Annotated in this window: 52 protein-coding genes, 3 tRNA genes and 1 pseudogene (2 of these 56 cut by a window edge); 27 read left to right on the top strand and 29 right to left on the bottom strand. The window is 70.0% G+C overall.

The genetic code is table 11. The features are described 5' to 3' along the window. The 4 genes from gyrB to EMA17_RS29855 all read left to right on the top strand — a co-directional run. On the top strand, positions 1-61 hold the 3' end of the coding sequence (gyrB, locus tag EMA17_RS29870; protein WP_126640254.1) for a DNA topoisomerase (ATP-hydrolyzing) subunit B. The gene continues 1,976 nt to the left of window position 1, outside the view; only the last 61 of its 2,037 coding nucleotides appear in the window; the start codon falls outside the window, past its left edge; it ends in the stop codon at positions 59-61. An 81-nt stretch (positions 62-142) separates the two neighbouring features. Further along, positions 143-2,767, top strand: a complete 2,625-nt coding sequence (gene gyrA / locus EMA17_RS29865; RefSeq protein WP_126640253.1) for a DNA gyrase subunit A — start codon at positions 143-145, stop codon at positions 2,765-2,767. Positions 2,768-2,770: 3 nt separating this feature from the next. Next, positions 2,771-3,577 (top strand): DUF3566 domain-containing protein, encoded by an 807-nt coding sequence (locus EMA17_RS54415; RefSeq protein ID WP_246126978.1) that lies wholly within the window; start codon positions 2,771-2,773, stop codon positions 3,575-3,577. Between the two features lie 50 nt (positions 3,578-3,627). Next, positions 3,628-3,701 (top strand) — tRNA-Ile (locus EMA17_RS29855). An 86-nt stretch (positions 3,702-3,787) separates the two neighbouring features. Here EMA17_RS29855 and EMA17_RS29850 read toward each other — a convergent pair. From EMA17_RS29850 to EMA17_RS29820, 6 genes are all read right to left on the bottom strand, one after another. After that, a complete protein-coding gene (locus tag EMA17_RS29850; protein ID WP_218043095.1) occupies positions 3,788-5,074 on the bottom strand; it encodes a tyrosine-type recombinase/integrase in 1,287 nt (428 codons plus the stop codon). 18 nt (positions 5,075-5,092) lie between these two features. Continuing rightward, entirely contained in the window at positions 5,093-5,389 is a 297-nt protein-coding gene (locus EMA17_RS29845; RefSeq protein ID WP_160161613.1) for a helix-turn-helix domain-containing protein, read from the bottom strand. Beyond that, positions 5,386-6,852 (bottom strand): replication initiator, encoded by a 1,467-nt coding sequence (locus EMA17_RS29840; protein ID WP_307721570.1) that lies wholly within the window; start codon positions 6,850-6,852, stop codon positions 5,386-5,388. The genes EMA17_RS29845 and EMA17_RS29840 overlap by 4 nt, the downstream gene beginning before the upstream one ends. A 133-nt stretch (positions 6,853-6,985) precedes the next feature. Beyond that, a complete protein-coding gene (locus EMA17_RS29835) occupies positions 6,986-7,771 on the bottom strand; it encodes a DUF2637 domain-containing protein (protein ID WP_246126976.1) in 786 nt (261 codons plus the stop codon). 21 nt (positions 7,772-7,792) lie between these two features. Further along, positions 7,793-9,121 (bottom strand): FtsK/SpoIIIE domain-containing protein, encoded by a 1,329-nt coding sequence (locus EMA17_RS29830; protein ID WP_160161612.1) that lies wholly within the window; start codon positions 9,119-9,121, stop codon positions 7,793-7,795. Positions 9,122-9,381: 260 nt separating this feature from the next. Further along, the gene (locus tag EMA17_RS29820; RefSeq protein WP_126640248.1) at positions 9,382-9,714 is read right to left on the bottom strand and encodes an SCO3933 family regulatory protein; all 333 of its coding nucleotides are present in this window, start codon (positions 9,712-9,714) and stop codon (positions 9,382-9,384) included. 143 nt (positions 9,715-9,857) lie between these two features. Between EMA17_RS29820 and EMA17_RS29815 the strand changes: the two genes are divergently transcribed. Then, a complete protein-coding gene (locus tag EMA17_RS29815; RefSeq protein ID WP_160161611.1) occupies positions 9,858-10,256 on the top strand; it encodes a GntR family transcriptional regulator in 399 nt (132 codons plus the stop codon). A 154-nt stretch (positions 10,257-10,410) separates the two neighbouring features. Here EMA17_RS29815 and EMA17_RS29810 read toward each other — a convergent pair whose 3' ends face one another. Both EMA17_RS29810 and EMA17_RS56400 read right to left on the bottom strand, forming a co-directional pair. Continuing rightward, positions 10,411-11,619 (bottom strand): helix-turn-helix domain-containing protein, encoded by a 1,209-nt coding sequence (locus tag EMA17_RS29810; RefSeq protein ID WP_126640246.1) that lies wholly within the window; start codon positions 11,617-11,619, stop codon positions 10,411-10,413. 720 nt (positions 11,620-12,339) lie between these two features. After that, complete coding sequence (locus EMA17_RS56400) at positions 12,340-13,068, bottom strand: GntR family transcriptional regulator (protein ID WP_126640245.1); 729 nt, start codon at positions 13,066-13,068, stop codon at positions 12,340-12,342. A gap of 627 nt (positions 13,069-13,695) precedes the next feature. Between EMA17_RS56400 and EMA17_RS29800 the strand changes: the two genes are divergently transcribed. Next, positions 13,696-13,989 (top strand): hypothetical protein, encoded by a 294-nt coding sequence (locus tag EMA17_RS29800; protein WP_126640244.1) that lies wholly within the window; start codon positions 13,696-13,698, stop codon positions 13,987-13,989. A gap of 1,755 nt (positions 13,990-15,744) precedes the next feature. Here EMA17_RS29800 and EMA17_RS29785 read toward each other — a convergent pair. From EMA17_RS29785 to EMA17_RS29750, 8 genes are all read right to left on the bottom strand, one after another. Beyond that, positions 15,745-16,113 (bottom strand): hypothetical protein, encoded by a 369-nt coding sequence (locus tag EMA17_RS29785; protein ID WP_126640242.1) that lies wholly within the window; start codon positions 16,111-16,113, stop codon positions 15,745-15,747. Between the two features lie 25 nt (positions 16,114-16,138). Then, positions 16,139-17,503, bottom strand: coding sequence for a hypothetical protein (locus EMA17_RS29780; protein ID WP_126640241.1), 1,365 nt, complete (start codon positions 17,501-17,503; stop codon positions 16,139-16,141). Positions 17,504-17,713: 210 nt separating this feature from the next. After that, positions 17,714-18,469, bottom strand: a complete 756-nt coding sequence (locus tag EMA17_RS29775) for a class E sortase (RefSeq protein WP_126640240.1) — start codon at positions 18,467-18,469, stop codon at positions 17,714-17,716. Positions 18,470-18,534: 65 nt separating this feature from the next. After that, positions 18,535-19,599 (bottom strand): class E sortase, encoded by a 1,065-nt coding sequence (locus tag EMA17_RS55480; protein ID WP_126640239.1) that lies wholly within the window; start codon positions 19,597-19,599, stop codon positions 18,535-18,537. A 311-nt stretch (positions 19,600-19,910) separates the two neighbouring features. Next, positions 19,911-20,549 (bottom strand): aminodeoxychorismate/anthranilate synthase component II, encoded by a 639-nt coding sequence (locus EMA17_RS29765; RefSeq protein WP_126640238.1) that lies wholly within the window; start codon positions 20,547-20,549, stop codon positions 19,911-19,913. Beyond that, on the bottom strand, positions 20,546-20,803 hold the full coding sequence (locus EMA17_RS29760) for a hypothetical protein (protein WP_126640237.1): 258 nt from the start codon (positions 20,801-20,803) through the stop codon (positions 20,546-20,548). The genes EMA17_RS29765 and EMA17_RS29760 overlap by 4 nt, the downstream gene beginning before the upstream one ends. A 61-nt stretch (positions 20,804-20,864) precedes the next feature. Continuing rightward, entirely contained in the window at positions 20,865-21,560 is a 696-nt protein-coding gene (locus EMA17_RS29755) for a class E sortase (protein WP_246126975.1), read from the bottom strand. Positions 21,561-21,609: 49 nt separating this feature from the next. Beyond that, positions 21,610-22,359, bottom strand: coding sequence for a DUF881 domain-containing protein (locus EMA17_RS29750; protein ID WP_126640326.1), 750 nt, complete (start codon positions 22,357-22,359; stop codon positions 21,610-21,612). Between the two features lie 130 nt (positions 22,360-22,489). Here EMA17_RS29750 and crgA point away from each other — a divergent pair, with 130 nt between their 5' ends. Further along, on the top strand, positions 22,490-22,741 hold the full coding sequence (gene crgA / locus EMA17_RS29745) for a cell division protein CrgA (protein ID WP_126640236.1): 252 nt from the start codon (positions 22,490-22,492) through the stop codon (positions 22,739-22,741). A 226-nt stretch (positions 22,742-22,967) separates the two neighbouring features. On the opposite strand, the gene EMA17_RS29740 is transcribed toward crgA, so the two are convergent. Both EMA17_RS29740 and EMA17_RS29735 read right to left on the bottom strand, forming a co-directional pair. After that, positions 22,968-23,849 carry a rhomboid family intramembrane serine protease gene (locus EMA17_RS29740; protein ID WP_126640235.1) on the bottom strand — a complete coding sequence of 294 codons (882 nt, stop codon included), beginning with the start codon at positions 23,847-23,849 and terminating at the stop codon, positions 22,968-22,970. Positions 23,850-23,911: 62 nt separating this feature from the next. Then, a complete protein-coding gene (locus tag EMA17_RS29735; RefSeq protein ID WP_126640234.1) occupies positions 23,912-24,442 on the bottom strand; it encodes a peptidylprolyl isomerase in 531 nt (176 codons plus the stop codon). 201 nt (positions 24,443-24,643) lie between these two features. Here EMA17_RS29735 and EMA17_RS52015 point away from each other — a divergent pair, with 201 nt between their 5' ends. Continuing rightward, positions 24,644-25,252: a DUF5324 family protein gene (locus EMA17_RS52015; protein ID WP_246126990.1), complete on the top strand. Its 609-nt coding sequence runs from the start codon at positions 24,644-24,646 to the stop codon at positions 25,250-25,252. Between the two features lie 75 nt (positions 25,253-25,327). Here the strand turns inward: EMA17_RS52015 and EMA17_RS29725 are convergent. From EMA17_RS29725 to EMA17_RS29720, 3 genes are all read right to left on the bottom strand, one after another. Then, positions 25,328-25,400 (bottom strand) — tRNA-Ala (locus EMA17_RS29725). 136 nt (positions 25,401-25,536) lie between these two features. Then, positions 25,537-25,674, bottom strand: a complete 138-nt coding sequence (locus tag EMA17_RS52635; protein ID WP_170222265.1) for a DLW-39 family protein — start codon at positions 25,672-25,674, stop codon at positions 25,537-25,539. A gap of 239 nt (positions 25,675-25,913) precedes the next feature. Then, a complete protein-coding gene (locus tag EMA17_RS29720) occupies positions 25,914-26,738 on the bottom strand; it encodes an NAD(P)H-dependent oxidoreductase (protein ID WP_126640233.1) in 825 nt (274 codons plus the stop codon). A gap of 126 nt (positions 26,739-26,864) precedes the next feature. Here EMA17_RS29720 and EMA17_RS29715 point away from each other — a divergent pair, with 126 nt between their 5' ends. Continuing rightward, positions 26,865-27,848 (top strand): helix-turn-helix domain-containing protein, encoded by a 984-nt coding sequence (locus EMA17_RS29715; RefSeq protein ID WP_126640232.1) that lies wholly within the window; start codon positions 26,865-26,867, stop codon positions 27,846-27,848. Between the two features lie 102 nt (positions 27,849-27,950). On the opposite strand, the gene pknB is transcribed toward EMA17_RS29715, so the two are convergent. The 6 genes and pseudogenes from pknB to EMA17_RS29685 form a co-directional block, all read right to left on the bottom strand. After that, complete coding sequence (gene pknB, locus EMA17_RS29710; RefSeq protein WP_126640231.1) at positions 27,951-29,852, bottom strand: Stk1 family PASTA domain-containing Ser/Thr kinase; 1,902 nt, start codon at positions 29,850-29,852, stop codon at positions 27,951-27,953. Between the two features lie 206 nt (positions 29,853-30,058). Continuing rightward, entirely contained in the window at positions 30,059-31,582 is a 1,524-nt protein-coding gene (locus EMA17_RS29705; RefSeq protein ID WP_126640230.1) for a peptidoglycan D,D-transpeptidase FtsI family protein, read from the bottom strand. Between the two features lie 322 nt (positions 31,583-31,904). After that, positions 31,905-33,278: pseudogene (locus tag EMA17_RS29700) on the bottom strand (FtsW/RodA/SpoVE family cell cycle protein); the annotation flags it as partial. 10 nt (positions 33,279-33,288) lie between these two features. Further along, complete coding sequence (locus EMA17_RS29695; protein WP_126640228.1) at positions 33,289-34,878, bottom strand: PP2C family protein-serine/threonine phosphatase; 1,590 nt, start codon at positions 34,876-34,878, stop codon at positions 33,289-33,291. A gap of 5 nt (positions 34,879-34,883) precedes the next feature. Then, positions 34,884-35,423: an FHA domain-containing protein FhaB/FipA gene (locus EMA17_RS29690; RefSeq protein ID WP_078976335.1), complete on the bottom strand. Its 540-nt coding sequence runs from the start codon at positions 35,421-35,423 to the stop codon at positions 34,884-34,886. Between the two features lie 10 nt (positions 35,424-35,433). Continuing rightward, positions 35,434-36,318, bottom strand: coding sequence for an FHA domain-containing protein (locus EMA17_RS29685; protein ID WP_126640227.1), 885 nt, complete (start codon positions 36,316-36,318; stop codon positions 35,434-35,436). 387 nt (positions 36,319-36,705) lie between these two features. Between EMA17_RS29685 and EMA17_RS29680 the strand changes: the two genes are divergently transcribed. Both EMA17_RS29680 and EMA17_RS29675 read left to right on the top strand, forming a co-directional pair. After that, positions 36,706-36,789, top strand: a tRNA-Leu gene (locus EMA17_RS29680). A gap of 99 nt (positions 36,790-36,888) precedes the next feature. Next, entirely contained in the window at positions 36,889-38,271 is a 1,383-nt protein-coding gene (locus EMA17_RS29675) for a DUF2252 domain-containing protein (RefSeq protein WP_126640226.1), read from the top strand. 378 nt (positions 38,272-38,649) lie between these two features. Here the strand turns inward: EMA17_RS29675 and EMA17_RS29670 are convergent, their stop codons facing one another. Next, positions 38,650-39,237: a TetR/AcrR family transcriptional regulator gene (locus EMA17_RS29670; RefSeq protein ID WP_078976338.1), complete on the bottom strand. Its 588-nt coding sequence runs from the start codon at positions 39,235-39,237 to the stop codon at positions 38,650-38,652. A gap of 182 nt (positions 39,238-39,419) precedes the next feature. On the opposite strand from EMA17_RS29670, the gene EMA17_RS29665 reads away from it, so the two are divergent. Together EMA17_RS29665 and EMA17_RS29660 are read left to right on the top strand one after the other, a co-directional pair. Beyond that, a complete protein-coding gene (locus EMA17_RS29665) occupies positions 39,420-40,226 on the top strand; it encodes a hypothetical protein (protein WP_126640225.1) in 807 nt (268 codons plus the stop codon). A gap of 163 nt (positions 40,227-40,389) precedes the next feature. Then, positions 40,390-40,722 (top strand): rhodanese-like domain-containing protein, encoded by a 333-nt coding sequence (locus EMA17_RS29660; RefSeq protein WP_126640224.1) that lies wholly within the window; start codon positions 40,390-40,392, stop codon positions 40,720-40,722. 43 nt (positions 40,723-40,765) lie between these two features. On the opposite strand, the gene EMA17_RS29655 is transcribed toward EMA17_RS29660, so the two are convergent. Continuing rightward, a complete protein-coding gene (locus EMA17_RS29655) occupies positions 40,766-41,455 on the bottom strand; it encodes a PaaI family thioesterase (protein ID WP_126640223.1) in 690 nt (229 codons plus the stop codon). Between the two features lie 162 nt (positions 41,456-41,617). On the opposite strand from EMA17_RS29655, the gene EMA17_RS29650 reads away from it, so the two are divergent. From EMA17_RS29650 to EMA17_RS29585, 14 genes are all read left to right on the top strand, one after another. Continuing rightward, positions 41,618-43,264, top strand: a complete 1,647-nt coding sequence (locus tag EMA17_RS29650) for an AMP-binding protein (RefSeq protein WP_126640222.1) — start codon at positions 41,618-41,620, stop codon at positions 43,262-43,264. Between the two features lie 124 nt (positions 43,265-43,388). Further along, positions 43,389-44,213: a DUF5819 family protein gene (locus EMA17_RS29645; protein ID WP_126640221.1), complete on the top strand. Its 825-nt coding sequence runs from the start codon at positions 43,389-43,391 to the stop codon at positions 44,211-44,213. Then, positions 44,200-45,495, top strand: a complete 1,296-nt coding sequence (locus EMA17_RS29640; RefSeq protein ID WP_126640220.1) for an HTTM domain-containing protein — start codon at positions 44,200-44,202, stop codon at positions 45,493-45,495. The genes EMA17_RS29645 and EMA17_RS29640 overlap by 14 nt, the downstream gene beginning before the upstream one ends. 76 nt (positions 45,496-45,571) lie before the next feature. After that, positions 45,572-46,318: a TrmH family RNA methyltransferase gene (locus EMA17_RS29635; RefSeq protein ID WP_126640219.1), complete on the top strand. Its 747-nt coding sequence runs from the start codon at positions 45,572-45,574 to the stop codon at positions 46,316-46,318. Further along, positions 46,315-47,181: an NTP transferase domain-containing protein gene (locus EMA17_RS29630; protein WP_126640218.1), complete on the top strand. Its 867-nt coding sequence runs from the start codon at positions 46,315-46,317 to the stop codon at positions 47,179-47,181. The genes EMA17_RS29635 and EMA17_RS29630 overlap by 4 nt, the downstream gene beginning before the upstream one ends. A gap of 23 nt (positions 47,182-47,204) precedes the next feature. Then, positions 47,205-48,401: a molybdopterin molybdotransferase MoeA gene (locus EMA17_RS29625; protein WP_307721569.1), complete on the top strand. Its 1,197-nt coding sequence runs from the start codon at positions 47,205-47,207 to the stop codon at positions 48,399-48,401. Next, on the top strand, positions 48,398-49,546 hold the full coding sequence (locus EMA17_RS29620) for a potassium channel family protein (RefSeq protein ID WP_126640216.1): 1,149 nt from the start codon (positions 48,398-48,400) through the stop codon (positions 49,544-49,546). Before EMA17_RS29625 ends, EMA17_RS29620 begins: the two co-directional genes overlap by 4 nt. A gap of 9 nt (positions 49,547-49,555) precedes the next feature. Continuing rightward, positions 49,556-50,536, top strand: a complete 981-nt coding sequence (locus EMA17_RS29615; protein ID WP_126640215.1) for an NAD(P)H-quinone oxidoreductase — start codon at positions 49,556-49,558, stop codon at positions 50,534-50,536. A 116-nt stretch (positions 50,537-50,652) separates the two neighbouring features. After that, entirely contained in the window at positions 50,653-51,366 is a 714-nt protein-coding gene (locus EMA17_RS29610; RefSeq protein ID WP_126640214.1) for a hypothetical protein, read from the top strand. 201 nt (positions 51,367-51,567) lie between these two features. After that, the gene (locus tag EMA17_RS29605; protein WP_126640213.1) at positions 51,568-52,317 is read left to right on the top strand and encodes a hypothetical protein; all 750 of its coding nucleotides are present in this window, start codon (positions 51,568-51,570) and stop codon (positions 52,315-52,317) included. A 126-nt stretch (positions 52,318-52,443) separates the two neighbouring features. Next, on the top strand, positions 52,444-53,022 hold the full coding sequence (locus EMA17_RS29600; RefSeq protein WP_126640212.1) for a PadR family transcriptional regulator: 579 nt from the start codon (positions 52,444-52,446) through the stop codon (positions 53,020-53,022). After that, positions 53,019-53,780, top strand: a complete 762-nt coding sequence (locus EMA17_RS29595) for an ABC transporter ATP-binding protein (protein ID WP_126640211.1) — start codon at positions 53,019-53,021, stop codon at positions 53,778-53,780. Before EMA17_RS29600 ends, EMA17_RS29595 begins: the two co-directional genes overlap by 4 nt. Next, positions 53,777-56,629 carry an FtsX-like permease family protein gene (locus EMA17_RS29590; RefSeq protein WP_126640210.1) on the top strand — a complete coding sequence of 951 codons (2,853 nt, stop codon included), beginning with the start codon at positions 53,777-53,779 and terminating at the stop codon, positions 56,627-56,629. Before EMA17_RS29595 ends, EMA17_RS29590 begins: the two co-directional genes overlap by 4 nt. Positions 56,630-56,656: 27 nt before the next feature. Beyond that, a protein-coding gene (locus EMA17_RS29585) for a bacterial proteasome activator family protein (RefSeq protein ID WP_078976350.1) crosses the window boundary here: on the top strand, positions 56,657-56,993 show its 5' portion. The gene runs 197 nt beyond the window's last position; the window shows 337 of its 534 coding nt (coding positions 1-337); its start codon is at positions 56,657-56,659; its stop codon lies beyond the right edge, outside the window.

Raw genomic sequence — 56,993 nt, 5'->3', positions numbered from 1 at the left:
CGAGGCCCGTCGCTCGTTCATCCAGCGCAACGCCAAGGACGTCAGGTTCCTGGACATCTGACCGGCCGGGGCATCCGCCTGCCGGCGGATATCCACATCCGAGTCGGCCCCACGTCACAGCTCGAAAGGACATTGACCAGCAATGGCCGATGAGAACACCCCGGCGCCCGAAGGCGACCAGGAGGACGCGGTGAACAGCACCGGCGGCCTGCGGATCGAGCCGGTCGGGCTCGAGACCGAGATGCAACGCAGCTACCTCGACTACGCGATGAGCGTGATCGTCTCGCGTGCCCTGCCCGACGTGCGCGACGGCCTCAAGCCGGTGCACCGACGCGTGCTCTACGCGATGTACGACGGCGGCTACCGGCCCGAGAAGGGCTTCTACAAGTGCGCCCGCGTCGTCGGCGACGTCATGGGTACGTACCACCCGCACGGCGACACCTCCATCTACGACGCGCTGGTGCGCCTGGCCCAGCCGTGGTCGATGCGCATGCCGCTGGTGGACAGCAACGGCAACTTCGGCTCGCCGGGCAACGACCCGGCCGCGGCCATGCGGTACACCGAGTGCAAGCTCAAGTGGCTGTCCATGGAGATGCTCCGGGACATCGACGAGGAGACCGTCGATCTCCAGGACAACTACGACGGCCGCAACCAGGAGCCGACGGTCCTGCCGGCCCGGTTCCCGAACCTGCTGGTCAACGGGTCCGCCGGGATCGCGGTCGGCATGGCGACCAACATCCCGCCGCACAACCTGCGCGAGGTCGCGTCGGGCGCGCAGTGGTTCCTGCAGAACCCGGACGTGTCCGCGGAGGAGTTGCAGGACGCCCTGATCGAGCGGATCAAGGGCCCGGACTTCCCCAGCGGCGCGCTGGTCGTCGGCCGGCGCGGCATCGAGGACGCGTACCGCACCGGGCGCGGCTCGATCACGATGCGCGCGGTGGTCGAGGTCGAGGAGATCCAGAACCGGCAGTGCCTGGTGGTCACCGAACTGCCGTACCAGGTCAACCCGGACAACCTCGCGCAGAAGATCGCCGACCTGGTCAAGGACGGCAAGATCGGCGGCATCGCCGACGTGCGCGACGAGACCTCCTCGCGCACCGGGCAGCGCCTGGTGATCGTGCTCAAGCGCGACGCGGTGGCCAAGGTCGTGCTGAACAACCTGTACAAGCACACCCAGCTCCAGGACACCTTCGGCGCGAACATGCTCGCGCTGGTGGACGGCGTGCCGCGCACGCTCTCGATCGACCTGTTCATCCGCAACTGGGTGGACCACCAGATCGAGGTGATCATCCGGCGGACCCGCTTCCGGCTGCGCAAGGCGGAGGAGCGCGCACACATCCTGCGCGGTCTGCTCAAGGCCCTCGACGCGATCGAGGAGGTCATCGCGCTGATCCGGGCCTCGAACACGGTGGACGAGGCGCGTACCGGCCTGATCGGGCTCCTGGAGATCGACGAGATCCAGGCCAACGCGATCCTGGAGATGCAGCTGCGTCGCCTGGCCGCGCTGGAGCACCAGAAGATCACCGCCGAGCACGACGAGCTGATGGCGAAGATCACCGACTACCAGGCGATCCTGGCCTCGCCGGAGCGGCAGCGGCAGATCATCAGCGAGGAACTGGCCGCGATCGTCGAGAAGTTCGGCGACGACCGGCGCAGCCAGCTGGTGCCCTTCGACGGCGACATGTCCATCGAGGACCTGATCGCCGAAGAGGACATCGTCATCACCATCACCCGGGGCGGCTACGTCAAGCGCACCCGGACCGACCTGTACCGCTCGCAAAAGCGCGGCGGCAAGGGTGTGCGCGGGGCGCATCTGAAGCAGGACGACATCGTCGACCACTTCTTCGTGACCACCACGCACCACTGGATCCTGTTCTTCACGAACAAGGGCCGGGTGTATCGGGCGAAGGCGTACGAACTGCCGGACACCGGTCGTGAGGCGCGTGGGCAACACGTGGCCAACCTGCTGGCGTTCCAGCCCGACGAGAAGATCGCCCAGGTGCTCGACCTGCGCGACTACGAGGTCGCGCCGTATCTGGTGCTCGCGACCAAGGCCGGTCTGGTGAAGAAGACCGCGCTCAAGGAGTACGACACCAACCGCTCGGCCGGCGTGATCGCGATCAACCTGCGCTCGGACGAGGCCGGTGACGACGACGAGGTGATCGGCGCCGAGCTGGTCTCCGCGGACGACGACCTGCTCCTGGTCAGCAAGAAGGCGCAGTCGATCCGGTTCACCGCCACGGACGAGTCGTTGCGGCCGATGGGTCGCGCGACGTCCGGGGTGAAGGGGATGAGCTTCCGCGAAGGCGACGAACTGTTGTCGATGAACGTGGTGCGCGAGGGCACGTTCGTGTTCACCGCCACCGATGGTGGCTTCGCGAAGCGAACCAGTGTGGACGAGTATCGCGTCCAGGGTCGTGGGGGGCTCGGCATCAAGGCCGCCAAGATCGTCGAGGACCGCGGGTCACTCGTCGGGGCGCTCGTGGTGGACGACACGGATGAAATCCTGGCCATCACCCTCGGCGGCGGAGTGATCCGTACCCGCGCCGCGGGTGTCCGGCACACCGGACGTGACACGATGGGTGTGCAGCTGATCAACCTGGGTAAGGGCGACGCCGTTGTCGGCATCGCACGTAACGCCGAACCTGAGCCCGAGGCCGAGATCGACCCTGAGGTCGATGGGGCCGAAGCCGGTGCGGCCGATGGCACGCACGAGCCGACCTCCACCATCGCAGGGGAGGTCGCGCCCGGCGGGCAGGAAGGGTGACGCGTGAGCACAGACCGGAAGTCGGCCGGCGGGAGAGGCGAGCGCGCCGACCGGGGTCGAACCGGCGGGCGCGCTGACAGCACGGGTCGCGGCGAGGCGGCGCCGCCGGACGCGGTGCCGCCGAGGCCGGCCGGTCCACCCCCCGCGCACGGGGCCGGGCCCTCCCGGGACGCGGCGGCGCATCCGCCGCGTCCCGCCGGGCCGACCCCGTTCGCGTCCCCCTTCCCTCCCGCGGCCGCGGCGAGCGAGGGCACGGAGCGGCCGCCGGCCGCGGTCAACGGCAGGCCGGCCGCGGCCCGTCCGACGGCGGGCGGCACGATCACCACGCCGCGCCCGATCCGGGGCACCCCGGCGGCCGCCCACCAGCCGGGGCGGCCCGCGGCGCAGCAGGGTGGGCGGCCCGACTCGGGCCCGGAGCCGCAGCCGCGGCCGAGCGCGCGCACCAGGCGGGCCCGACTGCGGGCGGCGCGGGTGGATCCGTGGTCGGTGATGAAGGTCGGTTTCCTGCTGTCCCTGGCACTGGGCGTGGTGCTGATGGTGGCGGTGACCGTGTTGTGGCTGGTGCTGGACGGCCTCGGCGTATTCGCCTCGGTCGGCGACACGGTGAAGGAGGCGACCCAGTCGGAGAACAACTCCGGCTTCGACCTCCAGCACTTCCTGTCCCTGAAGAACACGCTCTTCTTCAGCGGCATCGTGGCCATCGTCGACGTCATCCTGGTGACCGCACTGGCCACACTCGGCGCCTTCCTCTACAACCTCACCGCATCCTTCACCGGAGGCATCGAGGTCACCCTGGCGGAGGAGGACTAAGGATTTTGGTGGCGGGCAAGCGGTGCGGTACGCTCTCTGAGCACGCACGCGGGCCTATAGCTCAGACGGTTAGAGCGCTTCCCTGATAAGGAAGAGGCCACAGGTTCAAGTCCTGTTAGGCCCACTCTCATAAGTGCAGATCAAGGGCCCTTCCCCATTCATCGGGGAAGGGCCCTTGATCATGTGTGGGGAAATAGTGGGGAATCCGGATCAGGCCGCCCGGTTCTCCTCCAGGTCGGCGATTACCGGCCCCAGGTGCGGGAGCAGGCCGACGAGCGTTTCGCGTTCGTTCGCGTCGAGCGCCAGCAGTGAGGCATCCCAGCGAGCCTCAAGGACGTCGGATACCCGCTGCTCCATTTCCGGCGTCACGTGTTCATAGACCCGTGCGATACCCGGCATCTTGTGGCCGAGGCGAGCCCGCCGGGCGACTTCCGGCACATCATCGTCTGCGAGCCACGTCGACTGCGTGTGTCGCCCTTCGTGGAACGTGAACCACCGAAGGATCGGCGGTTGGTGAGCCGGTGAATCGGGATCGTCCGCATCGACGCCGTCCCAGGCCGGGCGCCAGAAGCGTTCGCGAAAGTGGCCCCGGTACAGCCCGCCGCCCTCCGGTGCGGTGAAGCTGAACTCATGGTCGTGGCTGTCGAGCAGCAGTTCATAGAGCACGGCCATGCTCGGTGGCAGCGTCACCCATCGTTCCGAGGAAGCGGTCTTGCCCCGTCCGGTGCGCTTGCGCCGAGGCCGCCGGGAACTCGACAGGAGGTCGGTTGTCTCCTGAACGCTTTGACCGTCCTTGACCAGCTTGCCGCCCACCTCCTTGAGGGGGCGGTGGAGAGCGATCGCACCTGTATCTGGGTTGTACTCCTCCGCCGTCTGCCCGACCAGTTCACCCCAACGGGCGCCGGTGTACAGGTCGAGGAGGCACAACACGAAGCCACTCAGGCCGGTTGTCTCATGCAGGCGCATGGCCGCCCGCAGGCCCTGTACAGGCGTCGCGACGTACTTCTCTGTCTCGTAGCCGCCGGACGTGACACGGATGCCGGAGCATGGACTGGCGGGGATTACTCGGGCCCGTACAGCGGCGGTCATGACTGTGGAGAACAACGCGAAGTACGACGCCACCGAGGATTCGGCGTGATCTTCGCACAACTCTGAGACCCACTTCTCGATCTCAAGATGGCTGTTGAAGATGGCGATCATGGGCCACGCCGCCCAGGTCGGCAGGATCTGCCGATCGAGGTGGCTGCGGTACTTGGCCACAGTGGAGGGGGCCAGGCGCGGGCACACCGCCTTGAACCAGTCCTCAGCGAACTCTCCGAAGGGTCTTTCGGCCAGGCGAGGATCCGTCCACGTGTTGTGTCGGATGCGCGATTCTTCGTCCTGCGCAGCGGACAGGGCGAGCTTCCGTGTGGAGAAGGAAGGGGTGGACCCGCGCGTGCCGTCCGGGCGCATGTATCGGCCGCGCCAGACTCCACGGGTGCTTTCTGCGTGTGCCATGTTCGTTTCCCCCGTGAGTCAGGCAGCAGTGGCGAGCCGGGCGCGCGCGTGTCGCGAGACCGGCTGTTGACGCGTGATGCGCAGGATGTCTGTGATGTCGTCGGCGGCGAACCGGTAATGCTTGCCGAGTCGGTGGTGTGGGATCAGGCCCGCACTGGCCATGTCCCGGAGGGTGCGGGCAGGGATCCTGAATCGATCGCTCAGTTCGTCGGCGGTCAGGAGAGCGCCCACGGGTGCAGTGGCAGCAGAGGTGATCAGGGCGGACAGAATTCGCGTCAGGTCTTCGACACGGGCCGTCAGTTCGTCAGTGCTCAAGCCGCACGCTCCGCGGCGAGTTCCTCTTTTGCCGTCCGGCGATTGAGGTCGAGGTCTCGGCGGACGCCGGCGGCCAAGAGCGCCTCTCCGGGCGTGTGTCCGGACCCGGCGAAGGCCCAGTGGCCTACGACGAGCGTGGAGCCGTCACAGGGGTTTGGGAGGCCGTGAAGGGCGCGGACTTGTTCGGCGCGCCAGTCGGTGCGGACGGAGCGGAGCGCCCCGAGCGTGGTCGAGTACCGGCGGGACTTCGTGGAGAAGTGTCCGGCGAATCCCAGCATGTGCGCCCACTTGCGAAGGTTCAGTCCGGCGAGGTCGACCAGGCCGCCGAGGTCCCAGCAGGCCCGGATCATCCGGCGTGCATGCGGGTCGATGTCGAGAGTCTCGATCGGCCGCGCGAGGCCCGAACCGTCGCAGCTGTGACACGGAGGGGCCCCGCGGAGCAGCGACCCGACACCCGAGCACCGGCGGCAGCAGAGTGAACGGTCCACGGTCCCGGCGACCTCAGCGCCTTTGGTGGCGTACTTGGCTACATAGCCGGCCACGGCTCGATCGGTGAGTTCGCCGGAGCCGAGTTCCGAGATGGGGCGGATGTCGAGCTGTTCGCCCCAGCGATATTCACGGGGGCCGACGGCTTCGAAGGACGACCGCAGTCGGGTGCCGCATGCAGCGTCACGGACGGCTTCGGCAAGCACGTCAGCCGTCGCCCACGATGGGGGTTCGGTCACGACCGCCGGGTCTTGGCCGCTCAAGGGGCCGTCCAAGCGAATCACGGCGTGGAAGTGGATCGAGCCACGCCGCTGGTACTCGGCGACTTTGGCGAAGGACACCCGCACGACATGAGGGAGTTCGCGCTGAGTCAGGCCCCCGAGTGCGGCGAGGCGACGACGCACCAGAGTCGTGAACCGGGCCCAGAGTTTGCCAGAGTGGGCATTCCAGAGGACCGCGCTCACGTAGTCGTACGTGCCGGGGTTGAGAGGCGTCCCGAGCGCAGGGTCGTCATCGGGATGGTGCTTGCCGCATCGGCAGGCGAGCAACTTGCCCGCAGGGGTCTTGGCCCGGTTGTGAACGGCACCGAACGAGGGTGCCGTCAGGGTGACGAACGCCCTGCTGTGGGAGCGAACCGATTCCGGAACCGACTTGCCGCCTGTCAGCCCGGCGCGGATCAGCTGGAAGGTGTCCGCGCGGTAGGTCTCCGAGCACGACGGGCAGCGCGTTGCTCGGCGGTTTCCACAAGCCACCAAGAGGCTTCCGGTTGGCTGTTCGTAGGTCGAGAACCGGTGGAGCGTTGCCCCCGACTCGTTATCCACAGTTGTGGACTCACCTGTGAGTCGGATCGGGTGAGCGCATCCGCCGGTCCGCTTGACTTGGGCCAGCCAGGCAGGGAACGAGGCGGAGCCGGCCCGTGAAAGCAGCGTGTGTCGTGTGGCATCGAGGGGGCCGCCAACGGGGTGTGGCGCTGTCATCGGTGGGTCTGTCCTTCCTGAGCGAAGACGGGCCGGGCGCGTCGACCTGGACGTGGGACGCGCCCGACCGGAAAGAGGCATGGGGCGGGTAGGGACTTGGCGTGAAGTGGTCACACCGGCCGCAAGGAGAAGGTCAGCCGGTAGAGCGGCCGACAGTTTCGACGTCGCCGAGTCGTGCTTGCACGGCGAGGACCAGGGCCATCGGAAGGCCGAGTTTCTGTTTCAGAGTGGCTGTGTCGATCGGGTCACCGGTGCGTGCGTGATGATCTTGAGCCAGTCGCCGCGCAGCTTGGACGAGCGCCGGAGGAGGTTCGAGACCATTGGTCGGACGCGACTCCACAGGTTTCGGATCTTGGGTGACCGTCGACGGAGCGGCAGGCAGATTGGGAGTCTCTTCCCGAGGCGACTCATCGGGCAGCACCGGGGCGGGTGCCGGTTCGTCATTCGCCTGGAGTTTGACCGGGGCCACGTGTCCCGGTGTGAAGTCGACCGGCCGCTCTGTGTGGAAGTGGCGCAGGAACTGTGGTCCGACCTTGCCCCAGCCCAGCAGCAGCACGGGGGCCACGGCGTCCACCGCAGCCTTGCCGTACAGACCGAGCATCAGCGGGTCGGCGACGTTCAGTGCCAGCGTCAGGAAGCCACACAGATGCATGAGTCGCGTGGCATCAGTGAGTTCGGACTCAGGAACGCCACGAAGAGACAGGTAGCGAAGGCCGACGAGCAGGCCGACGACGGATAGGTCGACCATCGGCGCAACGAGTGGCGCGATCGAGGCGGGGATGCCCAGGCGCAGAGCCAGGGCCCAGACGTTGCCGAAGGAGAAGACGAAGGCCAGCACGGCGATGAGGACCATGACGGCGGTAACGGTGCGCCGTGTGAAGACGTCGTCTCCCGAGGCAGTGTGACTGCGGTCGGGCACGGAGGGCACTCCTCCCACCGCTTACGCGGCAGCGTCAAAGGGCATTGAGGGTGCGGACTCCGGCAGCTCACGTATCTGAAGGCCCGCAGCACACATCGCGTCGTTGATCCGCCAACAGTCCTCAGTCGAGAGGTAGACCGAGCGCATTCGTGAAGGCGTCCTCATGTCACCCAGCGAGGCGATGGAGACACCCGGGGGCATGCTCCGATCGGCTGCCGTGACGTCGAGGTCGCGGCCATCCGGGAAGAGGTGGAGGAAGTCTTCAGTCGTGTCCACGCGATGGCAGATACGGGAGGACAGGTTGGTGCGGATGGCGGTAGTCAGGACATCCGCCGACGGCTTCTGTGCGAGCAACCACAGCCGCACGCCGTACTTCGCGCCCTGGGAAGCGATGGCGCTCAGTTCGGCCTCGAACGCCTCACGCTTCTTCTTGTCGGGATGACGGGTGTAGTTCGCCACCTCGTCGATCACCAGGAGAATCAGGGGCATCTCTTCCGAGAAGGTCTCGATCCGGTCCGTGCGACCGGCCCAGAAGGTGCCAGCTCGCCGTTCCATCTCCGCACGGATCTCGCGAAGGATCTCGATCGGCTCGTCTGGTTGAACCGAGCTGCTGACTGTGTGGGCGGTACGCCACCAGGGAGCCGCCGCGGCAAGGTTCGGATCGATGACCACCATCCGCACGTCGCGCATCAGTGAGGCTGCGGCCAAGAGCGTGTTCGTGGTGATCGACTTCCCCGAGCGAGTCACCCCGGCGATGAGTCCATGGGCAGACCGGCGAAGGTTCAGCCGGACCGGTTCACCGTCTTCCGTGAAGCCGAGGAAGATCGGGTCTTCGGAGGTCAGCTCCCCGGGCTGAAAGCAGAGGTCACCTCCCGACGTCATGAGGACCGAGTCGGTGTGCGTGTCGAGCGGTTCGTTCCGGAATCCGCGAACGAGAACGAGCCCCGGCTTCGGCTGCGAGATCTTGACGCGCGGGAAGCCCCACGCGTCCCTCAAGGACTCTTCGGCCGACCGCCAAGCCGTCAGACCCACCTTCGGCAGGGTGTTGGCCGTGACTGTGACGCCGAATCGGTCGGGTCGAGTCTTGAGGGTCGGAATCAGCGTCTTCGGAACGGGAGCGAACCCGTCCGGCGTCCGTAACGCGGCGAGTCGTCCCGGGGCTTGGAGGGCAAACAACCCTGCCATCGGTGCGAAGCGTCTCCACCGGCGACGTATGCGGTATGCCTGCCGAATGCTGGCCCGTGTGTCGCGGTCAGCGCGGGCATAGCGGGTCACTTTGGAGCCGCCGTAGACGGCTGCCAGACCGGCGATGGCTTCGGGAACCATGCCGACGAGATCGGGAGATCCCACAGGATCAGCCCCTTCCAGTGAGCCAGGCGAAGGGCTGGATGTCCTGCGCCCGGTTGAACGTCTCGATGGCCGCCCCGCCGGAGGCGCCCGGGTAGACCCGGGCGCCATCCAGGGAAGCGAGCATGCGCGAGGCATGGTGGATACAGCCGCGCACCTCACGACCATGCGAATCGACTACGCGCACGAGATCGGAAGCGCCGTCACATTCGCTTGAGTCGTCCGGGTGCGCAGCCAGGCATCGCGCTCGGCCGGACATGTAGTCAGGCCGCCTTCAGCGCCACGGCGGAGGCACGAAAGGCCACTCCGTGCCGCATCTGGCCGCCCATGTTGTTCTCCCAGGGCAGCGCAACCAGGCCCGTGAGGACCAGCGGCGAACCGGCGGTCAGCCCGTTCGGGAGGCCCGGCTCAGGAACCGTGACCTTCACGACGTCCGCCGCACCGTTCGCGATGAAGACGATGCCGACCGTGTAGAGCGTCGCTCCGGTGTCGCGGTCGGTGGAGACCTCACCGGTCTTCAGGTCCTTCAGCTTGACCTGCGGTTCGGTGGCGCACATGAGCATCGCGGCCGAGGTGTCAACGGGGATGGAACGCATGGTAAAGCCTCTCTGCTGGGGTATCTGTCGTACCCGGCTGACCCAACATTACTAACTCTTCTAGAAGAGTCAACCTGTATGTGTGCTCTGGATATTTAGAAGTCTTGGAAGAGATGAGGCGTATATGGCGCTACGCTCAGAACATGCGCACGCCAGCGGACGACCCGCGCCCGCCCTACCTTCAGGCTGCCGACGATCTTGAAGCAAAGATCCTGTCGGGCGACCTCAAGGCAGGTGACCAGCTGCCGTCCGGCACCCAGCTCCAGCAGGAGTACGGGATCTCGAACGGCACGGTTCAGAGCGCGCTCAAGCGGCTCAAGGACAAGGGCTTCGTCTACTCAGTGCAGGGGCGTGGAAACTTCGTCCGCGACCGGGCCGCCGAAGCCGCAGACGACGAGGCGCGGAGCGCTTCACAACCGTCCAGCCCGGAGTTCGCAGCCATCATGCGGCAGCTTGAGTCCCTGGGTGACGGCATGCAGGCTCTTGCGGATCGCGTGACTCAGCTTGAGAGCCAGGCCGGACAAGGTCAGCAAGCCGGTTGATCCTCTGCCCTAAGTCGGCATGCATGGCAGCGAGTTCTTCGAGCTTGGCCGCCACGATGCGCATTTCAGCGGGTGTCACTGTGCCCCCAAGGCATCAAGAAGACCAGCGGCGGCCCCCGATCGGACCGCCGCCGTGTACGAGCCGGCTGACTGACTAGGCGAGACCCATGCGCGTGGCCAGACTGCGCACTTCCCGCGACTTCGTGTGCTTCCCACTCGTGCGAAGGTCGTCGACCAGGTTCCGAACTTGCGGACGGTTGCGCACGTGCTGGGGCGCGATCCGGTCGGCTTGCAGGAGTGACTCCACCGCCTTGTCCTCTTGGCGGTTCATGAAGAAGCCCGCAGCAGAGCAGACCCAGTAGTGCGACTGACGTTCTGCCGATGCGATGGTGCCGATGGCGACTTCGTCAGCCGACGTCACGGCGTCCCGCGGCCGACCGAGTTCGGTGGCGATCTCCACGGCGTGAATGGTGACGTTGACCTGATTGAACTGCGTCTGGAAGACGTTGCCGTCCGACGGCACCAGCGCAGCGACCCGGGCCGCTTCTGTGAGGTGTGCGTCAGCTTCCGGCTTCGACCACAAGCGGGAGTACGCCACCGCGGCCCGGAGGTGCATCGCGCCCCACAGGGAAAGGATGGTCGGATCGCCGCCGCCCACGATGGGGTCGAGAGCATCGAGCGCTGTGATTGCAGTCGCCTTGGCATCGTCGATGGACGCGCCATGGAGCCAGACGCCGCACATGTCCCAGGTCGCAGCAGCCACAAGTTCGGGCGATCCGACCCGCTGTGCGGCGGTCAACTCGCGCTGTACGGCCGTCCACCCGAGGTCATGGTGTCCGAGCAGGTTGGCTGTCACCCGTGCCATGTGGCAGGTCCGCAGCATGAGAGCTTCGAGGCGATCGACCTCGGTTCCCGAAGCGGCCCCGATGGAGACGATCAGGCTCTCGATCAAACCGGGAAGAACCTCCCCCAGCGCGGTGAACTTGGCGTCTTGGCGGAGCCGTTCGGCGAACTGAACTTCGGCTGCCAGCTCGTCATGTGACCGAGGGGGGCGGGAGCCGACCAGCGACGACCCACCGGGCAGCGTCGCGTGATGCAGCATCCGACGAAGCGCCGGGATGCCCCCGTGGCCGGAGTCGAGTTCTTCGGTCTCGTGGCGGTAGGGCTGCCCCGTCAACTCGACTACCTCAACGCCGAGGACGTTCGCCAGCTTGGCGAGGACGCTCATCCGGTCGACAGGCACACGCCCGTTCTCAACCTTCGACACCCAGCTGACCGAGCGTCCAGCCTCAGTCGCTAACGTCGCCTGGTCCCAACCCTTGCGGTGCCGTGCCCGCGCGATCCGTTGCCCCGTTGTCTCCACGGTGGCCCCCTTCCGTAGTGATCACGAGACTACGAGTCGTCATCCGGCCCACTGGCAAAAAAACTGCTGGTCGACGCACGGCACAGTCCCAACGCCAGTATTGCGGGTGGGCTTGTCCGTCTTTGCCGCTGGTCTGTTGGCGTAAAAATCATCGAGAAATCTGAAGCTCAGGTTCTGGCAGCAAGCGCCGTGCGTTCAAACTTTCTCTACGTGTTCAAGGCGGCCCCGCACGCGGGGCCGCGCGGTTCTTGGCCGCCGGCGCGGCCCCCGCCTCCGCCTCCGGCCCAGCGGGAGCCGCGCCGGCGGCCAAGAACCGCGAAACCACGACGAGGACCAGGAGCACGGCCTGGTGGTGAAGCAGACTTCCGCAGGACAGGTTCGCAGCTGCGCTGCGAGTCGCCTGGGGGGCGACCCGTGGCCTTCGGCCACGCCGGGGGCGCGCTCGTTGCGTAGGACTTGCGTTGGCCTGGCCGAGGTTTGGCCCCGCGGCTTCGTAGGACCCCATTTGATACTCGGGTTGCGTGACCCGCGCGCCGAAACCCCGGTGTGCCACCCCGGGCCCCGGCACACCGGGGCCCGGGGCCGTGGGTCGCCTTCCGTAGGGGGCCCAAGTCGGGTGGGACGTCGGCCTTCAGGCTGCGGAGTTCGAGGGACTCGCCCTTTGCGAAGCCCCGTCACCCTGCATACACGTAGATGACGGGGCGTCAGCCGTGGGATGGATCAGTCTGCGAGTTCGTACGGGTAGCCAATGGTCAACATCGATGGCAGGCACACTTCCCCGAACTCGATGATCCCTGCTTCGTCGGACCACCTGTATCCCAGGCCGAGGATGGACGCACCAATGGGGACCCCCAGGTGTGAAGCCTCGCGCGCATCCGCCGTTCGCGCGTGCATGTCGTCACGGCCGTGCGTGATCTTCCGGCCAGTGGCGGTAAGGACCTTGTCCGTCAGCCCAGCTGCCTTGCCAACAGCCGTACTGACGAGATCCGGCACCAAGCCCAGGAACTCGACCGGATGCCACGTCACGGTCAGGGCAGTTCGCGTCTTACCGCGACCGATCACGGATTCGCGCCGAACGATTTGATCTCCGTGATCGAGCTGGAACATCTCTCGTATGTAGTTCGGCGGTACCACCAGGCCAGCGGCCGTTACGACGATGGTCTCTCCGTCCATCAACGCCGACTTCGTACGGTGCACCCGGGTGAGTCGGTCACTCGCCGACGCCGAGGAGTACGGAGCATCCGCTACGTATGTTCCCCGTGGGGATGTGTACAGGACCTTTTCAACCACCAGGTTGCCAAGGGCCCGACTCACGGTTGCGGTGGTTGTTCCCCAAGAGTCAGCAAGTGCCTTGTTACTGGGCAACTTGGTGCCGGGGGTTATCTCGCCGGACAGGACCTGAGCCCGGTAGTGGTCTGCGATCGCTGTCCATCTGACGTTGCTAGGCATGCCACGCTCTCTCGTTTGGGCGAGCAAACTAGTTCACTCGCAGGGTAACTCAAATCTTCCCAAGACCGTTCAGTGCGAACTAGACCACACGCTAGCGTCATCTAAGTCACTCAAGTTCGCGGAGGCGCAGCATGGTTGAGCCCAGTCACGGCCGTTCGCCGGGTGGCGGATTCAACGAGTTGCCGCAGTCTTCGCGTAGCGAAATGACCCTCTCGATCCGTCGCATCGATCAGGACGGCACACGGGAACTCATCGCGCACACAAGGGTTTTCGGGTCAGCGTCGGCCCCGTGGCCGTGGGGCGACGGAGCGCCCAGGAACGAGCCGCCGTGTGCGTGCTCGGCGAACTGCCGCTACCTGCATACCGATTACTGAATTGCCCCTGGTGTCGTCCCCGGCCCGAGCCCCCGACACCAGGGCACCCGACTCCGGCGTGCCGTGTCGGTACACCCCGCGATACGGCACGCCGGACACCAGCCGATTAGGAGGACGGGCGCATGAGCCGTGGCGAATCACTGTTGACCCCGCGAGAGATTGCCCAACGGGCCGTCATCGTGCGGCGGGCACGTCGTTGGTATCTCGCTCGCGCGGACGCGTGGTTCCCTGCTCCCCGCCGAGGAACCCCGTCGTGACGCGCCCCGACTTCGTGGTGACCGCAACCGGCGATGTTGTGCCGGTGATCGAGGCACGCACCCTGCCGCCCCGTGAGGAACTTCGCCGCGCGCCCGAGCGGATCAAGGTTGGCGATTGGGTCGCCCCGCGCCCCGGGTTCGGCCACGACGCCTACCTCGCCGGGCGGGTCGAGCGAGCCGAGAATTCACCCGGGCTCGACAACGACCAGGTGGTCATTGTGCTTCCGCCGGGCGGCATGCCGTACATGCTGAAGGGTTCCGAGTTGTACCGGGCCAAGCCGCCGAGCTGACCCTCACCCTTGCTCGCGCGATGCAGATTCGCGGCCCGCAGGATCGCGCCGTCTGGGCGGAGTTGATCCAGTGAACCAGCTTCAACGCCAGGGCACTTTCGGGTGCGGTGAAGCTCTTCCGCGCGGACCAGGGGCAGACATGCAAGCACCTGGGGGCCGTCGCCTAACGGCCCCCAGGCATAGCCGATCAGCGATTCCTGAGCAGGAGCTGACCAAGCAATGACAGAGCTTATTGCCCGCTTACTCGGATGGGTTCTCGGACGTCCCGCCCCGTCGACGGCGACCGGCATGCATCGTGCTCGCCCCACAAGCAGCCCGAGCCGACCCCGCCCAGCCGGACCGAGCACGCCCAGGCCCACGCGGAAGGCCAGTGGTGTGACTTGGCGCGACTTCATCCCGCCGACGTCCGAGGACGTTGCTGCCCGCGAGCCGGCTGTGATCGCCGCACCTGGCCCTGTGTCCTCCGTGCTGGCTGAGCCCGAGTTCGAGCCCGGTTATGTGCTCGTACGTCCGTTCGTGACTCGGCTTTGGGAGGAGCGAGCCCGGAAGCAGGCCAAGGAGGATGCCTACTGGGTCCGCCGCGGCGAACAGATGGAGCGGGAAGCCGCCGAGCGAGAGCAGCGGGAAGCCGTGCGACGGCACGAGGGAGTTGTACGGCGAGAGCGCCGAGACGCAGCGGAAGCCGGCCGCGCCGGATGCGATCGACCCTTCACCATCACATCCCGAGGGACCGCCTTCGTATGACGCTGCCTCAACCTGCACGCAAGCGTTTCTGCCATCGCTGCTCGGAGATGCGGGATGACGTCGAAGTCGTACGCCGCGTGGTCACCGCGAGCGGACCCGGGTGGAGCGAGTACGCGTGCAGACGATGCTTCGATCGGACCGGGCCAAGCACGCCCGTGGGAGCCGAGGTGCCCCCGTTGAGTCGAGCCTGCGAAGCCGATCTTGTTCCCATGTATGTGGGGTGATTTAGGGGTGAGGAACGGACGGGAAGGCGCCGGAACCCGTCGCAACCCGGGGCAACGGTCCTTGTGACGCAAGGGTCCTCTGCGTCTGCCCAGGTCAGAGGGGTGCCCGAGCATCCCTGATAAGGAAGAGGCCACAGGTTCAAGTCCTGTTAGGCCCACTCTCGTACATGCAGGTCAAGGGCCCTTTCCCGTACGCCGGGGAAGGGCCCTTGATCAACTTAGGGGCCATTTAGGGGTGAGCCGAATCAGGCCGCCCGCCCTTCCAGGAGTTCGGCAATGACCGCCTCCAGGTGCGGAAACCAGGTTATGAGCCGGGCGCGTTCATCGTGGTTGAGAGCGTCCAGTACTTGCCGTTCCATCTCCGGCGTCACGTGCTTTCGTAGACCCGCGCGATGTCCGGCATCCTGTGGCCGAGCCGAGCCCGCCGAGCGACCTCCCGAATCTTGGCTTCCGCAAGCCACGTCGACTGCGTGTCCCGCCCTTCGTGGAACGTGAACCACCACGATCCGGTCCGAGTGTGGGAGATCGTCGCGTTGGAGGTCGACGGCATCGCCTCCGAGCCCTTCGAGTTCGGGATCTGCCGTGGCCGTGATCCTGTTCGTGATCGCCTGGATCCTGCCTCGCACCCGCGCGAACCGAGGGGTTCGCATGACGACGGCCGGTGGAGGGCTCGGTGTGCGCTTCTTCCGCTGGTGCTCGGGGTGCTGTTGGGCTTCCGGAGACAGAGCCCACCCGTCGGGCCGGTAATGCCGTGCGTTCAAACTTTCTCTACGTGTTTGGACGGGCTTCATCGGTTCGGAGAGCCTTCGATCGCCTCGAAGATGTCGCAGTCTGTTTCCCGCTGCCAGTCCGGTAGGTCCGCCCAGTCGGCGACGTAGCCCGGCTTGGGGTCCTCGAAGTGCTTGAACATCTGCGCCGTCCAACAGGTGGCGACGAAGCGCCCCTTCTGCTCGCGAGTCAACCGTGCCGCATGTCCCGTGCTCAGCTCCAGGAACTGTCGAACCTGTTGGTACACGGCGCCGGCGGCCTTGCGCTCCCACTCGGGGGTGTCGTCCCAGGGCGTGACGTAGCCAGGCTTGGGTTCGCCCGGGAAGTGCTTGTGTACGCCGGCGATCCACGTTTCGCGGAACAGCCTTGCCCCGTCGTGATCCGACATGTCCACCCTCTCCTCACGCCGTGTTTCAGTGTGATGATCTCGGCTCTCGGATCTGCGAACGATCATCTTGAACAACTTTGGGCCGAGTTGATCGCCCGACTGTTGCCGGGGTGTCGGTGTGGCCGGTGGATTGTCGGGTTTGGCGGCCGAGGTAGGCGGACCATGCGTCGGGTCCGCGGCGCAGTTGCGCCTCGGGGTCGTCGTCTCGGAGTCGGGTCAGGTGGCGCCGTGCGGCCGAGAGCGCTCCGCCGGGGCCGGGTACGAGTTCTCGAAGGGCGACGATCGAAGGGCCGACTCGGCGCGCGTCGTCCCCGTCGGTGATGCGGAGCCACGCCGCGTGGGCGCAGTCGGTGGGGCCCAGGACGGTCGCGTGGTCGTTGGGCAGGGCCCGCATGCGTCGTCGGGCGACGTCGCGGTACAGCTCGCAGGCCTGAAGGTAGCGGCCGGCCATCGCCGATGCCCAGGCGTGGACTTCCCGAGCGGCCCATGAGTCGGGGTGCTCGATCCCCAGAGTCGTTGCCAGGCGGTTGTCCAGCTCTCGGGCCACGAGGACGGCGACTGTGTGGTCACCCGCTTCGCTCGCCGTCCGAATCCGGGTGAGATCACCCGTGTACGCCGCCGGGTCGGACGGTTGCAGGCGCGTCTGTGCGAGCGGCCCGGCAGTCCTGACGTCGGAGGGGGCGAGCGCGGCCGGCGCCGCCCCCGGGTGGACGTTCCCCAGCCGCAACCCGGGTACATCCGGTACGAGTTCCACGGTGTCGACCGCCAGACCGGCCCGCTCCACCACCGCACGGTGGATGTCGGACGGATGCACCTCGGCGGGCACCCGAGGTATGCCCCGCGGCAGTACCGCGGACAACGCGCGGGTGAAGGGGCTGGTGCCGTCCGCCGACCTGGCCGGCGGGTTGATCACGCCCCACACCGGCAGGCCGCTCGTCAGTGGCGCCGGGGTGCCGTCCCGAAGTCGGGCCCAACTCTGCGCGTCGGTGGCGAAGTCCGCGATGACCAGTGTTTCGCTGCGAGGCCGCGAACGAAGCGCGTTCACCAGCCACTCCCACGGCAGCCCGTCATAGCGCACGCTGCGCGGCGTGGAGTCCCGCAGCCCGAGATGCGGAGCGCCGGTGCGATCGAACATCAGCAGACCCGAGACGTACACGACCACGGGCCCCGGGGTTCGTGCCGCGGCCTTGATGCGGCTCAGTACCGCGTGGGGGTTGACCGCGTCGTCTATCTGAACGACGTCGACACCCGAGGCGCCGGGGGCAAAGCACGCCGGGGGTACCTCGGTCATCGCGCCCAGGTTGGCGCCGGTGCCGCGCAACTGTCGACGGGACGCACGACCCCGCGCGCTCTCGATCAACAAGAGGTGGCCCCGTACGGCAAGGGTCATCTTCACCCTCCGTTGCTGAGATCGAAAGGAGAGTGAAGCTATCAAGCGCTGTCGTCGTTTGGGTAGGGACGGCGAGTCGCCGGGCCGTATCCACAGGTCCGCCGATGGGGGGTGGGTTCGATCCTACGGCTCCGGGCGGCAGCGTTGTCGGTGCCGAACCGTGACGGCGTCCTCGCGGCGCCCCGTGCCTTCCCGGTGTCCGCCCCGCGCTCAGCGGCGCAGGGCCGCCGGCTTCGCGTCGCCCTGTTTCGGGTCCGTCGTGGTGAGTTCGCCCCAATAGATCATGCGGTTCTTGGAGGTGAATTCCGGATCGCACGTGGTCAGGGTGATCAGGCTGCGCCCGGCGGGCCCGCCCAGGTCCGGGGGGCGGGAGGTGAGGACCGAGCCGTTGGAGGGCTTGGTGATGAACGGGCCCTTGACGATCGTGTACGTGAACCACTGGGACTTGGTCTCCACCACGACCTTGTCGCCCGCCCGCAGGTTGTTCAGGTGGCGGAACGGCTCGCCGTGCCCGTTGCGGTGGCCGGCGAGGCCGAAGTTGCCGGCGCCGCCGGGGCCGACGTAGGGCGGGTACGTGTAGTGGCCGACGCCCTTCGAGAGCGAGGCCAGGCTCGACCCCTCGATGATCGGCTGGTACCAGTCCGAGCCGAGCCTGGGGATCCACAGGATGGCCAGCGTCTCGCCGCGGATGGTGTGCGAACCCACCACCTTCTGGCCGTCCTTGCCGCCGTCCACGCTGACGTCGGTGGGACCGTCCAGGACGTCGGTGGGTTGCTGCGCGGCGGGTGGTTCGGCGGTGCCCTGGCGGGCCCAGTCCTTGCGCAGCTGTTCCACCTCGTTGCGGGCCTCGGCCCGGGCCTCGAAGTTGGTCCAGTAGAGCTGGTGCACACACAGCAGCAGGCCGACCAGGCCCAGGGTCAGGAGGAGTTCCGCCCCGACGCGAATCGTTTTGCGTACAGCGCCCATGGGTCGACAGCTTGGCACAGACAAGAAGTTCGGTCAGGACCCGGAGACCGGAATGTGATGCGCCGTCACTTCGCCCCGGACAGCAGCGCGTCCGGTTTGCCCTGGGAACGCGGCCGCTCCTCCTCCAGGTGGCCCCAGACGATCAACCGATACGTCGAGGCGCCGTCCGGCGTGCACGTGGTCAGCGTGATGTAGCGGCCGGGCTTCGTGTACGGCCCCTTGTCGGGGATCGGATCGATCACCTGGATGTGCGACGGCGAGGTCTGCGGCAGGTCCGCGTCGACGGTGTACGTGAAGTACGTGGTCGCGGTCTCCACGACCACCTTGTCGCCGGGCTTGAGCTTGTTGATGTAGCGGAACGGCTCGCCGTGCCCGTTGCGGTGCGCGGCCACCGCGAAGTTGCCCTGGGCGTCCCAAGGCATCGCCGTCTTCGGGTCGTTGTAGTGGCCCACCAGGCCGTTGTTGAGCACCTTGCCCCGGTCGGTGCCCTCCGCGATCGCCTGCTTCTCCATCCCGATCCGGGGGATGTACAGCAGCGCGAATCCCTTGTTCGGGGCGACGTACTGGCCGGGGTTGCGCGGGTCGACCACCTGGCCGGGCGTGTTGTTCCAGCTCTGCTGTATGTCGTGCGCCTCGTTCCTGGCCTTCTCCGCCGCCACGATGTTCGTCCACCAGGTCAGGTACACCACGTACAGGACGAGCAGTACGCCCACCGTCATCGCGAGTTCGCCCACCAGGCGGGCGCCTGCGGTCAGTATCCGCGCGCCCGTCGACGGCTTGGCCGCCCGCCGCCGGGCGGCCCGTCCGGCACCCTCGGCCGGCCCCGGGCGCGCGGGTGGAGGGGAGCCGCCCCGGCCGGCCTTCCTCCGCTGCGCCCTGCGTCGCTCCGCCCGCCCGCCGGGTACGACCGCGCCGCCGCCCGGCGACGGCGGAACGGCCTCCGGAGCGGGCGCGTACGCCGGGTCGAGCACCGGATCGGCGCCCACCACCCCCGCGTCGGCCCGAAACCACGCGTCCATCGCGTCGGACGCCTCCACGGCGCCCGCCGCCCCCACCCTGTCCGGCGCACCCGCCGAGGCCCGCGCCCCCGGCAGCGCCCGAGGCGCCTCCACCATCGCCGCCGGCGGCATGTGGACCGCCGTCTCCTCGATCGACTCGGCCCGCTGGCGTTGCGCGGCCCGCCGACGGGCCGCGCGCCCGCCCGGAATCGGGTCCGAAACGGCCGGAAGGGCCGCTGTGGGCGGTGCGGTGAAGCCGGGGTCGACCAGGTCCCGCGCATAGTCCTCGGGCGCGTACGGGACCGGCTCACCCGCTCCGTGCCGGCCGCCCCCACCCGAGGCGTGGGAACCGCCCCCACCCGGCCGATACGAGCCGCCCTCACCCGGCCCATACGGCCCGGCCTCGCCCGCCCCGTACCCGCTGTCGGGTATCGACCCCTCCGTCAGGCCGGGAGCGGCGTGCGCCCGACGACGGGTGCCAGACCCGCCGACCGGTCCGGCGCCGTCGGGTCCCCGCAACTCACCAGCCAGTTCGCCAGCATCCGGTGGCCGTACTCCGTCAGCACCGACTCCGGGTGGAACTGCACGCCTTCGACCGGTCGGTCGCGGTGCCGCAGGCCCATGATCACGCCGGTCCCGGTCCATGCGGTCACCTCCAGTTCGGCCGGAATCGTGTCCGGATCCACCGCGAGCGAGTGATAGCGCGTCGCGGTGAACGGCGACGGCAGGCCGGCGAAGACGCCCGCCCCCTCATGCACCACAGGGCTGGTCTTGCCGTGGAGAAGCTCGGGCGCGCGGCCAACGGTAGCGCCGTGCGCCGCCGCGATGGACTGCATCCCCAGGCACACCCCGAAGACCGGTACCCGGCCGCCCTCGCGGCGCACCATCTCCATACAGATCCCGGCGCCCTCGGGTGTACCGGGGCCCGGGGACAGCAGCACGCCGTCGAATTCCTCGGCCTCCTCGACCGTCACCGCGTCGTTGCGCCGCACCTCGCAGGTCGCGCCGAGTTGGTAGAGGTACTGCACGAGGTTGAAGACGAAGCTGTCGTAGTTGTCCACGACGAGAATGCGCGCGCTCATCCCGGCAGCCCCCCCGGCAGTGACGAGGGCGAAGTCGCCGAGGTCGCACCGGCCGGACGCGGCGCGCCGCCGGGTCCGGTGGTGTTCGTCACGTTGTCCTGATCGACCGTCACATCGCTGAACGGCAGCAGGGGTTCGGCCCACGGGAAGACCCACGTGAACAGCGCGTACACGATGGCCAGCACCAGGACCAGGGAGAGCAGGAGCTTCACCCACACGTTCCCCGGCAGGGTGCGCCAGATCCAGCCGTACATCAGGCCCAGGCCCTCTCTCGCTCGCCGCCCGCGCGGCCCGACTCGCTCATCCCCGCCCCGCTCATCCCTGCAACGCCGCCGGCCGACCGGACGACAGCGGAGTGCGCGACTCCAGGTGACCCCAGACGATCAACCGGTGCGTGCTGCCGAACTCGGGTTCGCAGGTGGTCAGGGTGATGTATTTCCCGGGCGCCGTATAGGCCTTCGCCGGCACCGGGTCGAGCACGTGCACATCCTCGGGAACGGTCTTCAGGACCGCTTTGTCCCCGGGAAGGCTGACCGGCTTGTCGATCGAGTAGACGAACCACTCGGTGATGCCCTCGATCACGACCTTGTCGCCCACCTGCAGCTTGGGCACGTTCAGGAACGGGTCGCCGTACGTCTTGCGGTGCCCGGCGATGGCGAAGTTGCCGTCCTGACCCGCCTGCGCGCTGCCCTTGTACCAACCCAGGCCCTTTTGCAGCTCCTTGGGCGTGACCCCGGGCCGGATCGTCTTGTACCAGCCGTCACCGAAACGGGGGATGTACATGGTCCCGAACGGCTCACCGTCCTCGTAGGGGGCCTGCGCCGCGGGTGCCTGCGCGACCGGCACGTCCTTGGGCACGGTCGCCCCGATCCGCTTGCGCGCCTCGTCGAGCTTGTGCATCTCGTCGGCCCGCGCACGATCGGCCAGCACGCCGGTCCAGTAGAGCTGATAGACGACGAACAGCAGGATGACGACGCCCAGTGTGATGAAGACCTCCCCGAGGCCTCGCATCGTGGTCCGCAACACTGTCGTCAGACTCCCCTCGGTTCACCGCTGCCGATCACGTCCCGGAGACTTTCGCATACTCCAGGCCCAGCGGGCCCGTATACCCCGGCGCATCGATGCGCTTGCGGTCCTCGACCTTCCACCCGAGGCCGAACGCCTCGACGTAGTCGGTGTAGTTGGACACGCTCTTGCTCTGATCCAGGGCGCGCCGCAGGGCGCCGATGTCGCCGACCGCCGAGATCACGTACGGGGGCGAGTACACCCGGCCGTGCAGGATCAGCGTGTTGCCGACGCAGCGCACCGCGGACGTGGCCACGATCCGCTGGTCCATGATCTGGATCGCCCGCGCGCCGCCGTTCCACAGCGCGTTGACCACACCCTGGATGTCCTGCTGGTGCACCACGAGGTCGTCGGCGGTGGGCTCGCGCACCCCGGGTACGCGCGACTTGGCGTCCGGCGGGGCGTCGGTCAGGGTGACCGTCAGGCCCTCGCCGGAGACCGGGGTGACCCCGGCCGGGTCCGCGACGGCGTCGATGCGACCGCGCGCCTGGGGGTCGTTGGCCTGCTCCTGGACCAGCCCGTCCACGTCCCGCTGCAGCTTGGACAGGTCCTGCTGGGCACTCTCGTTGCGCCGACCCTGGTCCCGGATCACGTCGGAGAGTTTGAGCATCTGCGCGTCGCTGCGCAGATTGGTGCCGTGCGAGGTGTCGGCGCTGATCCAGAAGAGCAGACCGGCCAGGGCGAACACCACAAGTGCGGACAATCGGGGTACGATCGCACGCCAGGACATCCCGGACGGCCGCATGGCGAAGATACGCACGTCGCCGTACCCTCCTTCCGGACCTGACAGCGACTACGCTAACCGACACATCACCGGATCGTGTCGCGTGTGCTGCGCACCCACTCGTCCGGCTACATCGACAGGAGAGACTCTCGTGCCGAAGTCCCGGATCCGTAAGAAGGACGACTTCACCCCGCCGCCCATCAAGAAGACGACCATAAAGCTGGACTCGCGCCGCTGGGTGGCGCCGTTCATGCTGGCTCTCTTCGCGATCGGCCTGCTGTGGATCGTGGTCTTCTACGTGACCGACATGCGCTTCCCGATCGAGTCCCTGAAGAACTGGAACATCGTCGTCGGCTTCGGCTTCATCGCCGCCGGCTTCGGCGTGTCCACTCAGTGGAAGTAGCGCATACGCGCAGCTCAGCGAGTTTTCCCAGGGAGACTCCACAGAGTTATCCACAGTGGGGATAACTGGGCGGATCCTGTGGATAACCCGTTACTGTCCAACGACCGGCCGGGATGTGGGTAACGGCTCGCATCCCGGATTCATCACTCCGGGTCATTGGTAGGATTCATGGAGTGACCGTGTTCGGTCCTCGGATCCCGGGCCGCCCGCCCGTCGCCCTCCCGCCTCAGAGGATCTGCGCGGTCCGGATCAGCACGATCGCCACGACGACCGCCAGCACCGCGAGCAGGCTGCCCACCTGGATCAGGGTCCGCTGCCGCGCCGGCGCGTAGACCAACCCGATGGCGGCGAGGGTGCCCGCGACCAATCCCCCGAGGTGTGCGCGCCAGTCGATCGTGCTCATGTTGAGGAACGTGATCATCAGGTTCAGCGCCAGCAGGATGATCAGCGGCTTCAGGTCGTAGTTCATCCGCCGGCCGAGCACGATCATCGCGCCGAACAGCCCGAACAACGCGCCCGAGGCGCCCAGCGAGCCCTGGTTCGGTTCGGCGATCAGATACGACAGCGCGCTGCCGCCCAGGCCCGCGACCAGGTAGAGGGCGATGAACCGGCTCCGGCCCAGCGCCGCCTCCAGCGGCGGCCCCAGCATCCACAGGCCGAGCATGTTCAACCCGATGTGCCAGAACTGCTGGTGCAGGAACGTCGCGGTGAGCAGGCGGTACCACTGGCCCTCGGCGACACCCTGCCACTCGCCGCCCATGAAGAAGCGGCCGACCAGTATCCACCGGTCCACGAACGTGTTGCCGAGCACCTGGACCAGCACGAAGACGGCGAGGTTGAGCCCGATCAGCGACTTGGTCACGATCGCGGTCGCGGTGGTGGGCGCGACCCGGCCACCCGCCACGGTGCGCGCCTCGCGGACCTGGCGACTGCCCTGCCGGACACAGTCCGGACACTGGAAGCCGACGGACGCGCTCACCATGCAATCGCCGCAGACGGGCCGCTCGCAGCGCGTACAGCGAATGTTCGACTCCCGATCGGGATGCCGGTAACACACGGGCGGACCGGCCGGGCCGGTCGCACTCGGCTGCTGCTCGTCGGGGCTCATGCTCACCTTCAGGCACGCGCCGCGGGCCGGGACCCGAGGGCCCCGGCCCGTGCGCTCGGGGTTCAGGACGAGACGGTCTCGACCTCGACCGAGTTGATCACGACGTCGGAGGCCGGACGGTCGCGCATGTCGGTCTGGGTACCGGCGATCGCGTCGACGACCTTGCGGCTCTCCCCGTCGGCGACCTCACCGAAGATGGTGTGCTTGTTGTTCAGGTGCGGCGTGGCACCCACGGTGATGAAGAACTGCGAACCGTTGGTGCCCGGTCCGGCGTTGGCCATCGCCAGCAGGTACGGCTTGGAGAACGCCAGGTCCGGGTGGAACTCGTCGGCGAAGCGGTAGCCCGGGCCACCGGTGCCGGTGCCCAGCGGGTCACCGCCCTGGATCATGAAGCCGGAGATGACGCGGTGGAACACGGTGCCGTCGTAGAGGCGGTCGGTGGTCTTCTGCCCCTTGGCCGGGTGGACCCACTCGCGCTGCCCCTGCGACAGCTCCACGAAGTTCGCGACCGTCTTCGGTGCGTGGTTCGGGAACAACCGGATGCGGATGTCCCCGTGGTTGGTCTTGATGGTGGCGAAAAGTTCCTCGGCCACTGATGTGCCTTCCCTACGGTTACACGGACGGTCTTCTTGAATCCTCGAAATCCTCGCATGCCGCGGGCGGCTCCTGCCACGAGACCACCGCGGTCATCGTTCCACCGTACGGATCCCGCGCCGATACGCGGCGCATGATCCCGGGATCGTCGGGAACAGATAGCGGATGAACCCGGCGAGGAGGAGGATGTCGTGACCCGCATGGATCCGGTTCGCGAGGCGACCGGCAGGACCAGGGACCGGCTTGCCCCACACGCCGCGTACGCCAAGGAGGCCGCGATCCACTACGCGGGCGCGGCCCGTGAGCGAGCGGTCGAGACCACCCGCGAGAAGGTGGTCCCCGCGCTGGTGAACGCCAAGGACACGGCCGCGCCGCACGTCGAGCACGCCATGGAGACGGCCCGCCACCGGGTCCGCCACGACGTGGTTCCGCGCGTACACTCGGCGGTCGACCAGGCCCGGGGCGCCGCCGAACCCGTCCGCGACGAGGCCCTGCTGCGAGCCGGCGCCGCGCTGTCCGTCCTCAAGGGCGAGATCAGCGCCGATGACGTCGCCCGGGCCGGCCGGGCCAAGCGGCGTCGGGCCCGCGGGCGCAGGTTCCTGGTGATCACGCTCGTCGCGGGTGGCGGCTGCGTGGCCTTCTCGTGGTGGCGCCGCCGCAACGCCCGGCCGGAGTGGCTGACCGACGAGCCCGACGAGGCCCCGCAGGGTTCCGCCACCACCCCGCGCACCACCGCGTCCCTCGACGACGAGGCCAAGCTCGCCGAGGACGAGTTCCGCTCGGCCGCCCCGAAGCGGGACGCCGACTGACCGGCCCGAACACACGGACGAAGGGCCCGGCATCGTGCCGGGCCCTTCGTCGTATCGCGACTCGTGGATCCTGTGTGGAGCCTAGGGGAGTCGAACCCCTGACATCTGCCTTGCAAAGGCAGCGCTCTACCAGCTGAGCTAAGGCCCCTCGGTACCGAACCAGGTTAGCGGCAACCGGGCCGCGGTTTCACGACACCTCACCCGGGGAATTGCGACGTTTCACGTGAAACGTCGCAATTCCCCGAGCGGGTTCAAGCCTGCGCGGGGTCTCCCGCACGATCTGTTCAGCGAGTGCCGGTACCCGCCGGAACCGCGTCCGTCGCCTCGGTCCACAGATCCTGCTCGGCGCGATCCGCCTGAATCTGCCGGTAGACCAACAGGCCGGCTACAGCAGCCAAAGCCACCAGGATCAGCTTCTTCATCAGCGTGGCCTCTCCGTCCTGCGAGTGACGTTCGTGCACCTGTCCGCGTGCCGTGGGCGCCGCGGTCGGGTCGGGCTCGACAATAACAGGTGGACCGAGGCACCGACCAATACCGAAAGTCGTGGTCCGAGCGCCGGTCGTCGACCCCCGGCGAAGCCGGTCCGCGCAGGTCGCCGGCCGTTTCGCGGCCCCGAACCGCCCCCGCGTACCGGGGAGTCGGGCGCGACCCGCCCCCGGGCTCAGGCACCCGACCGCACATGCATGTCGATCCCGCTCGTCCCGGGCCCCTCGACGCCCGGCAGCAGTCGCATCTCACGGTCGTAGTCGCCGCCGTCGAGCGAGCGGAAGGCCACCGGCTCGTCGGTGAACAGCGCGTCCAGCCGTCGGCCGTACTCCTGCCTCGCCGCCTCGAACCGCTCCGGCGAGACGTCGTTCGAGCCGAACACCGCGAACGGCTCCAGCGGGGCCAGGCCGGCGAACCAGAACAACCCGTGCTGGAGCGGGAAGAGCAGTTCCGCCAACCGCCCGTGGATGCCCCGGTCGGAGAACGCGGTCTCCCGGGCGCCGGCCGTCACCGACAACAACGCCCGCCGCCCGGCCAACGCGCCCTCGCTGTACGGGGGCGGGACCTCCGGGCCGTAGGCGAATCCGGCGGTGAACACCCTGTCGATCCAGCCCTTGAGAATCGCCGGTGCGGAGAACCACCACATCGGGAACTGCAGGACGATCGCGTCCGCCCAGAGCACCTTCTCCTGCTCGGCGGCGATCTCCGGGGCCAGCCGCTCGGCCAGCGTGGCCCGCTGCGACTCGGCCATCACCCGGAGGCGGTGGTCCGCGACGTGCTCCGGGAAGTCGTCGCCGTCCACCACCGCCTTCCACTTCATCGCGTACAGGTCGGACACCCGCACGTGGTGTCCCGCCGCCCGCAATCGCTCGACCGCGAACTCGGTCAGCGCGCCGTTGAGCGAACGCGGCTCGGGATGGGCGGCGACGACGAGGACCTTTCGCGACGACGGCGACGGCGACGGTGTGGGCCGGGTGGACCGCGGTGTGGTGGGGTTCATGGAGCCAACGCTCCTCCGGGCGCGAACGGGTAGCCAGGACCCGGTTCGACCGGCGGAACCACGTTCCTGGTACCGCGAGGACCACACAGACCCGGCACCCGGCCGGTGCCGCGCATACTTGACCGCATGAACGGGGTGGAGCAGGGCGAGCGTACGACCGGCACCGAGCGGCATACCGGGGCAAAGGCCGTGCCCGCGGCGCACACCGACCACGACGTCGAGGGCGTCGGCGACGTCCGGCGCGCGCTGGGCGGCTTCCTGCGGGCCCGCCGAGGCCGAGTCGAACCCGAGCACGTCGGGCTCGTCGGCGGTCGGCGACGCCGGGTCCGCGGCCTGCGCCGCGAGGAGTTGGCCCAACTCGCCGGGATCAGCGTCGACTACTACGTACGCCTCGAACAGGGTCGGGCCACCCAGCCCTCCCCCGAGGTGCTCGACGCCCTCGCCCGCGCGCTCGGCCTCGACGCCGCCGAACATCGACACCTGATCACGCTGGCCGGCACCCGCCGCGTCCCCGCGCCGACGGCCCGGGTCAGCCCGCTGATCCAGCAGATCCTGGACTCGCTGACCCGGCTCCCGGCCTTCGCCACGAACCACCGCCTGGACACGGTGGCCTGGAACGACCTGGGCGCCGAACTCGTCGGCGGCCTGGCCGACCCGAGCCGCCGCGACCGCAACAACGCCAGGTTCCTCTTCCTCGACCCCGCCTCCCGCCTCGTGTTCCCCGAGTGGGAGGAACGGGCCGAGGACGCGGTGGGCCAGCTGCGGGTCTCGGCCGGGCGCTACCCCGACGACGCGGAGCTGGCCGGGCTGATCACCGAACTCTCCACCCACAGTGCCGAGTTCCGGCGGATCTGGGCCACCGGCAAGGTGTTGGTCTGCGGCGCCGGCCACAAGAGCGTGCACCACCCGGCGGTCGGCCCGATGCACCTGGACTACGAGACCCTGCGCGTCCCCACCCCGACGGGCGACACCGCCCTGGAGATCCACGTCTTCCGCGCCCGCCCGCACACCCCGTCCGCGCTCGCCCTGTCCCACCTGGCCACACTCGTCACCCGGGCGGCCACCCCCGACCCCACCCCCGCCGAGGCGACCGAGGATCTCCGGACGTAGCCCCCGCCCATACCCCGGCCCGGCCGCCGGGGCGTCGGGTGGAAAAGGCCGAGGCCCCGGGAGCCTTGGCTCTCGGGGCCTCGATCCGGTGGTGCCTTCGGGTCAGTTCGGCCAGTTGCCGTGGCCGCCCCTCAGGTCGCCGCCCATCAGCGGGTTGGTGCCGCTGTTGCCGCCCTGGTTGTTGCCACCGGGCGGGGGCGGGCTGCTGGAGCCCGTGCTGCCGCCCGGGGTGCCCGTGGTCGGAGGGGCCGTGGTGGCCGGGGTCGGGCCCTTGGAGACGGTCAGGTTGATGGTGCCGCCCTCGTTGATCTTCGAGCCCGCGGTCTCGCTCTGCTTGAACACCTGGCCGGCCGGCTTCTCCGTCGTGTACTGGTCGGAGGACTTGGTGACCTTGAACCCGAGGTTCTCCAGCTTGGCCTTGGCGTCGTCGTAGCTGAGGCCGATCACCTGCGGCACCTGCACCTGCGTCTTGCCGGTGAAGATGTTGAGGGTGACCTTGTCGCCCTCGTTCAGCTCGGCACCCGCGTCGGGGCTGGTCGAGCAGACGGTGTCCCGGGTGCAGTTGGTCAGCGTCTGGCTGCGCACGGGGTCGGCCAGCAGACCGGCGTCCTTCAGCTTCTTGGTCGCCTCTTCCTCGGTGGCGCCCTTGAGACCCGTGGGGACGGTGGTCTTCTTCGGGCCGCCGAAGGCCCAGACCTGGATGGTGTCGCCCTTCTTGGCGCTCCCCCCGGCCGCCGGGGTCTGCTTGCAGATGGTGCCCTTGGCCCCGGAGGCGCCCTGGGGGCACTGCGCCGGGTCGTCGTTCATGTGGAGCTTGAACCCGGCGTTGTCCACCGCCTTGGTGGCTTCCTCCTGGGTCTTGCCGGTGAGGGTCGGCACACTGGCCGACTTGTCCTCGCCGTCGCCCATCAGGGTCTTGCCGATGAAGAAGGCGGCGACCAGGACCGCGATGCACGCCAGTGCCAGCAGGATCCAGGCGCCGCCCCGGGACTTCCTCGGCTCGTCCCGCCGGCGGTCGTTGTCGTCGAGTTCGTACTGCCCGGTGGCCGGGCCCTGACCGTGCGCCGGGATGACCTGGGTCGCCCCGCCCGCGGTCGGCGGCAGGTACTGCGTCGCCGGGTCGGCCCCCATCGGCGCGGCCATCACGCTCGGCGCGCCCACCGGCAGGCCGTGCAGCGCCCGCTCGATGTCGGCGCGCATCTCGTCGGCGCTCTGGTACCGGTTGTCCGGGTTCTTCGCCAGCGACTTGAGCACGATCGAGTCGATGGTCGGCGAGACCTCGGGGTCGAACGTGCTCGGCGGCAGCGGATCCTCGCGGACGTGCTGATAGGCCACCGCGACCGGGGAGTCGCCGATGAACGGCGGGCGTTCGGTCAGCAGCTCGTAGAGCAGGCAGCCGGTGGAGTACAGGTCGGTCCGGGCGTCCACGGTCTCGCCGCGGGCCTGCTCCGGGGACAGGTACTGCGCGGTGCCGATCACGGCCGCGGTCTGCGTCATGGTCATGCCGTTGTCGGCCATGGACCGCGCGATGCCGAAGTCCATCACCTTGACCGTGCCCTGCCGCGTCAGCATGACGTTGGCGGGCTTGATGTCGCGGTGGATGATCCCGTTGCGGTGGCTGTACTCCAGCGCCTGGAGCACGCCGGCGGTCATCTCCAGCGCCCGCTCCGGCAGCAGCCGGCGGCCGGAGTGCAACAGCTCGCGCAGCGTCGAGCCGTCCACGTACTCCATCACGATGTACGGGATCGAGATCCCGTCGATGTAGTCCTCGCCGGTGTCGTAGACCGCGACGATCGCCGGGTGGTTCAACGAGGCGGCCGACTGCGCCTCGCGGCGGAACCGGGCCTGGAACGTTGGGTCACGGGCGAGATCGGCGCGCAGTGTCTTGACCGCCACACTGCGTCCCAGACGAATGTCACGGCCCATGTACACCTCGGCCATGCCACCACGGCCGAGGACCGCGCCGATCTCGTACCGGTCGCCGAGGCGACGCGGCTCTTCCATAACTTCCAGCCCTTCCCTTACCGGTCCACGGCCTTCGGTCTTCGGCCGGCCGGTACCGCGGTGATTGCCCCAACGGTCCGGCACGTTCTCCGACACGGTACCGGTGCGGCGGCTCGGCGAGCCGTCACACCCGAGCCACGAGGGCACGTCGATATCTGATTGCAGTAGTGCTCGGAGTGACTATCGGGGTGATCGTGTGCCATGGCTCACTTCTTGACCACGGCTTCCATGATTGCCTTGGCGATGGGCCCGGCGAGGCCGCTGCCGCTGATCTCGTTGCGCTCGGCGTCGCTGTCCTCCACCACGACCGCTACGGCGACCTTCTTGCCGTCGGCACCCTTGGCGTAGGAGACGAACCAGGCGTAGGGGTTCTTGTTGTTGTTCTCGCCGTGCTGTGCGGTGCCGGTCTTGCCGCCGACGGTGACCCCGGGAATCTGGGCGCTCTTGCCGGTGCCGTTGTCCACCACGCCCTTCATCATGTCCTGGAGCATCTGTGCGACCTCGGGGGTGATGGCCTCACCGGCCACCTGCGGCTGGGTCTTCTCGAGCACCGAGAGGTTCTGCGCCCGCAACTCGTCGACGACGTAGGGCTTCATCACCTTGCCGTTGTTCGCGATGCCCGCGACGACCATGGCCATCTGCAGGGGCGTCGCGGCCACGCTGTCCTGGCCGATCGACGAGCGCATCAGCTGGCCCTGGTCCAATCCGGTGGGGAACACGCTCATCGCCGCCCGGCTCGGGATGTCCAGCGGGTTTTGGCTGCCCTTACCGAAGTTGTTGAAGCCGAAGGCGTCGGCCTGCGCCTTCACCTTCTCCTGGGTGACCTGCTGACCGACGCTGGCGAACACCGTGTTGCAGGACAGCTCCAGGGCCTTCTGGAGCGAAGCGCCCGCGCATTCCGCGGGGTGCGAGTCGGGCAGGAATTGGTTGGAGTTCGGGTAGAAGAGCTTGCCACCGCTCAGCGGGACGGTCGGCACGGTGTCGGGCTTGAACTGGCCCGTGGACAGCGCTGCCGCAGCGGTGATCAGCTTGAAGGTCGAGCCGGGGGCGTAGGTGTAGCGCAGCGCCCGGTTGTCCATCGGCATCTTCGGATCGAAGTTCGTGTCCGGAGTCTTGCGCTTCTTGTTCGTGTCCAGGGTGAGCCCGTCGTACGCCTTCGCGACCGCGTTGCGGTCGTTCTGGGCCAGCACGTTCGGGTCGTAGGACGGCGTGCTGACCATCGCCAGCACCTTGCCGGTGTCCGGGTCGATCGCGACCGCCGCGCCGGTCTTGTCCTTGAGGCCGTTGTACGCGGCCTCCTGCGCCTTGGCGTTGATCGTCAGCGCGACGTTGCCGCCCCGGGTGCCCTTGTTGGTCACCGTGTCCAGCACCTTGCGCACGAACAGCCGGCTGTCCTTGCCGCTGAGGATGTCGTCGTCGATGCTCTCCAGCAGGTTCTTGCCGACGAACGGCGAGATGAAGCCGGTGACCGGCGCGTACATCGGGCCGAACTCGTACTTGCGCAGGAACTCGTACTGCTTGTCGTCGGTCTTGACCGAGCTGGTGATCGGCTTGCCCTCGACGAGGAAGTCGCCGCGCGGGTGCGAGTACTTCTCGTAGATCGCCCGCTTGTTGTGGCTGTTGTTCGCGTAGTCGTCGGCCTTGACGACCTGGACCCAGTTGGCCCGCAGCATCAGTGCCGCGACCAGGATCAGACAGAAGACGGAGACCCGCCTCAACGGCTTGTTCACGGTGTTTCCCTCCCCTGGACGTGCGGTGCGGCGGTCACGGGTTCGGCCCGCCGGAGCCGCCCTGGCCCGGTGGGCCGAACGGGGCTCCGCCGCCGGGGTTCGGCGGGGGTACGAATGGTCTGGGCGGCGTCCCGGAGCCGCCCGGAGGCGGGCCGCCGGGGGCGCTCGGCACCCCGCCCGCCACGGTCAGCGCCTCGGGATCGGGAGCGGACGAACCGTCGGCGGGCGTCGCGCTCGGCTGCGGCGGGGTGGTGCCCCCGGCCGGGGTGCCGTCGCGGCCCGAGGCGTGCGAGCCACGCCGGGGAGCCACTTGCGCGCCCGGGTCGAAGGTCCCGGCGGGCGGCGCGGGTCGGCGGGCGGTGTCGCTGATCCGGATCAGGATCGCCACCAGCGCCCAGTTGGTGATCACGGACGAGCCGCCCTGGGCCAGGAAGGGCATCGTCATACCGGTCAGCGGGATCAGGCCGGTGACCCCGCCCGCGACCACGAAGACCTGGAGCGCGATGGTGACCGACAGGCCGGCGGCGAGCAGTTTGCCGAACGGGTCGCGCGCGGCCAGCGAGGTACGCAGACCACGCTCGATCAGCAGCGCGTACACCATGAAGATGGCCATCATCCCGGCCAGGCCCAACTCCTCGCCGACCGTGGTCAGGATGAAGTCGCTGCGTGCGGCGAAGCCGATCTCGGTCGGGTGCCCCTGGTTGAGGCCGGTGCCGAGCAGGCCGCCGGTCCCGTAGCCGAACAGGGCCTGGGCCAGCTGCTCGGACTGCACCGACCCGCTGCCGTTGTAGGCGGCCAGCGGATCCAGCCAGGCCGCCACGCGGTCGTGCACGTGCGGTTCGAGCGTGCCGACCACGACCGCGCCGCCGATGGCCATGAACAGACCGAACAGCAGCCAACTCGTGCGCTCGGTGGCCACGTAGAGCATGACCACGAACAGGCCGAAGAACAGCAGCGAGGTGCCGAGGTCGCGCTCGAACACCAGGATCAGGATGCTCAGCAGCCAGACCACCACGATCGGGCCCATGTCCCGACCGCGCGGGAAGTACAGCCCCATCACCTTGCGACTGGCCAGCGCGAGCGCGTCGCGCTTGGCCATCAGGTAACCCGCGAAGAAGATCGTCAGCACGATCTTGGTGAACTCGCCGGGCTGGAAGTTGAACGGGCCGAGCCGGATCCAGATCTTCGCGCCGTACATGTCGCCCGGGAACGGGATCGGCGACACGAGCAGGACCAGCGCGAGCGCCATGAACGTGTACGTGTAGCGCTGGAGCAGCCGGTGGTCCTTCAGGAGCACCACGATGCCCACGAACAGCCCGATGCCGATCGCCGAGTACATCAGCTGCGAACCGGCCGCCGCGGTGCCGTGCCTGCCGCCCAGGCCGATGCCCTTGACGATGTCCAGGTCGAGCCGATTGATGAACATCAGGCCCATGCCGTTGAGGAACGTGGCCAACGGCAGCAGCAGCGGGTCGGCGTACGGCGCGAATTTGCGGACCAGCAGGTGCGCGATACCCGCGAAGACGCCGAGGCCGAAGCCGTACTTGATCAGGCTGCCCATGGGCAGTGACCCGTCCCCCGCCAGTCCCACGTTGGCGTAGGCCAGCATCGGCACCAGGACCGCGAATCCGAGCATCATCAACTCGGTGTTGCGGCGATTCGGTGCGGCTTGGGGGGTGATCGTCGTGTTGCTCACGGCGTTCCCCTCAGTTCGTTCCGGCGGTTCCGGCCGGTCGCGGATAACACTGCTTGGCCAGCTCGGTCTCTTCGGCGCTCAGCCCCGCCGCGGGTGCCTCCGGTGTCGCCGCCGGTGGTGTCGTACTCGGTGGTGCCGAACTCGCCGGGGCACTCGGGCTCGTGGTCGTGCCGCCCTTGCCCCGACCGCCCGGCTCGGTGGGCGGCGCGGTCGAACTCCGGTTGCTGCGCGAGGCCGTGGTCGAGGTGTGCTTGGCGGCCGGCAGGTTGGTCTGCAGCGCCACCGGGAGACCCTGGACCTGCTGGGGGAACGCGTCCACGCTGCCCGCCGGCTGGGCGCCGGGGTTGCCGGGACTCTCGGTCTTCTTGGTGTCCTGCGCCGAGTACGACCTGCGACACACGTCGGCCTGCCGCTTGAGCCGGTCGATGGTGTGCCGTGCGTCGCTCAGGCTGGTCGCGTCGAGCGTGCTGTTGACCGCGTCCCGGTTGGGCTGGCCGATCAGGGACAGCTTCACCTCGTCGTAACTCTGGTACGTGCTGGCGAGGTTGATGCCCAGGATCTTCGAGTCGATGCCCCGGTAGATCGCTACGTGGTCTCCTTTGTCGGCCACGAAGTATTGCGTCTGGGTCCAGTAGTAGGCGCCGCCGAGCGCCGCCACCAGCACCGCGACGCCGCCCCAGATGGGCAGCGTCTTGCGCAGGGTGGACTTCGGCTTGGGCTTGCGCCGGCTGCCCGGCTCGGAGACCAGGGCCTCGGTCTCGTACTCGCCGGCGGTCAACTCCCGGGCCCGGGAGGCCGGGGTGTTCGGCAGCGTCGTGGTGTCGTCCACCACGGCCGCGACCGCCCCCACCACGATCGGGCTGTCGGAGGGCTGGTCGGAGGGATCGACCACGTCCGCGACGATGCAGGTGATGTTGTCCGGGCCGCCGCCGCGCAGCGCGAGCTGGATCAGCTCCTGGACCGCGTCGTTCGGATTGCCGTAGGTGAGGAGGGTGGTCTCCATCGTCTCCCGGCTGACCACCCCCGACAGGCCGTCGCTGCAGATCAGGTACCGATCACCGGGCCGGGCCTCGCGCACCGACAGGTCCGGCTCGACGTGGCCGCGCCCGTCCAGCGCGCGCATCAGCAGCGAGCGCTGCGGATGGTGGTCGGCCTCCTCCTCGGTGATCCGACCCTCGTCGACCAGGCGCTGCACCCAGGTGTGGTCCTGGGTGATCTGCTCCAGGGCGCCGTCGCGCAGGAGGTAGGCGCGGGAGTCGCCGATGTGGGCGAGGCCGAGTCGGCTCCCCGTCCACAACAGCGCGGTCAACGTGGTCCCCATGCCCTCGAGCTGGGGATCGTCGTCGACCATCACACGCAGTCGGTCGTTGGCGCGATCGACCGCCGAACGCAGCGCGTCGAGCAGGTCGGCCCCGGGCACGTCCTCGTCGAGTTCGACGATGGTGGACAGGACTTCGGAGCTGGCGACTTCGCCCGCTGCCTGCCCGCCCATGCCGTCGGCGACCGCGAGCAGGCGAGGACCGGCATACCCGGAGTCCTCGTTGCCTTCTCGGATCATGCCCTTGTGGGATCCGGCGGCGAAGCGGAGAGAGAGGCTCATTCAGGCTACCTGCGCAGCTCGATAACGGTCTTGCCGATGCGGATCGGCGCACCGAGCGGCACGGGGGTCGGACCGGTCAGGCGCGTACGGTCCAGGTAGGTACCGTTCGTCGACCCGAGGTCTTCGACCACCCAGCTGCCGTCGGGCGCAGGGTAGATGCGGGCGTGCCGACTCGACGCGTAGTCGTCGTCCAGCACGATGGTCGAGTCGTGTGCCCGGCCGATGGTGATCTGCTGATCCGTCAGATTTATCGTCGTGCCGGTCAGCGAGCCTTCGGTGATCACCAGCTTGCTCGGGCTGTTGTTGCGTTGGCCGCGGCGGGGCCGGGCCTGCTGCCGCTGCGGAGGCGGGGCCGGCTGCGCCTGCGGAGGCGGAGTGGCACCTCCTCCGGCTGCGGCCGGCGCGGCGGTTCTGCGCCGCGTGGGTCGTTGAGTCACGCGTGTGCCGAAGAGGTCGCTACGGATCACCTGTACGGCGACGATCACGAACAACCACAGCACAGCGAGGAAACCCAACCGCATAACGGTGAGGGTCAGCTCAGACATGCGCCCGTTGTCACCCCTCGGCTTGGCGGAACACGACAGTGGTGCTGCCGAGCACGATGCGCGATCCGTCCCGCAGGCCGGCACGTTGGCAGTGCTGGCCGTCGACGACGATCCCATTGGTCGAACCGAGGTCCGTGATCGACGCCGGGGCGCCTACGCGGATCTCGGCGTGGTGCCGCGAAACGCTCGGATCGTCGACGCGAACTTCCACATCGGTGCTGCGGCCCAACTTCACGACCGGGGCGGTGAGCTCGTGACGCACCCCGTTGACCTCCAGCCAGGTACGCAGCCGTGGTGCCGGCGGCGGAGTCTGACCGTAGCCGGCCTGCTCTCCCGGCTGTGGCCGGGGCGGCGTTCCCGGGGTCCCGGGCGGGCCGAAGGGAGGCGGTGCGGGCACCCCGGGCGGGGGTGGCCCGCCGGGTCGACCGTATCCATAACCCTGCGGTGGCTGCTCGGGTTGCGGCCCCCCGCCCGGGAAGGGCGATGCCTGCGGGGGCTGCTGCTGATCCAGATGGGACTGGCTGCCCGCGAGTGCCTGACTGCGCACCCGGTACAGACCGGTGTCCAGATCGTCGGCATGTTCGAAGTGGACCTCGACGGGGCCGATGAACGAGTAGCGCTGCTGTTGCGCGTAGTCGCGCACCACGGTCGCCAGCTCACCGCCGAGTTGCTGCACGTACGGGCTCAGGCGCTCATAGTCGTGTTGTCCGAGCTCGACGACGAAGTCGTTCGGGACCATGGTGCGGTCTCGGTTCCAGATCGTCGCGTTGTTGTCGCACTCGCGCTTGAGCGCGCTGGCGATCTCGACGGGCTGGACATCCGACTTGAACGCCTTGGCGAAGGCGCCGTTGACCAGGCCCTCGAGCCGTTGCTCGAACTTCTTCAGGGGACCCACGGGCACCTCCTTCCGTACGCGATCGGCCGGTCCGGTCCTACAGTCTGCTCACTGATCGTATCCACGCGTGGGAAACGGGCGCGGTTCCCTACCGTGGCCACTGTAAGGAGTGTTGGCTTTCACAGGGATTCCTACACCCTGTCGACCCCTCGGTGGCTCGCTTGCAGTAGTTGTGCCGCGACCGTGTGCGTGGACCGGGTCGAAGCCCGTTCACCGTACGGTGCAGGGCAAGCATGCCGGAGAGGCGGGGGTCGTGGGGATCCCGGTACGGAAAGATGAACCGTTGGTTGCTCTGGGTGGCCATACGGGTGCTCATGGTGTGAGCCATGGGGGCCGCGGGTAAGGATTCGTAATGGGCCTCGGGCCCGTGCTAATCTTTGATTGCTCGCGCGGGTGGCGGAATAGGCAGACGCGCTGGATTCAGGTTCCAGTGCCCGAAAGGGCGTGGGGGTTCAACTCCCCCCTCGCGCACCGAGCAAAGGCCCCAGGTCATCGACCTGGGGCCTTTTCGTATGCCGGGCCGTGTGTCTGCATGGCCGGTCGTGGGCTGCGTCCGGGGAGGATCGGTACATGTCGGGGACTTCGATGGGGCGGGAATTCATCGTTCCGGGTTTTCGGGACAGGTCGGATGTCGCGTCCAAGGCGCTGGGCAAGGGCCTGCGCGAGCGGGTGTCGCGGTCCGCGCACGCGGCGTTCGAGCCGGCGGTGGATCGGCCGGACGTGGTGGAGAGCGTCGAGCGCTCCAACGCCGGGCGGCTCGAACACCTGGTGCCGTTGCGGATCGGGCGGATGGCGGCCTCGCCGTTCGCGTTCCTGCGCGGGGCGGCCGGCCTGATGGCGGCGGATCTGGCGGCGGAGCCGGTGACGGGGCTGACCGCACAGATCTGCGGTGACGCGCACGCGGCGAACTTCGGGGTGTTCGGCACGGCCGAGGGTCGGCTCGTGATGGACCTCAACGACTTCGACGAGACCGTGCAGGGACCGTGGGAGTGGGACCTCAAGCGGCTGGTGGCCTCGCTCGTGGTGGCGGGTCGGGTCGGTGGGCTGGACGCGGACGCGTGCCACGCGGCCGCCTACGACGCCGCCGCGTCCTATCGCAAGACGATGGCGCTGCTCGCCGGGATGCCCGTGCTCCAGGCCTGGAACGCGATCGCCGACGACTCGCTGGTGGCGCACGCGGACGCGGACGAGTTGTCCGGGCTGCTGGCGCAGGTCACCGCGAAAGCGCGGCGCAACACCAGCGCGCGGTTCGCGGCCAAGTCGACCGCGCGGCGCTCCGACGGCACCTGGCACTTCGTCCCCGATCCGCCGGTGCTCACCGCGGTGGACGACGACCTCGCCCGCGCGGTGGCGGGCGGCCTGGAGAGCTACGTGGACACCCTCTCCACCGAGCGGCGGCCGCTGTTGGCCCGGTTCGCGGTCGAGGACGTGGCGTTCCGGGTGGTCGGTACCGGCAGCGTCGGCACCCGGGCCTATGTGGTGCTGCTCCTGGGCAACGGCGACGAGCCGCTGGTGCTGCAGGTGAAGGAGGCCCGTCCGTCGGCGCTGGCGCCGTATCTGCCGCCCACCCGGGTCGAGCACGAGGGGCGTCGGGTGGTGGTCGGGCAGAAGTGGATGCAGGCCGGCACCGACGCGCTGCTCGGCTGGACCTCGATCGACGGGCGCGACTTCATGGTGCGGCGGTTCCGCAATATGAAGGGCAGCATCGACGCGACGCTGCTGGCCGCGCACGAGATAGACGACTACGCGCGGATGACCGGCGCGCTGCTGGCCCGGGCGCACAGCCACTCGGTGGACCCGCAGGTGTTGGCCGGCTACTGCGGGAAGAACGACCGGCTGGAGGACGCGTTCGCGCGGTTCGCGGTGCGGTACGCGGATCGCACGGAGGCCGACCACGAGCAGCTGCTCGCCGCCGTGCGGTCGGGACGGCTGCCGGCCGAGACCGGGGTCTGACTCGGGGGTCGGGGGCTGCCCGGGCCGATTGCCTCGTCGCGACGGGACGACCGCCGGCCCGACCGGGGTGAAGCACGGGGCGCGGGACGGCTCGGGGGCGATTCCCTCGTGCGCGTTGCCGCGCACGAGGGCTTCGTGTCGTGGACCGGGCCGGCGGGGTGTTCCGGCGCGGTCGCCGATCCCGGTCGCGCCTTCGGGGCGGCGGGGGACGGGGTGTGCGGGCGGCGGGGGCATGGGGTGTGCCGGCCGCCGCGTGTGCGGGGTGCCCGGGGGAGGGCGGGCCCCGACCGTGCCTTCCTTCGAGGAGAGCGCGCCGGAAGGACGGCACGTTCGTGGGCATGCCGGATGAAGGGTGGACCCTTCATCCGGCCGTGCGCACTATGACTGCTTCATCGACGCGATGGACGCTCGCGTGAACTCGATGAGGTGCTTGCGCCGGTTCGCCCGGGCCTCCTCGGACTCCGAGTCGGCCCCGAGCAGTACCCGCGACATCTGCGGCATCGTCTGCTGCCAGGCGGCGACGCCGATGAGCGAGTAGAGCAGCTGGGCGACGTCGGGCGAGGGCTTCACGCCGAGGTGATCGGCGAACTCCTGAAGTTTCGCGGCGTAGCTCGTGACTCGCCGCTCCTCGTCCGGGACCGGGTCGTGCCCGTAGTACAACGCCTCCCACACCAGCAGCCGGAGCAATTCCGGGCGGGCGCAGTAGAAGTCGTACACCTGGGCGATGTACTCGGCCGGGTCGTCGTTGGGCATCGTGACGACCGTGTTGAGCTCCTGGAGCGACTCCGTCAGCACGTGCTGGAAGAGCTGCTCCTTGTTGCCGAAGTACGCGTAGATGCGCTCCTTGTTCACCCCGGCGCGCAGGGCGATGCGGTCGACGCGGGCGCCGGCGATGCCGTGCTCGGCGAACTCCGCGCGGGCGGCGTCGAGAAGTTTGGCTCGGGTGCGTGCGGTGTCGGGCGGCATGGCTGGATCTTATCCCCTCTAGCCAACTGCTTTGTTGGATCGACTGGCCAGGGACGGCCTGACCATGCTGCCCTACCACATAGGCTGCTGGGGGGTGTTGCGAGTGATTTGATCTTCAAAGTCCGGCAGACGCGCCCGCCGGCCGGTGTCGCGCGGGAACAGAACAGCACACAAGGGACGTGATGGACGAGGTCAGCGCGCCGACCCCCTGGTCGGACCCCGAAATCGCCGAGTTGGAGCGACAGGTCGCCGCCGAGGAGACCGCGTTGCTCGACGACGAAGTGGATGTGACGACCCTTCAGGTCGAGCTGGACAACCTGGCGATCGTGCATCACCGCCGGCTCGGTCCGCTCTACGAGCGGCTGGACGAGTTGGACGCCTTGATCGCGGAGGCGATCGCGGCGCACACCGGCGATCCCGCCGATATCCGGCGCGCGGTCGAATTGCGTGGTGTGGTCACGGACATGCCGGACTTGGACTCGCTTTTGGGTGCCCTCGACGGGGCGCCCGGCGCGGAGGGCGGTTCGGCCGAGGAATCGATGCCGGTGCCGGAGGTGCACCGGGTCAGCCCCGGTGCCGAGGCGCGCAAGCTGTTTCGCGAGCTGGCCCGCCGGGCGCACCCGGACCTGGTCCAGGACGCGGAGGAGAAGCAGCGCCGGGGTGCCTTCATCGCCCGGGTGAACGCCGCGTACGCGCGCGGCGACGTGACCGAGCTGCTGGCGCTGGGTACGGAATGGGCCACGTCCCCGGAGGGCGCGAGCGGTCCGGGCACCGAGGGCCGGGGGCAGTGGTTGCGCAGCCGGCTGGCCTGGCTCACCCATCGCCGCACCGAGCTGGCCGGGCTGCGCGAGGAGCTGATGGCGGGTGCGATGGGGCAACTGCTCCAGCTCGCCCCCCAGGACCCGGACGGCCTGCTCGAACATCTGGCCGACCAGCTCCTGCACGACATCGCGGAGAAGGAGAAGGTGCTCGGCACGCTGGTGCCGTGATCGGCCGCGTGGCCGGTGCCCGGGCCGTCCCCGCCCGCGCGTGTGTCGGGGGCGACGAGCGGGTGGTTCGCCCGTTCGGGGCACCCGTGCGCGGCGCCGATGACCGACAATGTGCGATGAGCGCGGCCGGACGGGTTCCGGACGCCTGACCTCCGGAGATCCGATGCACCTGTCGCCCCCGCCGGCCGTGGCCGCCGCCGCGGTTCCCGACGACGCCTTCGTACTGGACGTACGGGAGGCGCACGAGTGGGACGCCGGTCACGTGGCCGGCGCCCGGCACATCCCGATGAACACGCTGATCGACCGGATCGACGAGGTGCCGCACGACACCCGGGTGTACGTGATGTGCCGGGTGGGCGGCAGGTCCGCGCAGGTCACCCACTATCTGGGCCAACAGGGCTGGGACGCGATCAACGTGGACGGCGGGATGCTCGCCTGGGAGGCCGCGGGGCGGCCGATGGTGAGCGAGACCGAGGCGGCTCCGGCGGTGGTCTGAGGCCCGCCGCGCCGCCCCCTTTGCTCGGGACCGTCGTGCGGGCTCAGGGCCGCCGTTCCGCGATGAACACCGCGGTCGCCTCGGCGGTCACCTCCCCGTCGGCGCGGATCTCACCGGTCGCGAAGCTCTTGCGTCCTTCGCGGCCGGTCCAGCGCCCGGTCAGCTCCAGCGGTACGTCGTAGGGCGTCGCCCGGCGGTAGCGGATGTCGAGGCCGGCGGTCAGCCCGGGCGCCCCGGCCGCGGCCGCGGCCACCCCGAGGAGCTGGTCCAGGATCACCGCCACGATGCCGCCGTGCGCGCGGGCGGGCGGGCCGCCGTGTGCCGCGGTCAGCGTGCATCGGGCGTGGATCTCCACCGACGCGGGCTCCGCCGTCGGGTCGGGCCTGGGGGTGGGCTCGGCGAACACCAGCCGGGGCGCCTGTGGGTTGAGCCGTCCCGAGCCCATCTGGGTCAGGTGCTCCAGCCGGCCGTCCGGGTACCGGATCAGCGAGACCGCCTGCGGACGGCGGGCCGCGCCGAGCAGCGCGGTCAGCTCGGCGATCCGCCCGGCCGCGTCCGCGCGTACCGCCGCGTCCACGTCGGTCCACACCACCGCCTCGACCAGATCCCGCACCCGGTCCGCGAGGTCGAGCGCCTCCGGGGTCACGCTCTCCGGCCCGGGCAGGGTGCCGGCCATCAGTTCGGCGAGGGCGGTGGCCGAGGCCGGCGGCAGCGGCCTGGTGTTCGAGTTCATGCCCGTCCCTTCGTGACACTTTGCTGGAACCTGCCGAGAATGCCCATCCTCCGCGACGCGGTTCTTGATCTTGCCAAGAATGCGGGCCAAGAATATGACGGTGCATCAGATCTAACGGTCTATCAGATCCGGCGCGGCCGGATCGCGGTGAGGGAGTGCGGCATGGTGACGATCGCGGAACTCGTACATCGCCAATGGGGCGACGAACGGACCGGACTGCACTTCGAGGACCTGACCTGGACGCACGACCGGATCGCCCGCGACGCCGCCGCCCGGGCCGCGCTGCTCGCCGACCTGCTGCCGCGCGGGGTCGAGCCGCACGTGGGGGTCCTGCTCGACAACGTGCCCGAATTCCCGCTCTGGTTGTCCGCCGCGGCCGTGGCGGGCGCCACCCTCGTGGGAGTGAACTCGACGCGCCGCGGCGCGGAACTGGCCCGCGACATCACCCACGCCGAGTGCGCCGTCCTGGTCACCGAGCGGGCGCACCTGCCGCTGCTCGACGGATTGGACCTGGGCATCCCGGCGGAGCGGATCCTGGTGGTCGACGACCCCGGCTACGCCGAGCTGCTGCGGCCGTACGCGGACGCCGCGCTGCCCACCTCGACCGTCGAGCCGTCGGATCGGCTGCTGATCGTGTTCACCTCCGGCTCCACCGGCGCGCCCAAGGGCGTGATCTGTTCGCAGGGCCGGTTGGCCGGCGCGGGCACCGCGCTGACCGCGCAGTTCGGCTTCGGCCCAAACGACGTCAACTACGTGTGCATGCCGATGTTCCACGGCAACGCGCTGATGGCGAACTGGGCGCCGGCGCTGCGCGCGGGTGGCGCGGTCGCGTTGCGCCGCCGGTTCTCCGCGTCGGCGTTCCTGCCGGACATCCGCCGCTACGGCGCGTCCTACTTCACCTACGTCGGGCGCGCGATCTCGTATCTGCTGGCCACCCCCGAGCGACCCGACGACCGGGACAACCCGCTGCGGGCCGGGTTCGGCACCGAGGCGGGCGCGGTGGACATGGCGCGCTTCGAGGCGCGCTTCGGATGCCCGCTGACCGAGGGGTACGGCTCCTCGGAGGGCGGGATGAGCGTCAACCGGCGGCCCGGGACGCCCCCGGGCGCGGTCGGGCCGTGTCCGGAGCACGCCGCGGTGCTGGATCCGGCGACCGGCGAGGAGTGCGCGCGGGCCGAGTTCGACGCGGCGGGTCGGCTGGTCAACGGGGACGCCGCGATCGGCGAGCTGGTCAACACCGGGCGCAGCGGGTTCGAGGGCTACTGGCGCAACGAGCAGGCGTCGGCGGCCCGGTCCCGGGATGGCCGCTACTGGACGGGCGACCACTTCTACCGGGACGCGGCCGGCTATCTCTACTTCGCCGCGCGGGCGGACGACAAGCTGCGGGTGGACGGGGAGAACCTCGCGGTGGCCACGATCGAGGGCATCCTCGCCCGGCACGCGCCGTTCGAGGTGGTGGTCGTGTACGGGGTGCCGGACCCGGTGACCGGGGACCTGGTGATGGCGGCGGCGCAGGTGCGCGAAGGGGCCGCCTTCGACCCCGAGGAGTTCGCCGCGTTCATCGCCGAACAGCCGGACCTGGGCACCAAGATGGCGCCGACGTTCGTGCGGGTGGTGGACACGGTGCCGACCACCGCGACCAACAAGGTGCACAAGGTCGGACTGCGCCGCGAGGGATTCCGGACGGCGGGCGAGGTGTGGTGGCGTCCCGGGCGCGAGGGGGCGTACCGCCCGCTCGACGACGCCGGGCGGGAAGAGCTGATCGGACGCTACCGCGCGCACGACCGGGAGCATGTGCTGGACCTGTGAGTCGAGGTCGCGGAACCCGTGGGGAACGGGTGGTCGGCGGTGGTTTCGGTACGCCCCGCCGACCGGACCCGGTAGCGTGCCGGGCGCACGGGTCCGGATCGGACCCATCGACCACGGGAGAGGCATGCAGTCGCCTGACGACGCGGTGCCCGGGCAACCGGTGGATCGGTCGAAGCCGGAAGTCGAGTCCGGGGCGGCGGCGGTGGGCACCGCGACCGGCGGACCGACGACGGATTCGGGTCCGGCACCCGGCACACCATCGCCCGCCGTCCGCATCCCGGAACAGGCGGGGGAGCGTTCCCCCGTCGACGTGCCGACCGACACGGCGGTGCCCGCCGAGGAGCGCCGGTCGATCGCGGTGCGCTCGGTCACGGCGGTGTTCGCCGTCCTCGCGATCCTGGTGACCCTCGTACACGTCTTCTTCGTGTTCCTGCACGTGGCGCCGAGCAACGCGCTGACCAAGGAGTACCAGAAGGAGACCGGAACCTGGGTCTACCCCTACTTCGAGCAGAACTGGGCGCTGTTCGCGCCCAATCCGATGTCGGAGAACTTCCGCGTGCAGGCACAGTCGCGGGTGCGCGGTCCGGACGGCGGGGTCGTCGAGTCGGACTGGTCCGACCTGACCCTGGACGACCTGAACCACATCCGGGGAAATCCGTATCCGAGCAAGGCCGACCAGAACATGATCCGGCGCGCCTGGTCCAGCTACTCCGACAGCCACGACGCCAAGGACGAGTCGGCGATCGGCAGTCGCGGCCCGCTGACCCAGCGCTACCTGCGCCGGATCGTGGTGCACCGGTTCCAGGACGCGGGCCTGAACCGCTCGCTGGAGTCCATCCGGATCCGGGTCGCGACCACGGCGATCGGCAAGCCCGACGCGAGCCCCGCGCCGACGACCTCGTACCGCACGCTCGGTTGGTGGGAGACGAAGCCCGATGACTTCCGGTGAGGCGCAGTCGCCCGGCGCGGCGAGCCCGTTCCGCCGCGTGGAGGACGCCGTCGGCCGCGCGCTGGTCGGGGCCTTGGACGCGATCAGTACGCGCACCTTCGCGGTGCACCAGGCGGCGCTGCTGCGGATCGGCTACGGCCTGGTGTTCCTGGTCAGCCTGCTCCGCGAGTACCTCAACCGCCGGGAGATCTGGGGTGATCGGTCGGCCTGGTCGCCGGACATGGCCCGGGAGTTGCTGAACGGCATCGAGGGCGTGAGCCTGCTGCTCGAAAGCGACTCGCGCTGGTGGTTCGAGGGCGTCTACCTGGCCGCCATCGTGGTCAGCGCGCTGTTCGTGCTCGGCTGGCACACCCGGGCGACGAGCATCCTGTTCGCCGTCATGGTGGTGTCCTTCAACAGCCGCTCCATCCTGATGACCGACGGCGGCGACACCGTCCTGCTGCTGATGTCGATCTACCTCGCCTTCGCCGCCTGCGGACGGGTGTGGTCGCTCGACGCCCGCCGGGCCCGCCGCACCGGGGTGCGCCCCGGTACCGGTCCCGGGCACGAGGTCGGGGTGCTCGTCGGGCTGATCGCCATGGTCGTGCTGGGCACCACCTGCCGGGGCGACTCGTGGGCCGTGCACCCCGAGTTCTCCTTCGCGTTCGTGTGCCGATGGATCTGGCTCCCCGGGATCCTCGTCGTCTTCGGCGCGCTGTGGCGACTGCCGCGCGAGGTGGAGCAGGTACGGGCCGGCCTGGTCACCGCGATCCACAACTGCGCGCTGTTCGTGATCGCCGCCGAGGTGTGCTTCATCTACGGCGCGGCCGGCCTCTACAAGGTGCAGGGCTCGTACTGGCAGGACGGCACGGCGATGCACTACGTGCTGAACCTGGAGTACTTCGCGCCGTGGCCCGGAGTCAGCCACACGCTCGCCGCGAACACCGAGATGGGCGTGCTGATTTCCTACCTCACGGTGTTCATCCAGGTCGGCTTCGTCTTCATGCTGTTCGCGAAGCGGGTCAAGTACGTCGCGATCGTGATCCTGCTCGGCATGCACTTCGGCATCGCCGTCCTGCTCGGCCTGCCCGCGTTCTCCGCGTCGATGTCGGTGGGCGACGCGCTGTTCCTGCCCACCGCGTTCCTGATCTGGACCCGCTCGCGGGTGATCGGGCGGCTCACGGCCCGGTTGCGCCGCGGGCCCGCCGCGCCGGCGCGGGCGCCGGCCGATCCCCGGCCGCCGGCCGTGCCGCCCGCGTCCGACGGGCCGGCGGGGTTGTCGCCGACCGCGAGTCGGGCCTGACCGAGGCAGCCGCGCCCCGCCCCGATCCGCGCCACGCCGGTCGGGGCGGGGGCGAGTCGCGTTCTAGGCTGCTGCCATGGACCCCCACGACGTCGATGCCCGGGTGCGCCGGCTGGCCGCGACGCCCGGGACGGTGCTGCTCGACGGCTTCCACGCGGTCAAGCACGCACTGCGGTTCGGCGCGGAGGTTTCCCTGGTGGTGACCACGGATCGGGCCGCGGTCCGCGCGCTCGCCGACGAACTCGCGGCCGACGTGGGCGAACACCTGGACGAGACGGCGATCGAGGTGCCGGAACCCCTGCTGCGCGAACTGGTCCCGCGCGGCAGTCCCACCGGGGTGCTCGCGTTCGCCCGGCGTCCCGAACCGGCGCCTTCGGGCGAGCGCACCGCGCCCGTGGTGCTCCTGGAGAACCCGCGCAACCTGGGCAACGTCGGGGCGGTGATCCGGCTGGCCGCCGGATTCGGCGCCGCCGCCGTGCTGACCACCGGCGACCTCGACCCGTGGCATCCGCACGTGATCCGGGGCAGCGCGGGGCTGCACTTCGCCACCGAGGTCGCCCGGGTCGGTCTCGACGAACTGCCCGACGGGCCGCTGTTCGTGCTCGACCCCGAGGGCGACGACCTGCGGGCGACCGGGATCCCCGACGACGCGGTCCTCGCCTTCGGCACCGAACGACACGGCGTCTCCGCGGTGTTGCGCGGGCGGGCCGACCGACGTGTGGCCATCCCGATGCGGCCGAAGGTCTCCAGCTACAACCTGGCCACCAGTGTCGGGATGACCCTCTTCCGCTGGTCCTGCACCTCCGCGAACGCGCCGGCATGAGCGGCCACGACGCCATCGTGCTCGCCGGCGGCGCGGCCCGGCGGCTGGCCGGCGCGGACAAGCCGGGCCTGCTCGTGGCCGGTGTCCCGCTGCTCGACCGGGTGCTCGCCGCGGCGGCCGGCGCCGAGCGCACCATCGTGGTGGGCCCGCGCCGACCGACCCGCCGCGAGGTGGTGTGGGTGCGCGAGGACCCGCCCGGCGGCGGCCCGGTGGCCGCGCTCGCCGCCGCGCTGCCCGCCGTGCGGGCCGACACGGTCGTCCTGCTCGCGGCCGATCTGCCGTTCCTGTCGGCCGCGTTGCTCGACCGCCTGGTGGCCGCGCTGGGCCCCGACCGGGAGCCGGACGCGCCGGCCGGCGTGGTCGCGGTGGACGCCGACGGGCGCGACCAGTACCTGCTCGCCGCCTACCGCACCGCCGAGCTTCGCGCCGCGCTGGCCGGCCTGGGCGAGCCCGCCGGGGCGGCGCTGCGCCGGGTGGTCGGCCCGCTGGCGACGCGCCGGATCCAGGCCGGTCCCGACGCCGCCTTCGACTGCGACACCTGGGCGGATGTGCGCGACGCGCGAGCACGGTCGGGGAGGATGGACACAGCCCCGAAGAGGAGAGACATGACTGGCCTGGACGAGTGGACCGAAGCGGTCAAGCAGGAACTGGGCATCGAGTTGGACGTGGACATCGCGGCGCTGCTCGACATGACCCGGGTGGCGGCGCACAACGTGCAGCGACCCGCCGCGCCGCTCACCTCCTTCCTGGTCGGTTACGCCGCGGCCATGCGCGGCGGCGGCGCCGACGCGGTGGCCGAGGCGTTGCGGCAGGCGCGCGAACTCGCCGAGCGCCGGGGCCCCGACGCCGAACCGGACGCCTGATGGTCCCTCGGGAGAGCCGGACCGTGCCGCGCCCCGAACCGCATGCGCCGGTGCCGTCGGCGCTCGGCTGGCCGGAGGCCCGGGCCACCGCCCGCGCGGCCGGGCGACCGCTGCCCGCGGTCTCGCGCACCCTGCACCACGCGCGCGATCACGTGCTGGCCCGGCCCATCGTCGCGCTCACCGATCTGCCCTCCTTCGACACCTCCGCCATGGACGGCTGGGCGGTCGCCGGTCCCGGGCCGTGGCGGGTGCGCGGCCGGTTGCTCGCGGGCGACTCGGGCGGCGAGATCGGGGTGATGCGCGACGGGGACGCGGTGGAGATCGCCACCGGCGCGCGGGTGCCGCACGGGGCCACCGCCGTGCTGCGCAGCGAGCAGAGCCGGGTCGAGGGCCGCACGCTCTTCGCCGACGCGCACATCCAGCAGGGCACCGACATCCGCGCGTGCGGGCAGGAGTGCCGACGCGGCGACGAACTGCTGCCGGCGGGTACCACGGTCACCCCCGGGGTGACCGGCCTGGCCGCCGCGTCGGGCTACGACGAACTGGTCGTGGTGGACCGGCCGCGGGTGGAACTGCTGGTGCTCGGCGACGAGTTGCTGGACTCCGGGCTGCCTCGGGAGGGTCGGATCCGGGACGCGCTGGGCCCGCTGATCACGCCGTGGTTGCGCACCCTGGGCGCCGATCTGCTGCGGGTGCGCCGGGTCGGGGACAACCCGGACACGCTGCGCGCCCACGTGAGCGGGTCGCGGGCCGACGTGGTGATCACCACCGGCGGTACCGCCGACGGTCCGCGCGACCACGTGCACAGGCTGCTCGCCGAGCTGGCCGCGGACGTCCTCGTGGACGGTGTCGCGGTCCGCCCCGGGCATCCGATGTTGCTCGCCCACCTGCCCGGTGAACGCCCCGGCGCCGGGCGGTATCTGGTCGGCCTGCCGGGCAATCCGCTGGCGGCGGTCGCCGGCATGCTCACCCTCGCGGTGCCGCTGCTGCGCCGGTTGTCCGGGCGCCCCGAACCGCGCCCGCGCCGGATCCGGGCCGGCGCCGACATCGCCGGCCACCCGCACGACACCCGCCTGGTGCCGATGCGCGGGGACCGGCCGCTGGCCTTCGCCGGACCGGCGATGTTGCGCGGACTCGCGGTCGCCGACCGGATCGCGGTGGTCCCGCCGGGCGGGGTGCGCGTGGGCGATCCGGTCGAGGTGCTGGCGGCGCCCCGGTGAGGACGGTGCGTGTTCCCGACGACCGACCGGCCGATCGGCGCGGGCCGCGCGGCGCGCTGACCCGGCCGCTGCCGACGCTGCGCAAGCGACCCGAGGGACCGGCGGGCCTGGCCGGTCAGGCGGGCGCGACCGTACACATCCCCAAGGACCGACCCGGGCCGCTGATGCAGGTGTTGCGCCGATTCGGGATGGCGCTGCTGGTGTTGACGTTGACGATCCTGGTCGTCTACGTCGACCGCGACGGCTATCGCGACACGGTGGACGAGCACGTCTCGCTGCTCGACGCGGTCTACTACGCGACGGTCACCCTCTCCACCACCGGCTACGGCGACATCACCCCCGCGAGCGACAGCGCCCGGCTGGTGAACGTGGTGCTGATCACCCCGCTGCGGGTGCTCTTCCTGATCATCCTGGTCGGCACCACCCTCGAGGTGCTCACCGAGCGCACCCGGGAGCAGTTGCGGCTCAACCGTTGGAGGTCCACGTTGCGCGACCACACCGTCCTGGTCGGCTACGGCACGACGGGGTACAGCGCGGTACACACGCTGATGGCACAGGGCGTCTCGCGCGAGAACATCGTCGTGGTCGACTCCGACCCCGAGGCGGTCGCCGAGGCGAGCGACGACGACGGGCTCGTGGTGGTCTCCGGCGACGCGACCCGGGCGGAGGTGCTGCGCCGGGCCGAGGTCGAGCGGGCGCGGAACATCATCGTGTCGGTCAACCGGGACGACACCGCGGCCCTGGTCACGCTCACCGCACGGCAGTTGAACCGGCGCGCGTGGATCGTGGTCGCCGTGCGCGAGGACGAGAACGCGCCGCTGATCCGGCAGAGCGGCGCCGATTCGGTGGTCACCACCGCCAGCGCCGCGGGCCGGCTGCTCGGGGTCTCCATGCTCAGCCCGAACGTGGGCGAGGTGATGGAGGACCTGATGCACTACGGCGAGGGCATGGACCTGGTCGAGCGGCCGCTCGAGAAGCACGAGACGGGCAGGTCGCCGGGCGAGTGCGGCGATCTGGTGGTGGCCGTGGTGCGCGGACACCGCACGCTGCGGCACGACGATCCGGAGGCGGCGGTGCTCGGCGCGGGTGACCGACTCGTGGTGATCAAGACCCATAAGCCCCGCCCCAAGCCGGGTGACTCATAGGCTGGAGGCATGTACGCCATCACGATTGCCGAGCCGGGCGGACCCGAGGTACTGACCTGGGGCGAGGTCCCGGACGAGAAACCCGAACCCGGCGAGGTTCTGGTGGAGGTGGCCGCCACGGCGGTCAATCGGGCCGACCTGATGCAGCGACAGGGGTTCTACCGGCCGCCGCCGGGCGCCTCCGAATATCCCGGTCTGGAGGCGTCGGGCCGGATCGTCGAGGTGGGTGCGGGCGTGTCCGGCTGGGCCGTCGGTGACGAGGTCTGCGCGCTGCTCGCGGGCGGCGGCTACGCCGAGCGGGTGCGGGTGCCCACCGGCCAACTGCTCCCGGTACCGGAGGGGGTGGACCTGATCTCGGCGGCGGCGCTGCCCGAGGTGGTCTGTACGGTCTGGTCGAACGTGTTCATGGTGGCCCACCTGCGCAAGGGCGAGAACTTCCTGGCGCACGGCGGATCCAGTGGCATCGGCACGATGGCGATCCAACTGGCCAAGGTGGCCGGTGCGCGGATCCTGACCACCGCCGGATCGGCCGCCAAGCTGGAGCGCTGCCGCGAGTTGGGCGCCGACGTGACCATCGACTACCGCGACGAGGATTTCGTGGCCCGGGTCGCGGAGGCCACCGACGGAGCGGGGGTCGACGTGATCCTGGACAACATGGGCGCGAAGTACCTCGACCGCAACGTGGACGCGCTCGCGGTGAACGGGCGACTCGTGGTGATCGGGCTCCAGGGCGGCACCCGGGGCGAGTTGGACCTCAACAAGTTGCTGATGAAGCGGGCCGCGGTGGCCGCGACCTCGCTGCGGGCCCGGCCGGTCGCGGAGAAGTCGGCGATCGTGGCGGCGGTGCGCGAGCACGTGTGGCCGCTGGTGGCGGCCGGGCGGGTCGTGCCGATCGTGGACCGGGTGATGCCGGTGGCCGAGGCGGCCGACGCGCACCGCGTGCTCGAGGAGAGCGGACACATCGGCAAGGTCGTGTTGCGGGTGCGCTGACGGGAGCTTGCGGGGGTGGGCCGACCTGCCGCCGGACGAATGAAAATCGGATGACCGGATCGATGCGGCGTATGTCGCTGGATGGGTCTTTTGTCGATTTTCCTTAATCTGACGACATGCCTACCCCCGGCGGCTTCGCGCGTCGACTGGCTGCCGGGTGTGTGTTCGCGGCGGTCCACGTCCTCCCCGGTTTCGGCGTGCTCGCGAGCGCGGCGCCCGTACCCCCGCCCGCCCCGGTCGACGGGTCGGCGTCGGCGGGGGAACGGGCCGCCGACGACGCGGGATCGACCGCGGGCCCACGCGGTCGTGCGCCCGCCGCACCGGGGTTGCGGCCCGATCCGCCGGTGCCGCCGCGGGAACAGGTGGTGCCCACCACGCCGGCCGAACCCGCGCCGATCACCGACGCGCCCACCCGACAGCAGTGGGACCGGCTGCTCGACCGGCTGGCCCGACACGGTGCCCGACCGGTGACCGACGAGTCGGGGCAGGCGGTGCTCGACGTCGAGCGGGAACTCCTGCTCACCGGGGGGACCGAGGGTCTGGACGCGCTCCGATCCTGGGGGGCGGAGATCACCGAGGACGATCGACCCGGGGTGTACGCCGTGCGCTCCGGCGGGCGAGTCGTCGCGCGGTATCTGGTGGAGACCGGGCCGAACACCTCGACCGACGCCTCCGCTCCTGCCACCCCTCCGGCCTTCGATGCGCCGCCCACCCTGCCCAGAACCGGCCCATCCGTTGTGAATTTGACTCTGATCGCCCTCGGAGGAGCCGGTATCGTCTGCGCCGGTGGACTGCTCGTCCGGTGTTCCCCTGCGCCGCGACGACGCTGAGCGGCGGGACGGGCGTCGGTCCCGCCGGGCAGACTGTGTGTCTGGCGCATCACGGATGAAGGGTGCAGGCTCGTCGAGGATGCGGATCGGGATACGGGGTTACCTTCCGGCAACGTCCGTCCGATGGTGGGGCGAGGAGGCGTGATGTGGTCGATCCGCGGGTTTCACCGGCGGATTCCGGTGGGACCGACGATCATCGCGTTGGCCCTCATCACGCTGCTCGTAGTCACCAACGTCTGGGGCACCGGCCCCGGGGTCCGGGCCCGGCACGACGGGGCCGCGCCGAGTCCGGCCGACATTCCGCCGCAACTGCCCGCCCAGGACCAGAGCGTCGAGGCCACCCCCGCGCCGACCGGCGGCATCACATCCGCGCCCGCCGGGCAGCCGAGCGCCGGCGGTCAGCCGGTCCCGGTGCCCACGGTGACGGTGACCGAGACGGTGACCCCGCGAGCCGCGCAGGACGGCGGCTCCGGCAACCGGTCGGGGACCGGCGCCACTTCGCCCCCGGTCGGCGAGCCCACCACCGGCGGATCGGGCGGCATCCCCACCACCGGCGGCGGCGATCCGGGCAGCCCGCCCCCGCTGGGCCAGCGCTTTCGGGTGACCGACCTGCGGATCGTCTCGGACCGGGCGAACGGCTCCTACGTGTGGTGCAACGGGCGCGAACAGATACCGCTGATCGGGACCGTGCTCGTGGACGGGGTCGGTCCGGGCGACGTGGTCTATCAGTGGGTCTACGACAAGGCGCGGGTGTTCCCGCCGGACATCCTGCACTTCATCGGCTCGGGGCCGCGCCAGCTGACCCTGTCCTTTCCCTGGCCGATCCCGTCGCAACTGCTCGGCGAGGTCAGCGGCGTGGTGCAACTGCTGATCCTGCAGCCGGTGGCCAATGCCCAGACCGAGCGCTACACGTTCGACTTCCGCTGCCGGGGCCCGTTCTCCGACGACTGACCCCGCGCCGGCGCCCGGCGATCGGGGACCCGTCGCGGTTCCCTCCCTCCCCCTCCCACTGTTCCCGCCTGCTCCGGCGGGTGTCGGTCTTGCGTGATGAGTATACCGGGTATACATATACTCGGTATGTCCATCAAACACGGCCTGCTCGCACTGCTCGATCAGGGCCCCCGGTACGGCTATCAACTCCGGAGCGAATTCGAGTCCCGGACCGGATCCACCTGGCCGCTGAACGTCGGTCAGGTCTACACCACGCTCGGCCGGCTGGATCGTGACGGCCTGGTCGCGCCCGACGGCGAGGACGACGAGGGGCACGTCTTCTACCGGATCACCGAACCGGGCCGCGCCGAATTGCGCGCCTGGTTCGACGCGCCGGTCTCGCGCACCAACCCGCCCCGCGACGAACTCGCGATCAAGCTCGCGATGGCGGTCGCCGTGCCCGGGATCGACATCGGCACGGTGGTCCAGGGCCAACGCGCCCACACGCTGCGCGCGCTCCAGGACTACACCCGGCTCAAGACGCGCGCGGCCGAGGACGACATGGCGTGGCAACTCGTCCTGGAATCGCTGATCTTCCACGCGGAGGCCGAGGTGCGCTGGCTCGACCACTGCGAGACGCGCCTGGCCCGCCGGGCCGCCGAGCGCGCGCCGGCCCCGGCGGTCGAGCAGCCCGTGCCACCGCGCAGGCGCGGAGCGCGCCGATGAGCGGCGCCGAGCACACGGACCCGGGGGCCGGGCCGATACCGGTCCTCGAACTGCGGTCGGTGGGCCGGATCCACGGCCGGGGCGAGGTCCGGGTGGAGGCCCTGGCCGAGGTGAACCTGAGCGTCGTACCGGGCGAGATGTTGGCCGTGATGGGGCCCAGCGGGTCGGGCAAGTCGACGCTGCTGATGCTCGCCGGCGGACTGGACACGCCCACCGGCGGCGAGGTCCTGGTCGAGGGGCAGCCGCTCGGCACGCTCAACCGGCGCCGGATGGCCGCGCTGCGCCGACGCCGCATCGGCTACGTCTTCCAGGACCTCAACCTGGTCCCGGCGCTGACCGCGGTGGAGAACGTCGCGCTGCCGCTCGAACTCGACGGCGCCTCGATCCGCCGGGCCCGGCAGGCCGCGCAGGCGGCACTGACCGAGGTCGGCCTCGAACACTTCGGCGACCGCTTCCCCGACGACATGTCCGGCGGCCAGCAACAACGTGTGGCGATCGCCCGGGCGTTGGTGGGCGAGCGCCGGCTGGTGCTGGCCGACGAGCCGACCGGCGCGCTCGACTCGACCACCGGCGAGGCGGTGTTGCGGGTGTTGCGCGCGCGAAGCGACGCGGGCGCGGCGGTGGTCCTGGTGACCCACGAGGCCCGGCACGCGGCCTGGGCGGACCGGATCGTGTTCCTGCGCGACGGCCGCCTGGTGGACGACACCGGATCCGCGGCCTCCGCCGAGTCGTTGCTCTCCCGGGGCGGTGCGCGATGAGCGTCGGCTCGTGGCGGGCCTGCCTGCGGATCGCCCGGCGGGACGCACTGCGGGCCAAGGGGCGCAGCGCCCTGATCGTCGCGATGATCGCGATCCCCGTCCTGGGGATGAGCGCGGCCGACGTGACCTGGCGCAGCGCGCAACTCGACCCCGACGAACTGATCTCGCGCACGCTCGGGCAGGCGGACGCGCGGGTACGCGACACCGCGCGGGAGCACGGCGCGCTGATCCCCGGGCAACTCCCCACCCCGATTCGTCAGGACCCCGAGGGCAACGACTGGCAGACCGTCCCCCTCGAGGCGGCGTCGCCCCCCTCCGGTTCCCCGCCCTCCGGCGCGGGATCGGGGGGCGCGGCGTCGACCGGTACACCCGCGGCGGACCCGGTCTCGGTGATACCGGGGATCACCGAGACCCTGACCGACCGCAGCGCCTACGCGACGGTGTCCACCGCGTACGGTCGCGGCGGCGTGTCGGTGCACGAGTTCGACTACACCAAGCCGCTGGCGAAGGGCATGGTCATCCAGCGTGGGGGACGGGCCCCGGTCGCCCGGGACGAGGTGGTCGTCACCCGACGACTGGCCCGCTCGGCCGGCTACCGGGTCGGTGGACAACTGACCGAGTCGTCCACCGGACGCGCCTACCGGATCGTCGGCACCGTCGACCTGCCGCAGGACCTGCGGGCGATCACGGTGTTCGCCCTGCCGGGCGCCCTGATCGACGCACTGCCCTCGGGCTCGCCGGCGTCCGGGTCCATCGAGCCGGAGACCGCCACGCTGATCCGGGTTTCCGGCGGCCTGCCGTGGAACCGGGTCCTGGAGGCCAACCGGCACGGACTCCTGGTCAGGTCCGCCGCGGTGTTGCGGCATCCGCCGGCCCGGTCGGAGCTGTCGTCGTGGACCCCGCGACAGTGGGCCGACTCGCACGCGCTCCGGCTCGGCGGCATCGGGGTGGGGCTCGGGCTGCTGGAGATGATCCTGCTGGCGGGCCCGGCCTTCGCCGTGGGCGCCCGCCGCAGGCGGCGCGAACTCGGGCTGATCGGCGTGGCGGGGGGCAGCCGTCGGCACATCGGCGGGGTGGTCCTCGGCGGCGGGCTGGTGCTCGGCGCGGTCGGCGCGCTGCTCGGCACCTCGCTCGGCCTGGCGGTCGCGGCCCTGACCCGGTCGTGGTTCGCCGAGCGCACCGGGCGACTCCTCGGCCACTACGACGTGCGCCCGCTCGAACTGCTCGGCATCGGCGGGGTCGGGGTCGCGATCGGTGTGCTCGCCGCGCTGATCCCGGCCTGGCTCGCGGCCCGCGAGGACGTCGCCGCGTCGTTGACCGGCCGCCGCGGGGTTCGGCGCGGCTCGCGCCTGTTGCCGATCGCCGGGACGACCGGTGTCGCGCTGGGCGCCGCGATCGCGATGTACGGCGCGGACCGGGCGGACGAGACGATCATCGTCGTCGGCGTCGTGGTGGCCGAACTCGGCCTGGTCGCGTGTTGCCCGGCGCTGATCGGGCTGACCGCGCGGCTCGGCCGATTCCTGCCGCTGAGCGCCCGGCTGGCGCTGCGCGACGCGGCCCGCAGCCGACCGCGCAGCGCGCCCGCGATGGCCGCGGTGATGGCGGCGGTGGCGGGTTCGGTGGCGGTCGCGGTGGTGTGGACGAGCCAGACCGCCGACGAACGCCACGCGTACCGCCCCAACGCCCTGACGAACCACGTCCTGGTCGGCGTCCACGACCGCGACACGTTTCCCGGCAGACCCGCCGGTGCGCCGGTGACCGCCGGTCAGATGGAGGCGGTGCGCAGCGCGGTGGAGCGGACCCTGCCCCGCGCGAAGGGCGGCTCGCTCGGCTCGCTGACCGGGCCGTGTACCCCGGATCGTTCCGAGTGCGCCGGTTACCGGGTGCGGAAGCTGCCCCGGTTCCGGTGTCCGATCGAGGACGGCGGCGACCCGGCGCGATGGCACGCCGATCCCCGATGCGTGTTCTCCTCGCCGGGCAACGGCTTCTTCCGGTCGGTGGTGGGCGACGCCGACACGCTGCGCAAGCTCACCGGCGCGGACGACCCGCGGGCGGCCGAGGTGTTGGCCCGGGGCGGCATCGTGCTGTTCGAGGACGGCTACATCGGCCCGGACGGCACGGCCGAGGTGACCGCGTACCGCAACGGCGCCGGCGCGGGCGGGATGTCGGCCATGGAGAAGCCGGACCCGGCGCGGCCCGTGGTGCGGCTGCCCGCGGTGACGGTACGGGCGCCGTTCGGCCTGGGCGGCGGCATCTTCGCCTCGCCGGCCGCGGCGGCCACGCTCGGCGCGACCCCCGAACCGGTCGGTGCGGTCTACGACGCCGGGCGCTCGCCCTCGGACGCGCAGAAGCAGCGCCTGGAGGAGAGCCTGGCCCGGATCTCCGACCGCACCTTCCTGTTCGTCGAGCGCGGATTCCAGGGCAGGGACGACGTGCGCCTGCTGCTGCTCGCGGTGTTCGCGCTGGTGATCACCATCGGCGCGTCGGGGGTGGCCACCGGCCTCGCCCTCGCCGACGGGCGCCGGGACCTGGCCACGCTCGGGGCGGTGGGCGCACCACCGGGTGTGCGGCGTCGGTTGTCCGCGTTCCAGAGCGGGGTGATCGCCTTCCTGGGCACCGTGCTCGGCCTGGTCGTCGGGGTGCTCGCGGGAGTGGTCGTGCGTCGGGGCCAACGCGCGGCCCTGTGGGACACGCTGCCCCCCGCCATCCAGGCCCGGCTGCACGCTCCCACGGTGGTGGTCCCGTGGTCGCGGCTCGCGCTCGCGCTCGTCGTGCTGCCACTGCTCGCGGGCCTGCTCGCGGCGCTTTTGACCCGATCGCGCGCGGTGCTGCGCGGGAGGACGGCATAACTCTCCGGCGCTCCTAGGATGAGATGCATGGATACGCCGAACAGCGAAGCGAATGGTGAGAACCCGCAGGTGGTGATCGTCGGGCCGGATGGCATGGCGCTCGGCGGCGGCCTCGGTGAAGAGGGCGGTGAACTCGCGGTGACCGACATGGTCGAACAGCCCGCGAAGGTCATGCGCATCGGAAGCATGATCAAGCAACTCCTCGAGGAGGTGCGCGCGGCTCCCCTCGACGAGGCGAGCCGGGTGCGCCTGAAGGAGATCCACGCCAGCTCGATCAAGGAACTGGAGAAGGGGCTCGCCCCGGAACTGGTCGAGGAGCTGGAGCGCCTGTCGCTTCCGTTCACCCACGACTCGGTGCCCAGCG

The sequence above is a fragment of the Embleya hyalina genome (assembly GCF_003967355.1).
Lineage (GTDB): Bacteria > Actinomycetota > Actinomycetes > Streptomycetales > Streptomycetaceae > Embleya > Embleya hyalina.
The sequence above is the reverse complement of the archived record's forward strand: the minus strand, read 5'-3'. Positions and strand labels throughout refer to the sequence as shown.

Coding starts and splice junctions, on each gene's coding strand:
- gyrA (WP_126640253.1), top strand. CDS start 143: ATGGCCGATGAGAACACCCCGGCGCCCGAAGGCGACCAGGAGGACGCG.
- EMA17_RS29850 (WP_218043095.1), bottom strand. CDS start 5,074: ATGGCACACGCAGAAAGCACCCGTGGAGTCTGGCGCGGCCGATACATG.
- EMA17_RS29840 (WP_307721570.1), bottom strand. CDS start 6,852: ATGACAGCGCCACACCCCGTTGGCGGCCCCCTCGATGCCACACGACAC.
- EMA17_RS29820 (WP_126640248.1), bottom strand. CDS start 9,714: ATGCGTTCCATCCCCGTTGACACCTCGGCCGCGATGCTCATGTGCGCC.
- EMA17_RS29815 (WP_160161611.1), top strand. CDS start 9,858: ATGCGCACGCCAGCGGACGACCCGCGCCCGCCCTACCTTCAGGCTGCC.
- EMA17_RS56400 (WP_126640245.1), bottom strand. CDS start 13,068: ATGCCTAGCAACGTCAGATGGACAGCGATCGCAGACCACTACCGGGCT.
- EMA17_RS29785 (WP_126640242.1), bottom strand. CDS start 16,113: ATGTCGGATCACGACGGGGCAAGGCTGTTCCGCGAAACGTGGATCGCC.
- EMA17_RS29780 (WP_126640241.1), bottom strand. CDS start 17,503: ATGACCCTTGCCGTACGGGGCCACCTCTTGTTGATCGAGAGCGCGCGG.
- EMA17_RS29775 (WP_126640240.1), bottom strand. CDS start 18,469: ATGGGCGCTGTACGCAAAACGATTCGCGTCGGGGCGGAACTCCTCCTG.
- EMA17_RS55480 (WP_126640239.1), bottom strand. CDS start 19,599: ATGCCGCCGGCGGCGATGGTGGAGGCGCCTCGGGCGCTGCCGGGGGCG.
- EMA17_RS29765 (WP_126640238.1), bottom strand. CDS start 20,549: ATGAGCGCGCGCATTCTCGTCGTGGACAACTACGACAGCTTCGTCTTC.
- EMA17_RS29760 (WP_126640237.1), bottom strand. CDS start 20,803: ATGTACGGCTGGATCTGGCGCACCCTGCCGGGGAACGTGTGGGTGAAG.
- EMA17_RS29755 (WP_246126975.1), bottom strand. CDS start 21,560: ATGCGAGGCCTCGGGGAGGTCTTCATCACACTGGGCGTCGTCATCCTG.
- EMA17_RS29750 (WP_126640326.1), bottom strand. CDS start 22,359: ATGCGGCCGTCCGGGATGTCCTGGCGTGCGATCGTACCCCGATTGTCC.
- EMA17_RS29740 (WP_126640235.1), bottom strand. CDS start 23,849: ATGAGCCCCGACGAGCAGCAGCCGAGTGCGACCGGCCCGGCCGGTCCG.
- EMA17_RS52015 (WP_246126990.1), top strand. CDS start 24,644: ATGGATCCGGTTCGCGAGGCGACCGGCAGGACCAGGGACCGGCTTGCC.
- EMA17_RS52635 (WP_170222265.1), bottom strand. CDS start 25,674: ATGAAGAAGCTGATCCTGGTGGCTTTGGCTGCTGTAGCCGGCCTGTTG.
- EMA17_RS29720 (WP_126640233.1), bottom strand. CDS start 26,738: ATGAACCCCACCACACCGCGGTCCACCCGGCCCACACCGTCGCCGTCG.
- EMA17_RS29715 (WP_126640232.1), top strand. CDS start 26,865: ATGAACGGGGTGGAGCAGGGCGAGCGTACGACCGGCACCGAGCGGCAT.
- pknB (WP_126640231.1), bottom strand. CDS start 29,852: ATGGAAGAGCCGCGTCGCCTCGGCGACCGGTACGAGATCGGCGCGGTC.
- EMA17_RS29695 (WP_126640228.1), bottom strand. CDS start 34,878: ATGAGCCTCTCTCTCCGCTTCGCCGCCGGATCCCACAAGGGCATGATC.
- EMA17_RS29690 (WP_078976335.1), bottom strand. CDS start 35,423: ATGTCTGAGCTGACCCTCACCGTTATGCGGTTGGGTTTCCTCGCTGTG.
- EMA17_RS29675 (WP_126640226.1), top strand. CDS start 36,889: ATGTCGGGGACTTCGATGGGGCGGGAATTCATCGTTCCGGGTTTTCGG.
- EMA17_RS29670 (WP_078976338.1), bottom strand. CDS start 39,237: ATGCCGCCCGACACCGCACGCACCCGAGCCAAACTTCTCGACGCCGCC.
- EMA17_RS29665 (WP_126640225.1), top strand. CDS start 39,420: ATGGACGAGGTCAGCGCGCCGACCCCCTGGTCGGACCCCGAAATCGCC.
- EMA17_RS29660 (WP_126640224.1), top strand. CDS start 40,390: ATGCACCTGTCGCCCCCGCCGGCCGTGGCCGCCGCCGCGGTTCCCGAC.
- EMA17_RS29655 (WP_126640223.1), bottom strand. CDS start 41,455: ATGAACTCGAACACCAGGCCGCTGCCGCCGGCCTCGGCCACCGCCCTC.
- EMA17_RS29650 (WP_126640222.1), top strand. CDS start 41,618: ATGGTGACGATCGCGGAACTCGTACATCGCCAATGGGGCGACGAACGG.
- EMA17_RS29645 (WP_126640221.1), top strand. CDS start 43,389: ATGCAGTCGCCTGACGACGCGGTGCCCGGGCAACCGGTGGATCGGTCG.
- EMA17_RS29640 (WP_126640220.1), top strand. CDS start 44,200: ATGACTTCCGGTGAGGCGCAGTCGCCCGGCGCGGCGAGCCCGTTCCGC.
- EMA17_RS29635 (WP_126640219.1), top strand. CDS start 45,572: ATGGACCCCCACGACGTCGATGCCCGGGTGCGCCGGCTGGCCGCGACG.
- EMA17_RS29630 (WP_126640218.1), top strand. CDS start 46,315: ATGAGCGGCCACGACGCCATCGTGCTCGCCGGCGGCGCGGCCCGGCGG.
- EMA17_RS29615 (WP_126640215.1), top strand. CDS start 49,556: ATGTACGCCATCACGATTGCCGAGCCGGGCGGACCCGAGGTACTGACC.
- EMA17_RS29610 (WP_126640214.1), top strand. CDS start 50,653: ATGCCTACCCCCGGCGGCTTCGCGCGTCGACTGGCTGCCGGGTGTGTG.
- EMA17_RS29600 (WP_126640212.1), top strand. CDS start 52,444: ATGTCCATCAAACACGGCCTGCTCGCACTGCTCGATCAGGGCCCCCGG.
- EMA17_RS29595 (WP_126640211.1), top strand. CDS start 53,019: ATGAGCGGCGCCGAGCACACGGACCCGGGGGCCGGGCCGATACCGGTC.
- EMA17_RS29590 (WP_126640210.1), top strand. CDS start 53,777: ATGAGCGTCGGCTCGTGGCGGGCCTGCCTGCGGATCGCCCGGCGGGAC.